This is a genomic window from Streptomyces sp. NPDC048415, assembly GCF_040651675.1.
Lineage (GTDB): Bacteria > Actinomycetota > Actinomycetes > Streptomycetales > Streptomycetaceae > Streptomyces.
In genome coordinates this window covers 1-54557 of record NZ_JBEZKJ010000047.1, presented here as the reverse complement: position 1 = coordinate 54557, position 54557 = coordinate 1, and the positions used below count along the sequence as shown (strand labels likewise).

The 54557-nt window shown below is 70.5% G+C and carries 55 protein-coding genes, 2 pseudogenes and 1 riboswitch (1 of these 58 running past the window's edge); of the genes and pseudogenes, 28 read left to right on the top strand and 29 right to left on the bottom strand.

The window, feature by feature from the left end; translation table 11 throughout:
* Positions 1–667 carry the 5' portion of an alpha/beta family hydrolase gene (locus AB0D27_RS27190; RefSeq protein WP_362513858.1) on the bottom strand. It extends 5 nt beyond the left edge of the window, so 667 of the gene's 672 nt are visible here — the first part of the coding sequence; it begins with the start codon at positions 665–667; the stop codon falls past the left edge of the window.
* Positions 668–1105: 438 nt separating this feature from the next.
* A complete protein-coding gene (locus AB0D27_RS27185; protein WP_362513855.1) occupies positions 1106–2245 on the bottom strand; it encodes a CapA family protein in 1140 nt (379 codons plus the stop codon).
* Between the two features lie 43 nt (positions 2246–2288).
* Here AB0D27_RS27185 and AB0D27_RS27180 point away from each other — a divergent pair, with 43 nt between their 5' ends.
* Both AB0D27_RS27180 and AB0D27_RS27175 read left to right on the top strand, forming a co-directional pair.
* Entirely contained in the window at positions 2289–2627 is a 339-nt protein-coding gene (locus tag AB0D27_RS27180) for a nuclear transport factor 2 family protein (RefSeq protein ID WP_362513852.1), read from the top strand.
* Positions 2628–2696: 69 nt separating this feature from the next.
* Positions 2697–3893 carry an epoxide hydrolase family protein gene (locus AB0D27_RS27175; protein WP_362513849.1) on the top strand — a complete coding sequence of 399 codons (1197 nt, stop codon included), beginning with the start codon at positions 2697–2699 and terminating at the stop codon, positions 3891–3893.
* Positions 3894–3932: 39 nt separating this feature from the next.
* On the opposite strand, the gene AB0D27_RS27170 is transcribed toward AB0D27_RS27175, so the two are convergent.
* Entirely contained in the window at positions 3933–4286 is a 354-nt protein-coding gene (locus AB0D27_RS27170) for an antibiotic biosynthesis monooxygenase (protein ID WP_362513846.1), read from the bottom strand.
* A gap of 153 nt (positions 4287–4439) precedes the next feature.
* Between AB0D27_RS27170 and AB0D27_RS27165 the strand changes: the two genes are divergently transcribed.
* Together AB0D27_RS27165 and AB0D27_RS27160 are read left to right on the top strand one after the other, a co-directional pair.
* Entirely contained in the window at positions 4440–5093 is a 654-nt protein-coding gene (locus tag AB0D27_RS27165; RefSeq protein WP_362513843.1) for an ATP-dependent Clp protease proteolytic subunit, read from the top strand.
* Position 5094: 1 nt separating this feature from the next.
* Complete coding sequence (locus tag AB0D27_RS27160; protein ID WP_362513841.1) at positions 5095–5697, top strand: ATP-dependent Clp protease proteolytic subunit; 603 nt, start codon at positions 5095–5097, stop codon at positions 5695–5697.
* A gap of 25 nt (positions 5698–5722) precedes the next feature.
* Here AB0D27_RS27160 and AB0D27_RS27155 read toward each other — a convergent pair whose 3' ends face one another.
* The 3 genes from AB0D27_RS27155 to AB0D27_RS27145 form a co-directional block, all read right to left on the bottom strand.
* Positions 5723–6175 (bottom strand): helix-turn-helix transcriptional regulator, encoded by a 453-nt coding sequence (locus AB0D27_RS27155; RefSeq protein WP_362513838.1) that lies wholly within the window; start codon positions 6173–6175, stop codon positions 5723–5725.
* 160 nt (positions 6176–6335) lie between these two features.
* The gene (locus AB0D27_RS27150; RefSeq protein ID WP_362513891.1) at positions 6336–6857 is read right to left on the bottom strand and encodes a DinB family protein; all 522 of its coding nucleotides are present in this window, start codon (positions 6855–6857) and stop codon (positions 6336–6338) included.
* A gap of 116 nt (positions 6858–6973) precedes the next feature.
* The gene (locus AB0D27_RS27145) at positions 6974–8344 is read right to left on the bottom strand and encodes a DUF6777 domain-containing protein (protein ID WP_362513836.1); all 1371 of its coding nucleotides are present in this window, start codon (positions 8342–8344) and stop codon (positions 6974–6976) included.
* Between the two features lie 162 nt (positions 8345–8506).
* Here AB0D27_RS27145 and AB0D27_RS27140 point away from each other — a divergent pair, with 162 nt between their 5' ends.
* Positions 8507–9826 (top strand): streptophobe family protein, encoded by a 1320-nt coding sequence (locus AB0D27_RS27140; RefSeq protein WP_362513833.1) that lies wholly within the window; start codon positions 8507–8509, stop codon positions 9824–9826.
* Between the two features lie 336 nt (positions 9827–10162).
* Here AB0D27_RS27140 and AB0D27_RS27135 read toward each other — a convergent pair whose 3' ends face one another.
* The 3 genes from AB0D27_RS27135 to AB0D27_RS27125 all read right to left on the bottom strand — a co-directional run bounded on the left by AB0D27_RS27135 (position 10163) and on the right by AB0D27_RS27125 (position 13607).
* A complete protein-coding gene (locus tag AB0D27_RS27135) occupies positions 10163–10783 on the bottom strand; it encodes a hypothetical protein (RefSeq protein ID WP_362513830.1) in 621 nt (206 codons plus the stop codon).
* Positions 10784–10789: 6 nt separating this feature from the next.
* Positions 10790–13132 (bottom strand): FHA domain-containing protein, encoded by a 2343-nt coding sequence (locus tag AB0D27_RS27130; RefSeq protein ID WP_362513827.1) that lies wholly within the window; start codon positions 13130–13132, stop codon positions 10790–10792.
* 64 nt (positions 13133–13196) lie between these two features.
* Complete coding sequence (locus tag AB0D27_RS27125) at positions 13197–13607, bottom strand: hypothetical protein (protein WP_362513890.1); 411 nt, start codon at positions 13605–13607, stop codon at positions 13197–13199.
* 369 nt (positions 13608–13976) lie between these two features.
* On the opposite strand from AB0D27_RS27125, the gene AB0D27_RS27120 reads away from it, so the two are divergent.
* Together AB0D27_RS27120 and AB0D27_RS27115 are read left to right on the top strand one after the other, a co-directional pair.
* Positions 13977–14357, top strand: a complete 381-nt coding sequence (locus AB0D27_RS27120) for a nuclear transport factor 2 family protein (RefSeq protein WP_362513824.1) — start codon at positions 13977–13979, stop codon at positions 14355–14357.
* Between the two features lie 57 nt (positions 14358–14414).
* Entirely contained in the window at positions 14415–14702 is a 288-nt protein-coding gene (locus AB0D27_RS27115; RefSeq protein WP_362513821.1) for a DUF1905 domain-containing protein, read from the top strand.
* 67 nt (positions 14703–14769) lie between these two features.
* Here AB0D27_RS27115 and mgrA read toward each other — a convergent pair whose 3' ends face one another.
* Positions 14770–15759: an L-glyceraldehyde 3-phosphate reductase gene (gene mgrA, locus AB0D27_RS27110; protein WP_362513818.1), complete on the bottom strand. Its 990-nt coding sequence runs from the start codon at positions 15757–15759 to the stop codon at positions 14770–14772.
* Positions 15760–15886: 127 nt separating this feature from the next.
* Here mgrA and AB0D27_RS27105 point away from each other — a divergent pair, with 127 nt between their 5' ends.
* The 3 genes from AB0D27_RS27105 (at position 15887) to AB0D27_RS27095 (ending at position 18911) form a co-directional block, all read left to right on the top strand.
* The gene (locus AB0D27_RS27105; protein ID WP_362513815.1) at positions 15887–16780 is read left to right on the top strand and encodes a LysR family transcriptional regulator; all 894 of its coding nucleotides are present in this window, start codon (positions 15887–15889) and stop codon (positions 16778–16780) included.
* Positions 16781–16880: 100 nt separating this feature from the next.
* Positions 16881–18368 carry a carotenoid oxygenase family protein gene (locus AB0D27_RS27100; RefSeq protein ID WP_362513812.1) on the top strand — a complete coding sequence of 496 codons (1488 nt, stop codon included), beginning with the start codon at positions 16881–16883 and terminating at the stop codon, positions 18366–18368.
* 27 nt (positions 18369–18395) lie between these two features.
* Positions 18396–18911 carry a DUF664 domain-containing protein gene (locus AB0D27_RS27095; RefSeq protein ID WP_362513810.1) on the top strand — a complete coding sequence of 172 codons (516 nt, stop codon included), beginning with the start codon at positions 18396–18398 and terminating at the stop codon, positions 18909–18911.
* On the opposite strand, the gene AB0D27_RS27090 is transcribed toward AB0D27_RS27095, so the two are convergent.
* Together AB0D27_RS27090 and AB0D27_RS27085 are read right to left on the bottom strand one after the other, a co-directional pair.
* A complete protein-coding gene (locus AB0D27_RS27090) occupies positions 18893–19963 on the bottom strand; it encodes an adenosine deaminase (RefSeq protein WP_362513807.1) in 1071 nt (356 codons plus the stop codon). The genes AB0D27_RS27095 and AB0D27_RS27090 overlap by 19 nt on opposite strands.
* Positions 19964–20007: 44 nt before the next feature.
* Complete coding sequence (locus AB0D27_RS27085; protein WP_362513805.1) at positions 20008–20400, bottom strand: VOC family protein; 393 nt, start codon at positions 20398–20400, stop codon at positions 20008–20010.
* A 210-nt stretch (positions 20401–20610) separates the two neighbouring features.
* Here AB0D27_RS27085 and AB0D27_RS27080 point away from each other — a divergent pair, with 210 nt between their 5' ends.
* The 4 genes from AB0D27_RS27080 to sph all read left to right on the top strand — a co-directional run bounded on the left by AB0D27_RS27080 (position 20611) and on the right by sph (position 24288).
* Positions 20611–21378, top strand: a complete 768-nt coding sequence (locus tag AB0D27_RS27080) for a phosphatase PAP2 family protein (RefSeq protein ID WP_362513802.1) — start codon at positions 20611–20613, stop codon at positions 21376–21378.
* Complete coding sequence (locus tag AB0D27_RS27075) at positions 21332–22384, top strand: sodium-dependent transporter (protein WP_362513799.1); 1053 nt, start codon at positions 21332–21334, stop codon at positions 22382–22384. The genes AB0D27_RS27080 and AB0D27_RS27075 overlap by 47 nt, the downstream gene beginning before the upstream one ends.
* Positions 22385–22455: 71 nt before the next feature.
* Entirely contained in the window at positions 22456–23166 is a 711-nt protein-coding gene (locus AB0D27_RS27070; protein ID WP_362513797.1) for a dienelactone hydrolase family protein, read from the top strand.
* Between the two features lie 135 nt (positions 23167–23301).
* The gene (gene sph, locus AB0D27_RS27065; protein WP_362513794.1) at positions 23302–24288 is read left to right on the top strand and encodes a sphingomyelin phosphodiesterase; all 987 of its coding nucleotides are present in this window, start codon (positions 23302–23304) and stop codon (positions 24286–24288) included.
* A 49-nt stretch (positions 24289–24337) separates the two neighbouring features.
* Here the strand turns inward: sph and AB0D27_RS27060 are convergent, their stop codons facing one another.
* From AB0D27_RS27060 to AB0D27_RS27045, 4 genes are all read right to left on the bottom strand, one after another.
* On the bottom strand, positions 24338–25243 hold the full coding sequence (locus AB0D27_RS27060; protein WP_362513791.1) for an aldo/keto reductase: 906 nt from the start codon (positions 25241–25243) through the stop codon (positions 24338–24340).
* Between the two features lie 225 nt (positions 25244–25468).
* Entirely contained in the window at positions 25469–26302 is an 834-nt protein-coding gene (locus tag AB0D27_RS27055) for an alpha/beta hydrolase (RefSeq protein WP_362513789.1), read from the bottom strand.
* A gap of 52 nt (positions 26303–26354) precedes the next feature.
* Entirely contained in the window at positions 26355–26600 is a 246-nt protein-coding gene (locus tag AB0D27_RS27050) for an alpha/beta hydrolase (protein WP_362513887.1), read from the bottom strand.
* Positions 26522–27085 carry an alpha/beta hydrolase gene (locus AB0D27_RS27045; RefSeq protein WP_362513786.1) on the bottom strand — a complete coding sequence of 188 codons (564 nt, stop codon included), beginning with the start codon at positions 27083–27085 and terminating at the stop codon, positions 26522–26524. Before AB0D27_RS27045 ends, AB0D27_RS27050 begins: the two co-directional genes overlap by 79 nt.
* A 165-nt stretch (positions 27086–27250) precedes the next feature.
* Positions 27251–27345: riboswitch (TPP riboswitch) on the top strand.
* Here AB0D27_RS27045 and AB0D27_RS27040 point away from each other — a divergent pair.
* From AB0D27_RS27040 to gndA, 3 genes are all read left to right on the top strand, one after another.
* The gene (locus tag AB0D27_RS27040; protein WP_362513783.1) at positions 27336–28751 is read left to right on the top strand and encodes a cytosine permease; all 1416 of its coding nucleotides are present in this window, start codon (positions 27336–27338) and stop codon (positions 28749–28751) included. (Overlaps the previous riboswitch by 10 nt.)
* Positions 28752–28778: 27 nt before the next feature.
* Positions 28779–29576 (top strand): bifunctional hydroxymethylpyrimidine kinase/phosphomethylpyrimidine kinase, encoded by a 798-nt coding sequence (thiD, locus tag AB0D27_RS27035; protein WP_362513781.1) that lies wholly within the window; start codon positions 28779–28781, stop codon positions 29574–29576.
* A 106-nt stretch (positions 29577–29682) separates the two neighbouring features.
* Positions 29683–31125, top strand: a complete 1443-nt coding sequence (gene gndA / locus AB0D27_RS27030) for an NADP-dependent phosphogluconate dehydrogenase (RefSeq protein WP_362513779.1) — start codon at positions 29683–29685, stop codon at positions 31123–31125.
* Positions 31126–31286: 161 nt separating this feature from the next.
* On the opposite strand, the gene AB0D27_RS27025 is transcribed toward gndA, so the two are convergent.
* The gene (locus tag AB0D27_RS27025; RefSeq protein ID WP_362513777.1) at positions 31287–32486 is read right to left on the bottom strand and encodes an RNA polymerase sigma factor; all 1200 of its coding nucleotides are present in this window, start codon (positions 32484–32486) and stop codon (positions 31287–31289) included.
* Positions 32486–32839, bottom strand: coding sequence for a YciI family protein (locus tag AB0D27_RS27020; protein WP_362513775.1), 354 nt, complete (start codon positions 32837–32839; stop codon positions 32486–32488). Before AB0D27_RS27020 ends, AB0D27_RS27025 begins: the two co-directional genes overlap by 1 nt.
* 107 nt (positions 32840–32946) lie before the next feature.
* On the opposite strand from AB0D27_RS27020, the gene AB0D27_RS27015 reads away from it, so the two are divergent.
* Positions 32947–33993 (top strand): acyl-CoA dehydrogenase family protein, encoded by a 1047-nt coding sequence (locus AB0D27_RS27015; RefSeq protein WP_362513773.1) that lies wholly within the window; start codon positions 32947–32949, stop codon positions 33991–33993.
* Here AB0D27_RS27015 and AB0D27_RS27010 read toward each other — a convergent pair.
* From AB0D27_RS27010 to AB0D27_RS26990, 5 genes and pseudogenes are all read right to left on the bottom strand, one after another.
* Positions 33983–35125: an LLM class flavin-dependent oxidoreductase gene (locus AB0D27_RS27010; protein ID WP_362513770.1), complete on the bottom strand. Its 1143-nt coding sequence runs from the start codon at positions 35123–35125 to the stop codon at positions 33983–33985. The two genes, AB0D27_RS27015 and AB0D27_RS27010, sit on opposite strands and share 11 nt — an antisense overlap.
* A 42-nt stretch (positions 35126–35167) precedes the next feature.
* Positions 35168–36350: pseudogene (locus AB0D27_RS27005) on the bottom strand (SfnB family sulfur acquisition oxidoreductase).
* 4 nt (positions 36351–36354) lie between these two features.
* Positions 36355–36909 (bottom strand): NADPH-dependent FMN reductase, encoded by a 555-nt coding sequence (ssuE, locus tag AB0D27_RS27000; protein WP_362513767.1) that lies wholly within the window; start codon positions 36907–36909, stop codon positions 36355–36357.
* A gap of 53 nt (positions 36910–36962) precedes the next feature.
* Positions 36963–38087 carry a dimethylsulfone monooxygenase SfnG gene (gene sfnG / locus AB0D27_RS26995; protein WP_362513764.1) on the bottom strand — a complete coding sequence of 375 codons (1125 nt, stop codon included), beginning with the start codon at positions 38085–38087 and terminating at the stop codon, positions 36963–36965.
* Between the two features lie 175 nt (positions 38088–38262).
* On the bottom strand, positions 38263–38340 hold the full coding sequence (locus AB0D27_RS26990; RefSeq protein WP_353962479.1) for a putative leader peptide: 78 nt from the start codon (positions 38338–38340) through the stop codon (positions 38263–38265).
* A gap of 143 nt (positions 38341–38483) precedes the next feature.
* Between AB0D27_RS26990 and AB0D27_RS26985 the strand changes: the two genes are divergently transcribed.
* Positions 38484–39410 carry a LysR family transcriptional regulator gene (locus tag AB0D27_RS26985; protein ID WP_362513761.1) on the top strand — a complete coding sequence of 309 codons (927 nt, stop codon included), beginning with the start codon at positions 38484–38486 and terminating at the stop codon, positions 39408–39410.
* 30 nt (positions 39411–39440) lie between these two features.
* On the opposite strand, the gene AB0D27_RS26980 is transcribed toward AB0D27_RS26985, so the two are convergent.
* A complete protein-coding gene (locus tag AB0D27_RS26980) occupies positions 39441–39608 on the bottom strand; it encodes a hypothetical protein (RefSeq protein WP_362513759.1) in 168 nt (55 codons plus the stop codon).
* A gap of 250 nt (positions 39609–39858) precedes the next feature.
* On the opposite strand from AB0D27_RS26980, the gene AB0D27_RS26975 reads away from it, so the two are divergent.
* Complete coding sequence (locus AB0D27_RS26975; RefSeq protein WP_362513757.1) at positions 39859–40590, top strand: DUF4142 domain-containing protein; 732 nt, start codon at positions 39859–39861, stop codon at positions 40588–40590.
* Positions 40591–40594: 4 nt separating this feature from the next.
* Here AB0D27_RS26975 and AB0D27_RS26970 read toward each other — a convergent pair whose 3' ends face one another.
* Complete coding sequence (locus AB0D27_RS26970) at positions 40595–41026, bottom strand: hydrolase (protein WP_362513754.1); 432 nt, start codon at positions 41024–41026, stop codon at positions 40595–40597.
* Positions 41010–41882, bottom strand: coding sequence for an MBL fold metallo-hydrolase (locus AB0D27_RS26965; protein ID WP_362513751.1), 873 nt, complete (start codon positions 41880–41882; stop codon positions 41010–41012). Before AB0D27_RS26965 ends, AB0D27_RS26970 begins: the two co-directional genes overlap by 17 nt.
* An 88-nt stretch (positions 41883–41970) precedes the next feature.
* Between AB0D27_RS26965 and AB0D27_RS26960 the strand changes: the two genes are divergently transcribed.
* Both AB0D27_RS26960 and AB0D27_RS26955 read left to right on the top strand, forming a co-directional pair.
* Entirely contained in the window at positions 41971–42573 is a 603-nt protein-coding gene (locus tag AB0D27_RS26960) for a TetR/AcrR family transcriptional regulator (RefSeq protein ID WP_362513749.1), read from the top strand.
* Positions 42574–42745: 172 nt separating this feature from the next.
* The gene (locus AB0D27_RS26955) at positions 42746–43186 is read left to right on the top strand and encodes an SPW repeat protein (RefSeq protein ID WP_362513747.1); all 441 of its coding nucleotides are present in this window, start codon (positions 42746–42748) and stop codon (positions 43184–43186) included.
* A 123-nt stretch (positions 43187–43309) separates the two neighbouring features.
* Here AB0D27_RS26955 and AB0D27_RS26950 read toward each other — a convergent pair whose 3' ends face one another.
* Complete coding sequence (locus AB0D27_RS26950) at positions 43310–44077, bottom strand: metalloregulator ArsR/SmtB family transcription factor (RefSeq protein ID WP_362513885.1); 768 nt, start codon at positions 44075–44077, stop codon at positions 43310–43312.
* Between the two features lie 153 nt (positions 44078–44230).
* Here AB0D27_RS26950 and AB0D27_RS26945 point away from each other — a divergent pair, with 153 nt between their 5' ends.
* Both AB0D27_RS26945 and AB0D27_RS26940 read left to right on the top strand, forming a co-directional pair.
* Positions 44231–44812 carry a GNAT family N-acetyltransferase gene (locus AB0D27_RS26945; RefSeq protein WP_362513744.1) on the top strand — a complete coding sequence of 194 codons (582 nt, stop codon included), beginning with the start codon at positions 44231–44233 and terminating at the stop codon, positions 44810–44812.
* Between the two features lie 134 nt (positions 44813–44946).
* Positions 44947–45586 (top strand): annotated as a pseudogene (locus AB0D27_RS26940) (hypothetical protein); the annotation flags it as partial.
* Positions 45587–45621: 35 nt separating this feature from the next.
* On the opposite strand, the gene AB0D27_RS26935 reads toward AB0D27_RS26940, so the two are convergent.
* Positions 45622–47082: an APC family permease gene (locus AB0D27_RS26935; RefSeq protein ID WP_362513741.1), complete on the bottom strand. Its 1461-nt coding sequence runs from the start codon at positions 47080–47082 to the stop codon at positions 45622–45624.
* A gap of 181 nt (positions 47083–47263) precedes the next feature.
* Between AB0D27_RS26935 and AB0D27_RS26930 the strand changes: the two genes are divergently transcribed.
* A complete protein-coding gene (locus tag AB0D27_RS26930) occupies positions 47264–48463 on the top strand; it encodes an ROK family transcriptional regulator (protein ID WP_362513738.1) in 1200 nt (399 codons plus the stop codon).
* Between the two features lie 121 nt (positions 48464–48584).
* Positions 48585–51311, top strand: coding sequence for a sugar-binding domain-containing protein (locus tag AB0D27_RS26925; RefSeq protein ID WP_362513735.1), 2727 nt, complete (start codon positions 48585–48587; stop codon positions 51309–51311).
* Between the two features lie 49 nt (positions 51312–51360).
* Here the strand turns inward: AB0D27_RS26925 and AB0D27_RS26920 are convergent, their stop codons facing one another.
* Positions 51361–52803, bottom strand: a complete 1443-nt coding sequence (locus AB0D27_RS26920; RefSeq protein ID WP_362513732.1) for a hydrolase — start codon at positions 52801–52803, stop codon at positions 51361–51363.
* Between the two features lie 231 nt (positions 52804–53034).
* On the opposite strand from AB0D27_RS26920, the gene AB0D27_RS26915 reads away from it, so the two are divergent.
* Together AB0D27_RS26915 and AB0D27_RS26910 are read left to right on the top strand one after the other, a co-directional pair.
* Positions 53035–53298, top strand: coding sequence for a GlsB/YeaQ/YmgE family stress response membrane protein (locus AB0D27_RS26915; RefSeq protein ID WP_362513730.1), 264 nt, complete (start codon positions 53035–53037; stop codon positions 53296–53298).
* A gap of 210 nt (positions 53299–53508) precedes the next feature.
* Positions 53509–54396 (top strand): GNAT family N-acetyltransferase, encoded by an 888-nt coding sequence (locus tag AB0D27_RS26910; RefSeq protein ID WP_362513727.1) that lies wholly within the window; start codon positions 53509–53511, stop codon positions 54394–54396.
* The last annotated feature ends 161 nt before the right edge of the window (positions 54397–54557 follow it).

The following is a 54557-nucleotide window of genomic DNA, read 5'->3' as shown; positions in this document are numbered from 1 at the left end:
GCTCCGTTGCGGCATCCCGCGCAGACGTCAGCCGGTCGTCGCACCACGCCTTGACCGTGTCGGCGACCTGCTCCAGGGCGCCCGGCTCCTCGAACAAGTGGGTGGCGCCCGGCACCACGTGGAGGAAGTTGGGCGCGTTCAGCTGCCCGGCCGCCCACTGATTCAGTCGAAGCACCTCTTGGTCCTCGCCGCCGACGATCAGCAGTACAGGCGCTCGAACACGCTCCAGGGCCCTGCCCGCCAGATCCGGGCGTCCACCCCGCGACACGACGGTCAGCACCCGCTCCGGCCGCTCCGCGGCGGCCACCAGCGCCGCCGCCGCTCCGGTGCTGGCACCGAACAGGGCGACCGAAAGCCCGCGAATGTCCGGCTGTACCTCCAGCCAGTCGATCGCGGCCACCAGACGGCGCCCCAGCAACGGGATGTCGAACCGGTGCTCGGCCGTGCGCGCGTCCTGGCGGTCCTCCCGTTCACTGAGCAAATCCATCAGCAAAGTGCCGAGCCCGGCCGTGCGCAGCTCGGCGGCGACCATCCGGTTGCGCGGACTGTGCCGGGAGCTGCCGCTGCCGTGCGCGAACAGCACCACCGCCCGCGCCGCTGACGGCACGACGAGGTCACCCGCGAGCTCTTCGCTCCCGGCCGGTACCAGAACCATCTCGGAGATCACCGGCCCGCCCTCCGTCCTGAGGCGTCACCCACCTGTGGTCTGCTCCGTACGCCGCTCCCCGCCGCACACGCCCTGTTCCTTCCCTCCTATGGCGACGCGGCGCCGCTTGGAGGGACGGACTTCGCCGGCAGGATCCGCAGGATGCCGTCGGTCAACTCCAACGGGTACCCCGGCCGAGGTCGACGACACTCCGGCCGGGGCTCCCCCAACGAGGAGGTGCGGTCGGCCCTCGATGCCCCATTCACCGCCCGGGGGCCTCGCCCGGCGTCGATCGCTCGCAGGGTGGGTCTGCCGATGGGGGCGTACACCCCGGGCGGTGGCGGGCCCGGACCCGCCGTCGAAGGCCATCCGGCGCCGGGTGCACCGCCACAGGGCGAGGGCGAACCGCGGCGAGTTCATGGCTCCCACCCCGAGCGGGGTCAGCCGCAGCCGTCGGTTTCATCGGCCACTCCCGGTCCCGTGGGCGGCCGCCGGACGGAGCAGCCTGAGCGCGCCGTCGGGATCCAGGGTGATGTGGACACCGACGCTGATCCGATCGAGGGTCGCGCGCAGCCATGTCCGTTCCTCGTCCGTCGCCGGCTCCAGCCGCATCCGCCGGGCCCTCAGCGGCACCATGCGCAGGTCGGCCAGCCTCCCGGTGTCCGCCTCAAGCGAGACGAGGTAGGCGAACCGAAGGTCGTCGCGGTACTCCTCGTAGCCGCTGATGCCCTCGTAGTCGTCGATGAAGTCGCCGCAGCCATACAGGACCAGCCTGTCGCGGTACACCTCAAGGGGGCGGGCATGGTGGGAAGAGTGCCCGTGTACGACGTCGACTCCGCCGTCGACCAGCGCGTGTGCGAAGCGGATCTGGTCCCGAGGGATGCGGTATCCCCAGTTGGAGCCCCAGTGCACGGAGACGACCGCGATGTCGCCCGGTCGCTTCACCCGCCGTACGCGCTGGGAGACCGCGGCGGCCTCGGCGGGCGACGGATCAGCGACGTAGGCGACACCGGCCTGGTCGTCGATCGCCGCCCAGCTCGGTGGAATACCGCTGGACGACATGCCGATGGCGAACACCAGCACACGTCCGGCCCGTCGGCCGACGGTGACCACCGCCGGCGCGTGCGCCTCGTCGGCATTCCGTCCCGCACCCGCCGCGGCCAGGCCCGCACGGGCCAGCGAGTCGAGCGTCTCCTCAAGGCCGGGACGGCCGAAGTCCAGGACGTGGTTGTTCGCCAGGACGCACACATCGGGCCGGGCCACCGCCAGGGCCGGGACGTTGGCCGGGTGCATCCGGTAGTGGATCCCTTTCCCCGGTGCGAAGTCGTCGCTGCGCGTGACGGCCGTCTCCAGGTTCACGATCCGGACATCCGGCGAGGACTCCTCCAGCGTGCGCAACGCGTCACCCCACGGCCAAGAGGGAGGAACCGGCGCGGGGATCGCCCCGCTCGCCGACTCCGCCGCCCGCACGTAGGCCCCGGCGTCCCCGGCGTAGCTCTCCCGCAGTGCCGGATCGCCGGGGTGCGCGAGAATCTGATCGACGCCCCGCCCGAGCATCACATCGCCGCACAGGAACAGCGTCAGCACACCGCCACCCATGCGTCCACACTATGCCGCTTCTCCACGATCACCAGGAGATCGAATGATCAACAGCCCGACCGGCGTCGTCGAGGCGGCGTTCGAGTACTACGGGTCGCAGAACCGCGACGCGGCCCTCGCTCTCTACGCGGACGATTTCTCGTTCACCAGTCCGCAGGACGATCACATCGACAAGGCCACGTTCTTCGAACGCTGTTTCCCCACCGCCGACCGGTTCAAGGAGCAACGGCTGCTGCGCGTTACTCCCGCGGACGAGGAGCTCGTCTTCGTCTACTACGAGTACGAGCTCACGACGGGCGGCAGACACCGCAACATCGAGGCGATCACCGTACGGGACGGACTCATCCGGGAAGTGCAGGTCTTCTTCGGCGGGAAGGTCTGAAGGGCACGGTCGTACGCCGCCCCGAAAATGACCGGCGTCACCCTCCGCTCGGAGTTAGCATCCGCGGACATGACATCGTCAGACACCTCGCGCGTTCACCCTTTCCGTCTCGACTTCCCGCAGAGCGACCTCGACGATCTGCACCAGCGGCTCGACCGCACCCGGTGGCCGGACGAGCTGCCCGGCGTGGGGTGGTCGTACGGCGTTCCGCGGGACTATCTGCGGGAGCTCGTACGGTACTGGCGGCACGTCTACGACTGGCGGGCCGCCGAGGCGCGGCTCAACGCATGGCCGCAGTTCACGACCGAGATCGACGGCGCGCGCGTTCACTTCGCGCACATCCGGTCCCCGGAACCCGATGCGACTCCGCTGATCATCACGCACGGCTGGCCGGGGTCGATCGTCGAATTCAGCGATGTCGTCGGGCCGTTGACCGACCCTCGTGCGCACGGCGGCGATCCGGCCGACGCGTTTCACCTCGTCGTGCCGAGCATTCCCGGATTCGGGCTCTCCGGGCCGACGCGGGAGACCGGATGGGAATTCACCCGGGTGGCCGCCGCGTTTGCCGAGCTCATGGAGCGCCTCGGCTATCGCCGATACGGCGCGCAGGGCGGGGACTGGGGCGGGGCCATCTCCCGGGAACTGGGCCGGGCCCATCCCGAGCGCGTCATCGGCGTACACCTGAATCTCTTGCCCGGTTCCTCCGCGGCCGCCGAGCCGACGGCCGAGGAACTGGCCGAGTTGAGTCCGGAGGAGCGCGAGCGCACGGTGGCGTCCTGGCGGCGGGGCCGGGACTGGAGCCGCGACGAGCAGGGGTACGCCGATGTCCAGTCCACGCGGCCGCAGACTCTCGCGTACGCGCTCACGGACTCGCCGGTCGGCCAACTCGCCTGGATCGCCGAGAAGTTCAAGCAATGGACGGACTCCAAGGACCGCCCCGAGGACGCTGTCGACCGGGATCTGCTGCTGACCAATGTGATGCTGTACTGGCTGACCGGCACGGCCGGTTCGTCCGGCCGCATCTACTACGAGCGGGCCCACGCGCACTACTGGGGCGCGCCGCCCGAACCGTCGACCGCCCCGACCGCTCTCGCCGTCTTCCCCCGGGAGAACTTCCTGCCGCTGCGGCACATGGCCGAGCGCACCAACAACATCGTCCGGTGGACCGAATTCGACCGGGGCGGCCATTTCGCCGCGATGGAGCAGCCGGATCTACTGACCGCCGATGTACGGGCCTTCTTCCGGGAGCTTCGCGAGGCCGGGTGAGACCGAGGCGGCCGGGTGAGGCCGAGTCCGAGGGGCTCCTCAGTTCTGGGCGCCGTCATCGGGGAAGTCGGGGTACAGGGACACCTGGGGGCGAGCGCTCGCCCATGCACGGATGTCGGGCCCGATGGGGCCGTAGATCTCGACGGAGACCATGTCCGCGCATTGCCCGACGCGCGCCAGCAGGTCTGCCGCGCGCTCCTGGTGGACCGCGACGGCCGCGGAGTCGACGTACTCCTCCAGCACCAGATAGCTGCCGCCACCGGCGGAGAACAGTCGGTAGGTGAGAGTCCCGGACTCGTCCTCCGTCTGCTTCCGCAGGGCGAGCGCCAACTCCTCGAACTCCGCCTGCCTTCGGTCGTGGGCGTCGAACCGCGCGCGTACGAAGATGCTCATCTCCACATGCAAACAGATCCCTGGGTTCGTCGTGCCGTGATCGGCTCTGCCCGCGGCGAATCTGCCGCGGGCAGAGAAAGCTGCTCCCCCGGCGCGTCCGGAGCCACAGTGGAGAACGCGGCGACCGCAGCCGCGCAACGACAAGGAGGACCCATGACTCCACTCATCACCGGATGGGACCCGGCCCGCGCGCCGCGGGCCGAAGAGGGCGACACCCGAGCGACCCGCTTCGACGACCATCTGGCCGCGCAGCTGCTCGCCCAGCGGATCGTCTTTCTCGGCACACAGGTCGACGAGGTCTCCGCGAACCGGGTCTGCGCCCAACTGCTTCTGCTGTCCGCGGAGGACGCGCGGACCGACATCAGCCTGTACATCAACAGTCCGGGCGGATCGGTGACGGCGGGGCTCGCGATCTACGACACGATGCGGCTGATCCCCAACGACGTCTCCACCCTCGCGATGGGCTTCGCGGCGAGCATGGGGCAGTTCCTGCTCAGTGTGGGAACGCGCGGGAAGCGTTTCGCGTTGCCGAACGCGCGGATCATGATGCACCAGCCGTCCGCCGGCATCAGCGGCACCACCGCCGATATCGAGATCCAGGCGCAGAACCTGGAGTTCACGAAGAACGCCATCGAGCGGATCACCGCGGAACACACCGGCCAGAGCGAGGAGACGATCTCCCGGGACGGCGACCGCGACCGCTGGTTCACGGCCGAACAAGCCAAGGACTACGGCATGGTGGACCGGGTCGTCGAGTCGCTCGACGACGTCCGCCCGGCCGCGTCACGACGACGGATGGGGCTCTGACATGGGTACGTACACGATTCCGAACGTCGTCGAGCGGACCCCGCAGGGCGAGCGGTCCTACGACGTCTTCAGCCGGCTGCTGTCCGAGCGGATCATCTTTCTCGGCACGGAGATCGACGACGGAGTCGCGAACGTCGTCATCGCGCAACTCCTCCATCTGGAGTCGTCGAGCCCGGAGAACGAGATCGCGATCTACATCAACTCGCCCGGCGGCTCGTTCACTTCGCTCATGGCGATCTACGACACGATGACGTTCGTGCAGGCGCCGATCTCCACGTTCTGCGTCGGACAGGCGGCCTCGACGGCGGCGGTGCTGCTGGCCGGGGGCGATCCCGGGCGACGGTTCGTACTGGAGCACGCGCGCGTGCTGCTCGGTCAGCCGGCCAGCGCAGGGCGGCAGGGCACGGTCTCGGACCTCACCCTGCAGGCCAAGGAGATGCTCCGCATCCGCTCCCAGGTCGAGGAGGTGCTCTCCCGGCACACCCACCACGACATCGCGACGCTGCGCGCGGACATGGACCGGGACAAGGTCTTCACCGCGCGGGAGGCGGTGGCGTACGGGCTCGCGGACGAGGTGCTGAGCCGGCGGCTCGCGGTGCTCTGACACCTCGGTCACCGCCGGGCCGGCATCAGGCTGCGAGGCACATGCCGTCGTAGCGCGAGGACGAGGTGGAGCGGGTGCGGGCCGGCCTCACCTGGGCGAGCCGGGTGAGTTCATCCTGGGCCAGCGACAGCAGGTCGGTGAGGCCGAGGCCCAGGGCGCGAGCGGCGGCGGCGAGCACCTCGGAGGAAGCCTCTTTGCGGCCGCGCTCCAGCTCGGAGAGGTACGGCATGGAGATCCGGGCCTCGTCGGCCACGTCCTTGAGGGTGCGCTCCTGGGCGAGGCGCTCGCGCCGCAGGACGTCGCCGACGAGGTCGCGCCACAGCGGCTCCTTCGCCGGGGCCGGGGGTACCTGGCGGGGCGCGAGGACCGGGCGGGGCCGCTGTGGCGCGAGTCCGGGAGCGCCGGCCGGGGCGGGACCAGGCGCGGCGGCGGGGCGCAGCGGGATGACGCGGGCTTCGTTCGGCGCGTGGTTGCTCACCCCTTCAGCCTAGAAGCGCTGGGCGGCACGGGAAGGGATTGGCGTTCCGCTCTGGGTGAAGCCCCCGCTGACGCCGTCCCCGCCGACCGACTCGGCAGTCGCTCCGTTACTGGCCAACTCGGCAGTCGATCCGCTACTGGCCGACTCGACGGTCGGCCCGCTACTGGCCGACCCGGCCGTCGATTCCCTCGCGCAGGAAGTCCGCGTGGCCGTTGTGGCGGGCGTACTCCTCGATCATGTGCACCAGCACTTCGCGCAGGGCGATGGGCTCGTCGCCGTTGCTGCCGGTGGCGGCCAGGTCGGGGGCCTCGGCCACGAACCGTTCGGCGAAGGCGACTTCGGAGCGCCAGGTGTCCCAGGCCTCGGCGACGGCTTCGGGATCGGGCACCGCACCGTGGAAATCCCCGTTGGGATCGTCGTCGGAGCGGTAGTGGCGTGGCACGTCCTGTCCGGCCATCACCCGCCGGAACCACGTCTGTTCGACTCCGGCCAGATGCCGCACCAACCCGAGCAACGACAGGTTCGACGGCTCGATCGAACGCCGGGCCATGGCGTCGGCGTCGAGCCCGGCGCACTTCATCACCAACGTCAGCCGCTGGTCCCGCAGATACCCGACGAGCGTCTCCCGCTCCCCCACGAACCCGCCGTCGCTCCGCGGATCCTCCTTCGGGTGCACGAACATGTCCCACCAACCGAAACTCCGCTCGATCCCAGGACGGTCACCGGACTGCGGTCGGACGCTGTCAGCCATACACACGAGCATCGATCGCCGCCACGAGATCCGCCACCGGTTTTCCCTCACAGCCCCGGGGAGATCGTGGACGGCCCCGGGGCGCTGGAGAGCGAGGAGGTGAGGGCGGGGGAGGACGCCGACGACGGCTCGGTGGTCAGACTCGAGGACGCCGAGCCGGACGTCGAGGTCGTCGAGGTCGTCGGGGTGGTCGGGGTCGTCGACGGGGGCTCGGTGGACGGAGACTTCGATTCCGGCGAGGACGGTGAGGACGAGGACGGCGAGGGCGACGACGAGCTGGCCGACGGCGTCGACGACTTGGGCGACGGCGACTTCGGCGATGGGGACTTCGGCGATGGGGACTTCGGCGACGCCGAGCTCGGAGTCCGGGAGGAGACGCTCACCGACGGGGAGGGGTTCGCCGGGGGGTGCGTCTTCTGATCGTGATGGCCAGTGTCGCCCTTGTGCCGCGCGATCCACTCGTCGTGGTCGGGGTCGAAGATGACGAACACGTTGATGATCGTCGTCGAGGGCGCGACGACCACGACGTTCTGCGTCCGGTACGACGGCCATGAGTCGCCCGTCGGCTTCGGTGTGCTGTGCTGCGCGACCGGCGCCAGCAGCGGGTTGCCGCAGCCGCAGCGCACCCGGGGCACGCCGTGGCCGTCGACGAGGACGGCGGTGCCCGTCTGCAGCACCGCCTGATAGCTCGTCACGGCGCCGGCGCGGTAGCCGTGGTTGGTGACGCGGGTGTCCATGCGCAGCTGCACGGGGGTGAGCGAGCGCAGGTACGCGGGCACCTCGGACGCCTGTATGCCCTCCGTCGAGGCGAACGCCCTGTTCTTCGCCGGGTCCGCGCGCAGCGCGCCGATCTGCTTCTCCACGTCGCAGGGGGAGACGTTGCGCGTGCCGCCGTAGAGGCCGGGCGCCGAACCGTCCACGCCCCGCGTGACGCTGGCGGGTGCCGAAGCGGTCGACGCCGCGGGGGTTTGGGGCGCGGTCGAGCTGTCCGTCGCGGTCGACTCGGTGAACGGGTCGGGTCCCGACTTGCCTGCGGCCTGGAGGAAGACCTCGCTGCCGGTCGTGGTCGTGTGGTTGGACCGGGTGAAGACGAGGCCCAGAACTACCGCGGCCACCAGGACGCCGGTGATGAGCGCGATGCGGGGCGCCGACTTCCACCAGGGCCGGTCGGGCCCCTTGCCCTGGCCTGACTCGCCCGGGCCGAGCGGCCCACCGGGTTCGGACGGCCCGCCCCTGCCGCCCGCTCCACCGGACCCTCCGCCGTCGCCCGCGCCCGAGCCACCGCTCCGCGGCCCCAACGGCGGCCGACCGCCCGGCTGAGTCGGAGTCGGATCGGACGTGCTCGGCTGCGTCGGACCCGTCAGCGGACCCGAAGGCGGTCCGGTGGGGCGGTCGGAGGACGGAGGTTCGACGCTCACGAGCTCTTCTTCCCAGTGAAGGGGCTGCGGCATTTCATATGATTCATGCAGCTTTCTTCCACAACAGATCCATTGTGTGCTCCGATCCCTCACCGCCCGCAAGCTGACGCCGGTCGGCCCTCACGAGGGGCGGACGGCGTCGGCGCTGCTTAGCGTGGCAGCGTGAGCGCCCAGACACCGTCCGACCAGGCAGTGGGCCGCCACGGTGAGCGGACGGCCGCCCGCCACGGCTGGCTTCAGGCCGTCGTGGCCGTGCTGGCCGGGCTGATCGCCATGGGTGTGGTCGCCGCGCTCGGGCTGTGGGCGGCCGGCGCCGCCGACCTCCCCGACAACGCGTTCCCGCGGGTCGTCGCGGCCACGGTCGTCACGGCCGTCGGCGGCACCGTCGAACTCGCGGGGGACGCCGGAGCCATCGCCGGCACCAAAGCGGGCCTGACGGTGATTCCGCTGTCCGTGACGCTGACCGGAGTGCTGGTGCTCGCGGCCGGTTTCCTGCGGCCTCTGCGTCACCGGGCCGTCGCCGGGGCTCCCGAACTGGCTGGGTGGGCGGCCCGGATGGCCGTCCTGTGGGTGCTGGGCCTGGTCGGGCTCGCGCTCCTGGCCCGCCAGAACTTCACCGTCGATCTGGGCAACGGCACCATCGGCGACATCGGCAACCTGTTCGGCGCCACGCCCAAGGTGGGCTTCAAGACCGACGTGGCGCGGACGCTGGGCTTCGGGGTGCTGTGGCTGGCGGGCGTCTTCGTCGTCGCCCTGCTGGTCTCGCGCCGGGCGCCGCTTCCCGCCCGGCTGGTGCGCTTCCAGGAGTCGGTGCGTCCGGCCGCGTACGCGATGGTCGTGCTGCTGCTGGTGTACGTGGCCCTGGGCGTGGTCGTCGCGCTGGTGGCGGCGGCGACCCGGGGACACGTGCCCGCGACGTTCGCCGTGATCCTGCTCGGGCTGCCCAACGTGGCCTGGCTGACCCTCACCATCGGGCTGGGCGCCACCTGGAACGGGCGCGTGGGCGGGCCCTTCGGACTGCCGATGCCGCATGTGCTCGACGAGGTGCTGCGCACCCGGGACGTCTCCGCGCTCAATCTGCGCAGCCTCGCCGACCACGACGGCAGGTGGTGGTGGCTGGTGGTCGTCGACGCCGTACTGCTGCTCGCGGTCGCGTTCGTGATGGCGGCCCGTTCACCGGCTCGGATGCGGGCCTGGCAGCACGCCGTGCACATGGCGGTCGCGCTCGCGCTCACCGTGCTCATGATCTGTCTCCTCGGCCGGATCTCGGCACACTACGGTCTGTCGATCCTCGGCATCGGCGACCTCGGCGGCGGCCTGAAGGGGGAACTCTTCCTGAAGCCGGAGGTGTGGACCGCGCTCGGATTGGCCGTGCTGTGGGGTCTCGTCACCGGGTTCCTGGGCAGTCTGCTGGCCAAAGGGGTGCACCGGCGGGGCGAGGTCGGCGACTCCCCGGACCGGCACGGCGCCACGTCCGACTGACCCGTCCGAACCACACCGCCCAACTCATGCCGAACGGTCCGGCGGCCGCGGAACACCGGCCGGTCGCCCCTCGGCGACTGCGGCTGCGGCAGCCCAGTGCCAGCGGCTGCGGCAGCAGCAGGGGACGCGCGAGCGCAGCGGCGGCAGCAGCAGACGGGGGGGGCCAGGCGGGTGCCACGGTGACAACACGGGTTGCCCTCAGCCCTCCCCCCGGCACCGCCACGGGCTACCCATCAGCACCTCCCCCCAGGCACCGCCGCAGGGGTGCTGCCGTCACCCGAGTCCCAGCGCGCGTCCGCCATCAGGCGTCTCCCCGGTCGGACCGCGCACCGCGGGTCAGGCGTCTCCCCGGCCCTCGCCCTCGTACGGCACGAGGCGGGTGGGCTCGTGGCCCTCCGGAGCCGGTTCCGGTACGACCCTGGTTTCCCCCCATGCCGCCTGCGCCTCCCCGGTATGCTCCGGCGGGCCGGGCGCGGGGCCCCGCTCGGCCGCGAAGGTGCTCAGCCGTGTCCCGTCGCAGTACACCCATCGCTCGTGTTCACCGTCGTACAGCCACAGGGACTCGCCGTCGACGACCACCCCGATCCGCTGTCCTTGTGTACGCCTCCGGAAGGACTCCGCGTCGAGCTGCCCGGCGGCGAGTTCCTCGGCAGCGCCCCGGTAGCGGGTGAGCGCCTCCTCGACGCGGGTGAGCAACGGGCGCGGGTCCGCCGTGCGGGCGAGCGGGCTGCTCGCGGCGGGCGGTGACTGCGGTACGGCGACCAGCAGACGGCCGTCGACCCAGGCCGACCAGCCGTTGGCGCAGACGACGCGGCCCCAGTCCCCGAGCCGGTCGACCAGCTGAACCGGCAGCAGCGCGTCGAGGGGCACCGTGGGCCGGGACGGGTCCGGCGTCTCCCAGGCGGCCAGGCCGTCCTGCGGAACGACGTGCGTGGGGCGGAAGTCGGGGGTCGTCATCGGCGCCTACTTCCGCATGACCGCGGGTTCGTGCCGCCGCAGCAGACGGCCCACCGCGTATCCGAAGACGGCGGAGAGGACGACCAGCATCGCCATGTTGAGCAGCCAGATGCCGGCCGAGTGCCTGAGCAGCGGGTCGGCGGTCAGGTCGCCGGGGACGATCCTGGCCAGGCCGATCGTCCCGGCCATCGCGCCCAGCGCCCAGCGCGAGGGCACCAGCCAGGACAGCTGCTCGATGCCCGGCACCCCGTTCACGTTCAACAGTGCCCCGCAGAAGACCACTTGGACGATGGCGAGCAGCACGAGGAGCGGCATGGTGACCTCCTCCTTGCGCACCAGCGCGGAGACGAGGAGGCCGAGCATCATCGCGGTGAAGGCGAGCAGAGCCACCGCCACCGTGAGCTCCACGAGCGGCGGCATGAGCACCCCTTTGCCGCGGGGTGCGTTGAGGTCGACACCTAGCAGGGCGACCAGGGTGAGCACGACGGCCTGGAGCACGGTGACAGTGCCGAGGACGACGACCTTGGACATCAGGTACGCCGATCTGGACAGGCCCACCGCGCGTTCCCGCTGATAGATCACCCGCTCCTTGACCAGTTCGCGCACGGCATTGGCGGCGCCGGTCAGTACCGCGCCGACACAGAGGATGAGCAGCGCGTTCATCGCCGTCTCCTGGCTCAGCCTGCTGCCGGCCAGCGCCCGGGCCATCGCGCCCATCACGAACGGCAGCGCGATCATGACGGCGAGGAAGGTCCGGTCGGCGCTGAGCACGGCCGCGTAGCGGCGGACCAGCGTGCCGAGCTGGGCGCCCCAGCTCCGGGCCTCGGGCGGCGGTCCCACCAGCGCGCCGGCGGCGTCCCGGGACAGCCGCGGCTGTGAGCTGGAGTTGTCGATGTACTCACGGTGGAAGGGCGAGTCCCGGTACTCCGCCGCCCAGTCCCGGCCCTCATCTCGGTCGAAGGCCTCGAACGCCTCGGGCCAATGCCGGTAGCCGAAGAATGCGAGGGTGTCGTCGGGCAGGCCGTAGTAGGCGACCTTGCCGCCGGGGGCGAGCACCAGGAGCCGGTCGCAGACGTCGAGGCTGAGCACGCTGTGGGTGACCACGATGACGGTTCGGCCGTCGTCGGCCAGGCCGCGCAGCATGTGCATCACCGAGCGGTCCATGCCGGGGTCCAGGCCGGAGGTCGGCTCGTCGAGGAACAGCAGCGACGGCTTCGTCAGCAGTTCCAGGGCGACGCTGACCCGTTTGCGCTGGCCGCCCGACAGGCTGTGGATGGGCTGGTCGGCGCGTTGCGTGAGGCCCAGTTCACCGATCACCTCGTCGACCCGCGCGCGGCGCTCCGCCTTCCCGGTGTCCTGCGGGAAGCGCAGCTCGGCGGCGTAGGTGAGGGCGCGGCGCACGGTCAGCTGCGCGTGCAGGATGTCGTCCTGCGGGACGAGACCGATGCGCTGGCGCAGCTCGGCGTAGTCGCGGTACAGGTCGCGGCCGTCGTAGAGCACCGTGCCGTGGTCGGCGGGGCGCTGCCCGGTGAGGGCGTTGAGCAGCGTGGACTTTCCGGCGCCGCTCGGGCCCACGACGGCCAGCAGGCATTTCTCGCCGACGGGAAAGGACACCTCGTCCAGGAGCTTTTTGCGGCCGTGGTCGACTTCGACGGTCAGGTCCTGGACGTCCAGGGAGACCTCGCCCGTGTCGACGTACTCCTGCAACTGGTCGCCGACGAGGCAGAAGGCGGAGTGACCGATACCGACGATGTCACCGGGCGTGATCAGGGCACGCTCCACGGGCTGTCCGTTGAGGAAGGTGCCGTTGTGGCTGCCGAGGTCGACGATCACGTACGTCCCGTCCGGCAGTGCGCGCAGCTCGGCGTGCCGACGGGAGGCCACCAGATCGTCGATGACCAGGTCGTTGTCGCCGCCGCGGCCGATGCGGACGGTGCGGGCCGGCAGGGGCCGTACGGTGGTCGGCCGGCGGAAGGTGCCGGTGGCGGCCGGCATGGAGACGGCCGAGGGGCGCTCCTGGGCCGGTGGCGTGTGGCCGACGAGGACGGCGCGCGGGCCGTCTGCGGGGCTGCCGAAGCGGATGACGCTGCCCGGGCCCACGCCCCACTCGTGGACGCGTCGGCCGTCGGCGTATGTGCCGTTCGTGCTGTTCTCGTCCTCGAGGGTCCAGTGGTCGGCGTCGGGCCGCAGCACCGCGTGGTGCCACGAGACGCGGACGTCGTCGAGGACGACGTCGCTCGAGGGGTCGCGCCCGACGCGATAGTCGTGGCCCGGACTCATCACCGTGGAACCCGTCTCGGTCTCGAGGACGAGTTCGGGCGCGGTCGGCGCGACCGGCCGCTCTGCCATGCCAGAATTCTAGCTATTCGTCCAGATATGCGCCCAGTGCACCCGGGCCGGAGCGCGCGGGCGGTCAGGCGGCGGAGATGCCGAGCGCGGCTGCGGTCCGGTGCATCCGCAGGGCGTCCACGGACTCGGCGAGCAGTTCGTATTCGGTGGTGTCGTCGCTGGTGGCGACGCGGACGAGTTTCCCCGCGGCCAGTTCCTCGGCGACCAGTTCCTGTTGAAGCGTGTCGCCGCACCAGGCCCGCAGCATGGTCGGCACGTCCGGGACGGTGTCGGCCACCGGGGCGATGGAGTTCGGCGGGAAGGTGGGGTCCTCGGGCTGCGGATCGAGCCGTTCCGCCATCCACGCGGCCCGGTCCCGCATCCACCACAGGGCCAGCGCCAGGGTCGGCGCGCGATAGGTACCCAGGGGTACACCGACGCGCTGACCACCGCATATTCCGTAGGCGGTGACATGGCACAGGAATTCGTCGTGCACGATCGCTCCCCCACTGGCGTCGCTCGCTGCCGGTCCGGCCTCGCTTTCCCTGCGGCTCATTCGCTGTGCACGATGGTGCTGTCCGGGCGTGGCTGAAGTGCCCTAAGGATTGAGTATCGCCACTCCTGACACTCTGTCACCATGCCATTCCAGCCAGTCTTCTTGGCATATTCACCGCCGGGTTTGGCTGAAACACCACAGGCTTGCGCCGAGACCCTGGGCTGAGGCCGTTCTCAGCGCATTACCCGCGAGGTAATCGACGCCCCGGGAGCTGCCCGGCAGGGTGGTCGTACCGGATCCCGACGGGCACGACAGATCAGGAACCGGCCCCTGACCAGCAGGTACGACCTCGATGGAGGCTGATTCACCATGTCCGCGAGCAACCGTTACGAGACCGCCGTCGCCCGTTACTTCGAGGCCTGGAACGCGGGCGGGCAGGAGGCCCTGGCGAAGGCGGTCGCCGCCGCCTGGACCGCCGACGGCAGCTACACCGACCCGCTGGCCGATGTCCACGGCCACGAGCAGATCGCGGCCGTGATCGCGGCGGCGCACGAGCAGTTCCCCGGGTTCGCGTTCCGGCTCCTGGGCGCCGTGGACGGGCACCACGACACCGCGCGCTTCGGCTGGGAGCTGGTGGCCGAGGCGGACGGTTCGGCGCCGGTCGCCGGATTCGACGTGATCACCCTGGACAACGAGGACCGTATCCGGAGTGTGTACGGGTTCTTGGACCGCGTACCGGCACAGGGATGAGTTTTCCCGCCCCGGACGGTCTCTTGAGCAGGAAGACCACGGGACAGGGAGAGCGGAATGAGCACAGTGAGCAAAGTGAACGCGGAATTCACCGCGGTCTTGCGCAAGAGCCCCGAGAAGGGCGGCTGGACCTATGTCGTGTGGCCAGAGTCCGTCGCGTTCTTCGGAACGCGCGGACTGGTCAAGGTCGGCGGCACGATCGACGGCCGGCCTTTCCGCAGTTCGTTCATGGCCCTCGGTGACGGCACGCACAAGTTGCCGGTCAAGGCCGACGTGCGCAAGGCGATCGGGAAGGAGGAGGGGGACACCGTGACCGTCCGCCTGGTGGAGCGCCTCGACGGGTAGCGCCGTGGCGCGATGGCGGTCACGCGCCCCAGAGGCGGCTGCCCGCCTCTGGGAGCACCTCAGGGGCCTACGGCTTGACGATCGCGTCGATCCGGGCGAGCTCGTCCGGATCGAACTCGAGGTTACCGATGGCCGCGACGCTGTCCTCCAGCTGCCGCGGGCTGCTCGCGCCGATCAGCGCGGAGGTCACCCGGCCACCGCGCAGCACCCAGGCCAGCGCCGTCTGCGCCAGCGACTGACCACGCGACTTGGCGATCTCGTCGAGGGCCCGCAGCTGCCGCACGAGATCCTCGGTGACCGTGTCCGCGCTCAGGAACGGGCTGTCGCTCGCGGCGCGCGAACCCTCCGGGATGCCGTCCAGGTATCGGCTGGTGAGCAGGCCCTGCTCGAGCGGCGAGTAGGCGATGGACCCGACCTGGAGTTCGTCCAGGGTGTCGAGGAGGCCCTCCTCGGGGCGGCGGTCGAGCATCGAGTAGCGGGGCTGGTGGATGAGCAGCGGGGTGCCCAGCTCCCCCAGGATGCGGGCGGCTTCGCGGGTCTGCTCCGGGGAGTAGTTGGAGACGCCGACGTACAGCGCCTTGCCCTGCTGGACCGCCGAGTGCAGGGCGCCCATCGTCTCCTCCAGGGGAGTCTCCGGGTCGGGGCGGTGCGAGTAGAAGATGTCCACGTGGTCCAGGCCCATGCGGTGCAGGCTCTGGTCGAGCGAGGACAGCAGGTACTTGCGCGAGCCCCACTCGCCGTACGGGCCGGGCCACATGAGATATCCGGCCTTGGTGGAGATGACCAGCTCGTCGCGGTACGGCGCGAAGTCGGCCCTCAGGGCGTCACCGAGGGCGGACTCGGCGGCGCCGGGCGGCGGACCGTAGTTGTTCGCGAGGTCGAAGTGGGTGACGCCGAGGTCGAACGCGCGGCGCAGGATCGCGCGCTGGGTCTCCACCGGCCGGTCGGGGCCGAAGTTGTGCCACAGGCCGAGCGACAGCGCCGGGAGCTTCAGGCCGCTGCGTCCGGTGCGCCGATAGGGCATGTCCGCGTAACGGTCGGTGTGTGCGGTGTACAAGGCGTACTCCTGAAAGGCCGGGAAAACAGGTCTCCACTCTCGCGGGTGTGCGGGGCAGCGGTCCAACGGGAGAATCGGATGGGATTGAGCGATTCGGCTTCTCAATGAGCGATTACGCTTGCCCCTCATGGAACTGCGCCATCTTCAGCATTTCGTCGCGGTCGCCGAGGACCAGCACTTCACCCGGGCGGCGGAGCGGCTGATGGTTTCGCAGTCGGGGCTGTCCTCATCGATCCGCGCCCTGGAGCGGGAACTCCAGGCACCGCTGTTCGTCCGTACCACCCGGCGGGTGACGCTCACGGAGGCCGGCCGCGCCCTGCTGGGGGAGGCGGAGCGGATCCTGGCCCAGGTCCGTTCGGCCCACGACGCCGTGGCCGCCGTGCAGGGCGTGCTGCGCGGCACGCTCTCCCTCGGCACCGAACAGTGCATCGCGGGAGTGCGGGTGGCCCAGCTCCTCGCCGCTTTCCGGCGGCGCCACCCCGACGTGGAGATCCGGCTGCGACAGGCGGGTTCCGAAGCGCTGGCCGAGGAGGTCGGCGCGGGCCGTCTCGACCTGGCCTTCGCCGTCCGGACGCGGGCGGACACCGACCAGCTGCGCTCGGTCCCGCTGACCAGCGAGCCGATGACCGTGCTCTGCCACCCGGCGCACCACCTCGCTACCGCCGCTGTTCTCACCCCCGAGGAACTGGGCGGCGAGGCCTTCGTCGACTTCCACCCCGACTGGGGACCGCGCCGCACCACGGACGCGGCCTTCGCCGCGGCGGGCGTGCACCGGACGGTGACCCTGGAGGTCAACGACGTACACAGCCTCCTGGAACTCGTCCACGAAGGCCTCGGCATCGCCGTCGTACCCCGGCACTTCGGCCTCAAGCGCGAGGCCGGCGACCTCGCCGCGCTCCCTTTCAAGGGCGCCTGCGAGGCGTCGTACGAGACCGTCGCCATGCTCCCGCCGCCGGACGCCACCAGTCCGGCCGCGCGGGCGCTGATGGGGCTCCTCGACACCTCCGAAGAGGGGGCCTGACACCACCCCCAGAGGGGCCCCAGCACTCCTGACCCGGCCCGGCCCCGCGCCGCAGACTCGTGGACGTCCAGCACGAGAGGCGCGAGGCGGGAGTACGGAGATGACGGATCACACGCGACGGACGGTCCTGCGGGGCGCGGCGGTCACGGCGGCGGCGGGAATCGCCGTCGGCATGGGCGGCCGGGCGGCGGCGGCCCCGCCCCGCGCACAGGAGACACGCCGCTATCCCTTCCTGGAGGGCGCGTTCCAGCCCGTCACCGAGGAGCTGACGGCGTTCGACCTGCCGGTCACCGGGCGGATCCCCCGCGAACTGAACGGCCGCTTCCTGCGCAACGGCCCCAATGTCCTGGGCCTCGAGGACCCGCGCGCCCACCACTGGATGCTCGGCGACGGCATGGTGCACGGCGTACGGCTGCGGGACGGCCGCGCCGAGTGGTACCGCAACCGCTGGGTCCGCTCGTCCACCGTGGCGAAGAAACTCGGCGAGCCCTATCCCGGTCCGGTGCCGCCGGACGACTTCCCCTGCAACACCCACGTCATCGGCCATCGGGGCCGGATCCTGGCGCTCCAGGAGAGCGGGCCGCTGCCCTACGAACTCGACCACGAGCTCAACACGGTGGGCACGTACGGCTTCCGCGGCACCCTGAAGGGGGCCTTCACCGCGCACACCAAGTTCGACACGGTGGCCGGCGAGCTGCACGCGATCGCCTACTACCCGACCTGGGACCACGTCCGCCACCACGTCATCGACCACACCGGCCGGGTCGTGCGGACCACGCGGATCCCGGTGGCGGAGGCGCCGATGATGCATGACTTCGCGCTCACCGAGAAGTACGTCGTGATCTTCGACCTGCCCATCACCTTCGACCCCGCGGCGGCGGAGCGCGGCGACCTGGTGCCGTACGTCTGGAACGAGAAGCACCCCACCCGCGTCGGCCTGCTGCCGCGGGCGGGCGGCGCGGTCCGCTGGTTCGAGGTGGCGCCGGTCTATTACTCGCACACGCTGAACGCGTACGACGAGGGCTCGTCCGTGGTCGTCGACATGACGACATACCCGGCGCCGTTCTACGTCGCGGGCCGCGGTGCGGACGGACCGTACGGGGCGGGCACCGCCTCGCTCGAACGCTGGACCATCGATGTGGCGCACGGACGCGTACGCACCAGGACGCTCGACGACCGGCCGCAGGAGTTCCCGCGTGTCCACGAGGCCTTGGTCTCCCGACGGCACCGTTACGCCTACACGGCGGCGGCCGCCGACATGACGCTGGCGTACCTGACGGCGGACGGCAATCCGCCCGACCGCGCCTTCAGCAACGCGCTGATCAAGCACGACCTGCTGCGCGGCACCACACAGGTCCACCGGCTGCCGCGCGACGCCGCCGCCGGAGAAGCCGTCTTCGTCCCCGCCGAAAGCGCGCGGGCCGAGGACGACGGCTACACGATCGCGTATGTGCACAATCCCGACCGTGGCGCGGCCGACCTGGTGATCCTGGCCGCCCAGGACTTCACCGGCGAGCCGGTCGCCCGCGTCCATCTGCCCGGCCGCGTACCGCTCGGCTTCCACGGAAGCTGGATTGCGGACGCGTGAGGCAGCGCGATGCGCGATGGTGGATCCATGCATGCGAAGGACATCCTCATCGACGCGTACAGCCGCATCCAGGAAGAAGTCCATACCACCGTCGAGGGTCTGACCCCGGACGACCTCAACGCCCGGCCCTCCGACACCGCCAACTCCATCTCATGGCTGATCTGGCATCTCACCCGAGTCCAGGACGACCATGTCGCCGACGCCGCCGGGCTCGACCAGGTGTGGCTGGCACAGGGCTGGGAGAAGCGCTTCGGACTCGATCTGCCCCGCCGGGACACCGGGTACGGTCACACCCCGCAGAAGGTGGCCAAGGTCCGGGTGGAGTCGGCCGACCTGCTGACCGGCTACTACGACGCCGTGCACGAGCAGAGCCTTCAGTTCGTGCGCGGGCTGGCCGCCAAGGACCTCGAACGCGTCGTGGACGAGCGCTGGACCCCGGCGGTCACCCTCGGCGTACGGCTGGTGAGCGTCCTGTCCGACGATCTTCAGCACGTCGGACAGGCCGCCTACGTCCGCGGGCTCCTTCAGAGCGCGGCCTCGTAGCCGGGCAGCACCACGTCCCGGATGAGGGCATTGCGCTCGTCGAACGGGATGAAGGCGCTCTTGACCGCGTTCACCGTCACCGTGCGCAGATCCTCGACGCCCCAGCCCGCCTCCTCCACCAGCAGCGCCATCTCGCGGGTCATCGTCGTGCCCGACACCAGACGGTTGTCCGTGTTGAGGGTGACGCGGAAGCCCAGGTCGCGCAGGGCGGTGATGGGGTGGTCGGCGATGGAGGTCGCCGCGCCGGTCTGGAGGTTGGACGTCGGGCACATCTCCAGGGCGATACGGCGGTCGCGCACCCAGCCCGCGAGGGGGCCGAGCTTGCCGTCCGCGATGTCCTCGGTGATGCGGACGCCGTGGCCGATGCGCTGGGCGCCGCAGACCTGGAGGGCCTGGTGGATGCTGGGCAGGCCGTGGGCCTCACCTGCGTGGATGGTGAAGGGGACGCTCTCGCTGCGCAGGTGCTCGAAGGCGGCCAGGTGGTCGGCGGGCGGGAAGCCGTCCTCGGCGCCCGCGATGTCGAAGCCGACGACGCCGCCGTCCCGGAAGGCCACGGCGAGATCGGCGATCTCGCGCGTGCGGTCGAACATCCGCATGCCGCACAGCAGCGTTCCGACGCGCACCGGAGTGCCCGCGGCGGCCGCCTTGGCCATCCCCGCCGCGAGGCCCTCCTGCACGGTCTCGACGACCTCGGGCAGGGTGAGTCCGCCGTTCACCATCAGCTCGGGCGCGTAGCGGACCTCGCCGTAGACGACGCCGTCCTCGGCGAGGTCGAGGACGTACTCCTCGGCGGTGCGCAGCAGGCCCTCGCGGGTCTGCATGACAGCGAGGGTGTGCTCGAAGGTGGCTATGTAGCGCACCAGGTCACCGGAGTTGGCGGCCTCGTAGTACCAGTCGGCCAGCGCCTGCGGGTCAGTGGTGGGCAGGGTGTGGCCGACCGTCTCCGCGAGCTCCACGAGAGTGGTGGGGCGCAGACCGCCGTCGAGGTGGTCGTGCAGCACGGCCTTGGGGAGGCGGCGGATGGTGTCGATGTCGATGCGGGGCGCGGTCATGCGTGTCTTTCCTCGGCGGGTTGGGCTGTCAGGGAGCGGTCCGGCTACTGGGCGGGCTGGAGCAGGTCCCAGCGGTTTCCGTACAGGTCCTGGAAGACGACGACCGAGCCGTACGGCTCGTGGCGCGGCTCCTCCAGGAAGGTCACGCCCGCGGCGCGCATCCGCGCGTAGTCGCGGGCGAAGTCGTCGGTGTGCAGGAAGAAGCCCACGCGGCCGCCGGTCTGGTCGCCGACCCGGACGCGCTGCGCCTCGTCCTTGGCCCGGGCCAGCAGCAGTCCGCTGCCGTGGCCCTCCGTGTCGGGCTCGACGACGACCCAGCGCGAGCCGTCGGGCCGCGGTGTGTCCTCGACGAGGCGGAATCCGAGGGCTTCGGTGTAGTGGCGGATCGCCTCGTCGTAGTCGTCGACGACGAGGGTGACCAAGGCGATGCGTCTCATCAGGGCCTCTCCAGGGTTATACGTAACACGTAGGGTACGGCATCCCGCGGGGTGGTCCGGGAATGATCGCCCCGTCCGGGAACGGGAACGCTCACCACTCCCCAATCGTCTACAGTTCTGTAGACGATCTACATGGCGCGTAGCCGCGTAGCCCATGGGGACGCGCTCTGCCGCCGCACCCGCGCGCCCGTCCGGAAGGGGTCCTCACCGATGTCCGCACCTCCGCGCACCGCGCTGTCGCGCGGGGACGCCACGGACCTCGCCGGTTCCACGGCGGTGGGAAGCACGGTCGCCTTCGTGCTGCTCACGCTGATCCTCACCGGCCGGGACGGCGCCCCGGTCTTCGGCGACGCGAACCTCACCTCCTGGTCGGTGGCACACCGCCCGGACGTGGCACTCGCCGTGGCCCGCGGGGTGACCTACACCGGCACCGGAATCGTCCCGTACGCCCTGGCCGCCGTGGCCGGCCTCATCCTTGGGCGTACGGCACGGCAGCGGCTCCTGGCCGTCACCGCGTGCCTCGGCACTCTGGCCGCCGCGCAGGCCGTGCGGTACGAGGTGATGTCCCTGGTCGCCCGGTCCCGCCCCGCGACAGTGGACTGGGCCACGCACGCCTCCGGCTGGTCCTTCCCCTCGGGCCACACCACCACCTCGGCCGTCACCGGCGGCCTGCTCATCCTCGCGGTGCTCGCACGCTCACCACGCGGCAGAACATCACTCGTCCTGGTCATCGGCTCCTGGTCCGTGCTGGTCGGACTGTCCCGGGTCTACCTGGGCGTTCACTGGTTCTCCGACGTCCTGGGCGGCTGGCTGTTCAGCCTCTGCTGGCTGAGCCTGTGTACATACGCCGTCGCACGACTGACCCCGCACGCCTACTCCGCGATATCGGCGCCCCGCCTCCGCCCAGATCCCACGACGGAAGAGCGCCGCCATGAACCGCACACCCAGGGCGAAGTCCCCCCTGACTCTGCTCCGTAACCATCTCGGATGGGCCGTCGGCGCCGCCTACCTCGCCGCCGCGACGATGCCCGCACCCGGTCTCTGGCTGCGCCACACACATCGGATCGGCGCGGCCGCAATGCTCGATGTCCCCTTCACGGCGCCGCATTTCCTGCTGTCCCTCGTCCTGTTCACCGCGGGCCTCCAAGTGCCCCTGCACGAGCTGCGGGCGTTACTCGGCCGTCCCACCGCACTGCTGACCGGGCTCGTCCTCCACCTGGTCGCACCGCTGCTGATCATCCCGGGAGTCGCGTTCGCACTGCGGCAGTCCCCCGACAGTGACGGGGGCAGCGGACTGGTAGCCGCGATGATCCTGATCGTCGCCATGCCCGTCGCGGCCGGAGCCACCGTGTGGACCAGCAAGGGCGACGGCGACCAGCCGACGACGGTCGGCCTCGTGCTCGCCTCCACCATCGTCAGCCCCCTGACCACGCCGGTCACCGTGACAGCACTGTGCCCGCTGCTGAGCGGCGAGTACGCGGGCACGCTGGCCGGGGCGGCACAGACCGCGGGCAACGGATTCGCGCTCACGGGGGTGTTGCTGCCCTGCGGCGCCGGAATCCTGGGCCGACTCGCCCTGCCCCGCCCTCTCCTGGCCCGCCTGCTCGGCGCGGCCGTCCCCGCGGCGATGCTCGGCTCGCTCCTCCTGACGTACATCAACGCCAGCGGCGCCCTCGGCCCCTTCCTCGCCCACCCCGAACCCGTGCTGTTCACGGCCGCGCTCGCCGTCGCCGCCACCGTCTGCGGGCTGTCGTTCGCGCTGGGCGGGATCACCGCCCGCGTACTGCGCCTCGACGCGCCCGCCGGTGCCGCCGTCACGCTGGCCTGCGGGATGAACAACAGCAGCGCCAGCGCAGTCCTGATCACGACGACGCTCCCCGACCGGCCGCACGTCATACTGCCGGTCCTCGCCTACAGCCTGTTGCAGAAAGTAGCGGCGGGCCGTGTCGTACGCGCCGGGAGACAGCATCGTGCGCGCGCATGACATCGTGGAGATCCACTAGGGGCCGGCCCGCCGCCCCCCATCCGACACTGCCCCCACAGGAGTCGAGTGCCATGTCCGAGCTGCCGAAGTCGACCGGAGCCCCGGCCAATCAGAACGTGACGTTCCCCAGCGCCGGGACCACCGCGCACGGCTATCTCGCGCTGCCACCCTCCGGGCAGGGCCCTGGAGTCATCGTCATTCAGGAGTGGTGGGGTCTGACCGAGCACATCGCCAATGTGGCGGACCGACTGGCGGCCGAGGGCTTCGTGGCCCTCGCGCCGGATCTCTACGGCGGCCATGTCGCCCACGACAGCGGCGAAGCCATCCGGATGATGAGGGAACTGCCGGTATCGCGGGGCGTCGAGCTGCTCTCCGGCGCGGTCGACCATCTGCTGGCTCTGCCCGAGGTCACCTCAAAGACCGTGGCTTCCGTCGGATTCTGCATGGGCGGCGGCTTCGTCATCTACCAGGCCGCGGCCGATCCCCGGGTCAGCGCGGCGGTGCCGTTCTACGGCGTGATCCAGGGCGAGCTGCCCGACTTCTCCGGTCTCAAGGCGCAGATCCTCGGCCACTACGGCGAACACGACACAAGCATCCCCAAGGAGAAGCTGGAGCAACTGAGCGAGGCGATCCAGCAACAGTCCGGCATCACCCCGGACTTCCGTCTCTACCCCGCCAGCCACGCCTTCTTCAACGACGGACGCCCCGAGGCGTACGACCCCGAGTCGGCGGCGCGCGCCTGGCAGAGCACGGTGACCTTCCTGCACGAACAGCTGGGCTGAACCGCCCCGGCAGCGGGCGCACTTCTGGACGGACTCCTGAGCGACATCCTTTCCCGGCAAGGGAGTTACCTGACAGTAATCCCGGGTGATTTGATGTGCGGCGCCACTCAACCCTCTCACCCACAGGGAGACCCAGTGCCGCTCTCCACACCGCGCCGCACCCAGGGCGCGGCCCTTCTCGTCCTCTCGCTCACCGCCGCGGCGCTCGCCGGGGCCCCGCCCGCCTCGGCGGACACCGCGACGACGCCGCCGATGAGGGTCCTGACGTACAACGTCTTCCTCATGAGCAAGAACGTCTACCCGAACTGGGGGCAGGACCACCGTGCCGCCGAAATCCCGAAGGCGCCGTTCTTCCGCGGGAATGACGTCGTCGTGCTGGAGGAGGCGTTCGACAACTCGGCGTCGGACGCGCTGAAGAGCGCGGCGGCGGGCGAGTACCCGTACCAGACGCCGGTCGTCGGACGTAGCAGGAGTGGCTGGGACGCGACGGGCGGGGCGTACTCGTCGACCACGCCCGAGGACGGCGGGGTGACCATGCTCAGCAGATGGCCGATCGTGCACAAGGAGCAGTACGTCTACAAGGACGCGTGCGGCGCGGACTGGTGGTCCAACAAGGGGTTCGCCTATGTGGTGCTGAATGTGAACGGCACCAAGGTGCATGTGGTCGCAACCCACGCGCAGTCGACGGATCCGGGGTGCGGCGCGGGTGAGGCGGCGTCGATGCGCAGCCGGCAGTTCAAGGCGATCGACGCGTTCCTGGACGCCAAGAACATTCCGGCGGACGAACAGGTCATGGTCGCCGGTGACTTCAACGTGGACTCGCGCGGCACCGAGTACGCCTCGATGCTCGCCGACGCCGACCTGGTGGGGGCGGACGCTCGGACCGGGCATCCGTACTCCTTCGACACCCAGGAGAACTCCATCGCGCACGAGCGTTACCCGAGCGACCCGCGCGAAGATCTCGACTACGTTCTTCAGCGGTCCGGTCACGTGCGTCCCGCGGTCTGGAAGAACGAGGTCGTCAAGGAGGAGTGCGCGCCCTGGACGGTGTCCAGTTGGGGCACGGGCTACACGTATTCGAACCTCTCGGACCACTACCCGTTGAGCGCGTACGCGGGCTGAGGCGGAGGTGCGGAGGGCCCCTGCCACTGCCGGGGAGGGGCCTTCGGCCTCACTCGCTCTGCGCGTGGAGTGCGTCGAGGCGGGCGATCTCGTCGGGTGTGAGACGCAGGGCGCCCGCCGCCACGTTCTCGGTGAGGTGGTCCGGGTTGCCGGTACCGGGGATGGCGAGTACGTGCGGGCCCTGCTGGAGAGTCCACGCCAGGCGGACCTGGGCGGGCGTCGCGCCGTGGGCCTTCGCGATGGCGAGCACTTCGGCTTCCTGGGGACCGCTCGGACCGAGCGCACCGCCCTGGCCCGCGATCGCGAAGAACGGCACGAACGCGATGCCCTGTTCGCCGCACGTGCGCAGGACGGCGTCAGCCCGCGGGTCCGGGGAGTCGAGCCCGTACTGGTTCTGCACGGCCACCACGGGCGCGATGGCCCGCGCCTCGGCGAGGTGCCGGGTCTCGACGTCGGAGACGCCGAGGTGGCGGATCAGACCGGCGTCGCGTAGTTCGGCGAGCGCGCCGAAGTGCTCGGCGATCGAGTCCTGTCGCATGCGTCGGAGGTACACCATGTCGAGATGGTCGCGGCCGAGCTGGCGCAGGTTCTCCTCGACATGCGACCGCAGTTGGTCGGGCCGGGCCGAGGTGCCCCACTCCCCCGCGTAGTCGCGGAAGGGCCCGACCTTGGTGGCGATGACCAGGTCGTTCGCGTACGGGGCGAGCGCGGTGTTGATCAGTTCGTTCGCGGAGCGCAGTGCGGAGAAGTAGAAGGCGGCGGTGTCGATGTGGTTGACGCCCAGTTCGATCGCGCGCCGCAGCACGGCGATCGAGCGCCGGCGGTCGCTCGGCGTGCCGTGATGGAAGGCCGCGCTGCCGGTCAACCGCATCGCGCCGAATCCGATGCGGTTGACGGTGAGATCTCCGAGTTTCCAGGTTCCTGCGGCTTCCGCGGTGATCGTCTCTGAGGTCATCGCGGAAGTTTCGCACAGGGTTCGCGGATGGACGTGCGTGTCCTGAGGGTTCGCAGCCGACGCCGGGCTGCACGCCCTCGTATGGAGACGGGTCGCTGCGCATCGATGGCGCGCGTCCTGGTCCTCCGACGAGTCAAGTGCCCTCCGGTAACCGTTTCGCGCGACGACACGACCGTTGCGTCTGCTCTCGTGCTGTACCGGGGCTGAGTCGCTCTGCTCCGGCTTTCAGTGCGACCTGTCGGGAGCGCCGGGGTGTTCGATGGTCTCGGCGAAGGCGGCGATGTCGGTGACCACGCGTTCGGGCTGTTCCCAGTGGACGACATGGCCCACGTCCTCGTAGGTGAGGAGGCGGGCTCCGTGGATGGCGTCGAGGATGGTCTGCTGGTCGCCGCGGGGCAGGAAGTCGTCCTGGTCGCCCCAGATGACGAGGGTGGGCACCAGGATGCCCGCGAGGGTCACGGGGAGGTCGGCTTCCAGGAGTCCGCGCAAAGTCTCTTTCCAGACGTACGCGGGGAGTTTGAGGCTTTCGTCGATCATCGTCTCGATGAGTCCTCTGGCGACCGGTCGGGCCAGCATGGCGGACATGAACTCTTCGATGAACGCGCGGGGGACGGGATCGGTGAGGCCCTGGACGCTCTCCCGCAGTCCGGTCACCGTCGGCTTGTCCGTGAGGGTGCCGGGGGCGCCGATCAGTACAAGGCCCGAGATCCGGTCGGGGTGGCTGCCCGCGACGATCCTGGCGGGCACACCACCGGTGGAGGCTCCGACGAGGAGGGCGCGGTCGATGTCGACGGCGTCGAGGAAGGCGACGAGATCGGCGGCGAAGTCTTCGGGCGTGTAGCCGTCGGCGGGACGGTCGGCGTCACCGTGGCCGCGCTGGGTGGGTGCGTAGCCGTGCAGCGAGGGTGGGAGGCGCCTCAGGAGGGGCTCGAAGGACCACCACGAGTCGGCCAGACCGTGCACGAAGACGACTGGTGTGCCACCGGGGTAACCGGCTTCCGCATACGGGAGGGTGAGTCCTTCCCGCACCGGCGCGGACTTCAGGGAGATCACGGTCATGACACCCTGCCTCCTTCCGCTCGCGAGGGGCCCGCAGGCCCGGGGGTGTGCGTCAGGCCGCCCGGATGAAGCGGGTGAGCGCGGCGACGTACTGCTGGGGATGGGTGACGTGGGGGATGTGCCCCGCCCCTTCGATGGTCTGCCGCCGTGCCCGGGGCAGCGCCGTGGCCAGACGGTCGAGGATCGTCGACAGCCATGCCGGGCTCTCACTGCCGCGGCTCAGCAGCACCGGTGCGGTGCAGCGGGAGAGGGCGTCGAGGTCGAGCGTCGACCAGTCGGGGTCGGACTGTTCGTCCAGCCAGGTGGGAGCGTTGCGGACGAACGTCCGGCGTACCTCGGCGGGCTGAGGGCCGTGTCGATCGAGGCTTGCGTCGGACGCAGTTCCCTCATGGCCTCCGGGTCGTCGGCCACGATCGCGACGAGCGGGGGTTCATGGACCGTGAGGGTGCGCAACAGCTCGGGGCGGCGCGCGGCCGGCCCCAGCGTGATCGCCGCGCCGAAGGAGTTGCCGGCCACGTGCGCGGGTGCGGGCCCGAGCCGCTCGATCAGGGCCTCGAGGTCGTCCTCGTCCTGCCTCCGCGTGCCCTGGGCCGGTCCCGCCCCACTCTGCCCGTGTCCCCGGCGGTCGTAGGTGACCACCCGGAACGACGAACGGACGTCCGCGTCGATCGCGGGCTGCCATGATGTGTGGTCGTTCCACGAGCCGTGGACCAGCACCAGCGGATCTCCCTCGCCGACGACCTGGTAGGAGAGGTTCAGGTCCGCCACCCGGAGCAGCGGCATGCGGTGACTCCTCGGAACGCCTAGGGGTGACCGGGCTCGGCCAGCCGTGGTCGTTGCCTCCAGTGTCCGCCGGGGGCGCGGGCGGCGCCGCCGGAGCGCCGGGCATACGGCCTCACACGCCTCCTCAGTGCGCATGAGCCAGGCGAGCGGGTTAGGGTGTCCGTCGTACCGGACACGGGGTGCCCCATCCGAGGGCTGAGATCACACCCGTCGAACCTGAACCAGTTCGTACTGGCGGAGGGATGTCTTCATGCCTTTGGCGCATGTTTCCGGCGGGCTGCCCGCCGACAGCGGGCGGACCGTCTTCGACGGGCGGATGCCCGTCGCTCCCGGTGACCTCCGGGTCGAGGGGCACGGCATCGATCCGGTCCCCGAGAGCAACCGGTACGGCGGGGCCGGGCGCCTGTTCACGGTGTGGTTCGCCCCGAACATGACCATGACGGGCGTGTTCACCGGGACCATCGGTATCGCGCTGGGGCTGGACGTCGTCACCGCTCTCGCCGCGGTGGTCCTGGGTACGCTGCTGGGCGCGCTGCCCACCGCCTACCTGAGTACCTGGGGCAGCCTGACCGGGGCGGGCCAACTCCCGCTGGCCCGGCTCGCGTTCGGCCGGTCGGTGGTGCTTCCCGGAATTCTGCAGTGGCTGTCGTCGGTGGCGTGGGACGCGCTGATCGGGCTGTTCGGCGGGGACGCGCTGGCGCGGTTGTGCGGCTGGCCGTTCTGGGTCGGTGTGCTGGTCATGATGCTCGCCCAGGGAGCCCTCGGCGTCCTGGGTTACGAGGCCATCCACCGGCTGCAGATTGTCATGACCGTCTTCCTCGCCGTCGCCTTCACGGTGATCGCCTGGCGGATGCTCGACGGCGTCCACCCCGCCTCGGGCGGCGCCGCGACCGGCGCCGACCGCGCGGGCGCCTTCGCTCTGACCAGCACCATCGCGCTCAGTCTCGCCCTGTCCTGGGCCCCGTACGCGAGTGACTTCAGCCGCTATCTGCCGCGCACTACCTCCCGTGCCCGCATGTTCTGGTGCACTCTGCTCGGCCTGGTCGTGTCCTTCGTGGCCGTGCAGGCCCTGGGGCTGTGGGGCGCGACCGTGCTGACCGTGCAGACGGCCGCGGGAGTGGACGATTTGCTCGGCGGCGGGACACTCGGCGCGTTCGGACTGCTGGCTGTGGCGCTGGCGGCCGTGTGCAGCAACGCGATGAACGACTACAGCGGTTCGCTGGCACTGCAGACCGTCGGCGTGCGGATGCCGCGCCCGGTGGCTGCTGCCCTCGCCGCCGTGCTCGGCTTCCCGCTGGTGCTGTGGATGCACGCCGCCGACACCACCACCCGCTTCCAGAACGTGCTGCTGTTCGTCGGCTACTGGATCCCCGGGTTCGTCGCGATCGTCGTCGTCGACTGGATCGCCCGGGCACGGGCTCGAGGCGGCGCCGCGGTCGACCTGGCGGTCGAGGACACCCGGCCGCGGTCCGGATGGCCCGCGCTGCTGGCCTTCGTGGCCGCCTTCGCCGCGGCCGTGCCGTTCATGGACACCGGCCTGTACGTGGGTCCGGTGGCCCACGCGCTGCACGGCGCCGACCTCTCCTACTACGTGGCGTTCCTGCTCGCCCTCGCTGTGTACGCCCCCCTGCGCCTGCGCCGCCGCACGCGGCAGTGCGCGGGCTGACGGCCGTCCCCGAGAGGAGCACCTCGTATGACCCCGCCACCCCGCGTCCTGACGATCGCCGGATCCGACTCTGGCGGAGGCGCCGGAATCCAGGCCGACCTGAAGACGATGCTGGCGCTCGGCGCCCATGGGATGAGCGTGCTCACCGCGGTGACGGCGCAGAACTCCCTTGGTGTGCAGGGCGCTTGGGAGCTGCCCGCGGAGGCGGTGCGCGCCCAGTACCGCAGCGTCGTCGACGACATCGGCGTCCAGGCCGTGAAGACCGGGATGCTCTCGTCGCCCGGCCTGGTCATGACCGTCGCCGAGTTGCTGTCGGACGTGGCCGCCCCGGTCGTCGTGGACCCGGTGAGCGTCTCCAAGCACGGAGACCGGCTGCTGGCCGACGACGCGCTGGACGCCGTACGCACCCGGCTGCTGCCGCTCGCGACGGTCGCCACCCCGAATCTCGATGAGGTCGCCCAGCTCACCGGCCTGACGGTGCGGGATGAAGCGGATATGCGCCGGGCCGCCGACCGGCTGCTGGCGTATGGACCCCGTTGGGTGCTGGTGAAGGGCGGCCATCTCCCGGGGCAGGCCGTCGACCTGCTGACCGACGGCTCGGCGGAGCACTGGCTGCGCGCTCCGCGCCACGACAACCGCCACACCCACGGCACCGGATGCACCCTAGCCTCGGCCGTCGCGGTGGGCCTGGCGGAGGGCCGCACGGTGCCGGACGCCGTACGGCTGGCCAAGGAGTACGTCACCGCCGCGATCGCGGCCGGCTTCGCGCTGGGCGGCGGCATCGGTCCGGTGGACCACGGCTGGCGGATTCGCCCGGGGAGCTGAGATGAACATCTCGGCCCCCGCCGTCCGTACTTGATCGGTACAGCGACAGTCGTCTGCTCGCCCGTCAGGTACGCGGGGACTGCAGATCCGGACCCAAGGAGCACACATGAAGGCGACCGCGCAGATCGGCGTCACAGGGCTCGCGGTGATGGGCCGCAACCTGGCCCGGAACTTCGCCCGGCACGGGTACACCGTCGCCGTACACAACCGCACTCCCGCCCGGACCAAGGCGCTGGTCGAGGAGTTCGGGCACGAGGGCTCCTTCGTGGCGGCCGAGACGGCCGAGGAGTTCGTGGCGGCGCTGGAGCGCCCCCGCCGGCTCATGATCATGGTGCAGGCGGGCGCGGCCACCGACGCGGTGATCGAGGACTTCGCCCCGCTCCTCGAAACCGGCGACATGATCATCGACGGCGGGAACGCCCACTTCGCCGACACCCGCCGCCGCGAGCAGTCGCTGCGCGAGCGCGGCATCCACTTCGTCGGCGCGGGTGTCTCGGGCGGCGAGGAGGGCGCCCTCAACGGACCGAGCATCATGCCCGGCGGCTCACCACAGTCGTACGCCTCGCTCGGCCCGATGTTCGAGTCGATCAGCGCCAAGGTCGACGGCGAGCCGTGCGCCACGCACATCGGCACGGACGGCGCCGGGCACTTCGTGAAGATGGTGCACAACGGCATCGAGTACGCCGACATGCAGCTGATCGGCGAGGCGTACGACCTGCTCCGCCGCGTCGGCGGGTACGCACCGGCGCAGATCGCGGAGATCTTCCGGCACTGGAACAAGGGGCGTCTCGACTCGTATCTGATCGAGATCACCGCCGAAGTGCTCGCGCACACCGACACCGCCACGGGGCGGCCCTTCGTGGACATCGTGGCCGACGCCGCCGGGCAGAAGGGCACCGGCCGCTGGACCGTGCAGACCGCCCTGGACCTCGGCTCCCCGGTCACCGCCATCGCGCAGGCGACCTTCGCCCGGGCCGCCTCCAGCCGGCGCGGGCTGCGCAGCGCGTATCGCGCCCTGCCCGGCGGCACCTCCTGGGAGCTGTCCGCCACCGAGGCGGAACGCTTCACCAGCCAGGTCGAACACGCCCTGTACGCGTCGAAGCTGATCGCCTACGACCAGGGCTGGAAGATGATCCTGGACGCCGCCGAGGAGTACGGCTGGGACATCGACCTCGGTGAGGTGGCGAAGATCTGGCGTGGCGGCTGCATCATCCGGGCGGCCTTCCTCGACCGGATCCGGGCCGCCTACGCCGTCGACCCGGCCCTGGTCAGCCTGCTCTCCGACGCGGGCTTCGCGGCCGAGATCCAGGACGCCCAGGTGCCCTGGCGCGAGGTGATCGCCACGGCGACCCGCCGGGGCGTACCGGTCCCCGCCTTCTCCGCCTCCCTGTCGTACTACGACACCCTGCGCGCCGACCGCCTGCCCGCCGCCCTCACCCAGGGCCAGCGCGACTACTTCGGTGCGCACACCTATCGGCGCACCGACCGCGACGGGAGCTTCCACACCCTGTGGGGCGAGGCGGACCGCGCCGAGACCGAAGTGGTGTGACGGCGGACGGCCGGGGCGGAATCTCCTACGACCCCGTGGTGGAGTACGTCGCCCGGTCGAAGTCGGCGTGATGGCCCTGCCCGAGGCGGGCCGGGCCACCTCGTCCGGCGACGGCGGCCAGGACGCCGAGCGGTCCGTACGGGAGACGCTCAGCGTATGAGTCAGTGTCGTACGAGCGCGGCCCGCGTCCGTTCGAGGTGAGCGCGCTCCGCCGCGCTCTCGGTGAGCGCGATGGCCGCCTCGTACGCCCGTACGGCCTCGGTGTGCCGGCCGAGACGGCGCAGCAGATCCGCCCGTACGGCGTGAAAGGCGTGGTAGCCGTCGAGATCGAGCGTCTCGACCAGGGCGAGGGCGGCTTCCGGGCTCTCGACCTCGGCCACCGCGACGGCGCGGTTGAGGGCGACGACCGGGCTGGGCGCCAGGGCCAGCAACTGGTCGTACAACTGGAGGATCTGGCCCCAGTCCGTGGCGCGGGCGGTGGACGCGTCGCTGTGCACGGCGTTGATCGCGGCCTGGAGCTGGTACGGGCCCGGCCGGTTCAGCCGCAGGCAGCGGCGCACAAGGGACTGGCCCTCGGCGATCAGGGCGCGGTCCCACAGGGAGCGGTCCTGGTCGGAGAGGAGCACGAGGTCGCCGTCGGGTGTCGTGCGGGCGGCTCCGCGGGCCTCGATGAGCAGCATCAGCGCGAGCAGGCCGAGGGCCTCGGGCTCGTCCGGCATCAGCTCGGCCAGCAGCCGGCCGAGGCGGACGGCCTCCGTGCGGAGGTCCTCTCGGCCCCCGTACCCCTCGTTGAAGATGAGGTAGACGACCGCCAGCACGCCCTTGACCCGGTCCGGGAGGTCGGCGTCGCGCGGGATGCGGTACGGGATCCCGGCGTCGCGGATCTTGGCCTTGGCCCTGACCAGGCGCTGGGCCATGGTGGGTTCGGGGACGAGGAAGGCGCGCGCGATCTGCGGGGTGGTCAGACCGCCGAGGAGTCTCAGGGTGAGGGCGACCTGGGCCTGGGGCGCCAGCGCGGGGTGGCAGCAGGTGAAGATCAGGCGGAGCCGGTCGTCGCGCACGGGGCCCTCCTCGGACGGTTCGTCCGGCGCGTACAGCTGGGCCGCCTCGGCGTGCCGGGCCTCTCGCGTGGATTCGCGGCGCAGCCGGTCGATGGCCCGGTTGCGGGCGGTGGCGATGATCCACCCGGCCGGGCTGGGCGGTATGCCGGTCTCCGGCCACTTGGCCACGGCCGTGGTGAACGCGTCCTGGACCGCTTCCTCGGCGAGGTCGATGTCGCCGAGGGAGCGGATGAGGACGGCGACCGCCCGGCCGTATTCGGCGCGGAAGACGGCGTCGATCTCCGCGGCGGTGGCGGTCATCAGTCCTCGGCCTCGTGCATGAACGGCCGCACCTCGATGGGGAGCGTGGTCGCCAGCGTGGCCTTGCGGCCCCATTCGAGCGCCGCGTCGAGGTCGGGCGCCTTGATCAGGCAGATCCCGCCCAGGTACTCCTTGCTCTCGGTGTAGGGGCCGTCGGTGACCAGGACGTCACCGTCCTTGGCCCGCAGCACGGTGGCCGTCTCCGGTCCGTGCAGTCCCCCGGCGAACACCCAGGCACCGGCTTCCCGCAGCTCCGCGTGGAAGACGTCGAGGTTGTGCATGATCTCTTCCAGGACCTCGGGCGCGGGCGGCTCGCCCTGCGGCTGCATCACGCTCAAGAGGTAGTACTTCATGGTGTGTCCTCCTTGGGAGTACTCGCTCGTGGTGGTCTTCACTGACTACACGAACGGGAGACCGCCGAATCGACACACACCACGACGAGAGCGGGAGAATTTTTTCGATGACCAGCCCACCGCACCCGCTCGTCTTCCGGGCCAGGCGGCTTGCCGCCGACGTGCTGGCACCCCGCGCGGAGCGCGTGGACCAGGACGGCGTGCCGGCGAGCAGCATCGAGGCGATCAAGCGCTCGGGACTGCTCGGGGTGAGCGCGCCCGCGGCGTACGGCGGCTCGGCGGCGCCCGCCTCGGTGGCCCGGGAGACCGCCGAGATCCTGGCCGGGGCGTGCTGCTCGACGTGGTTCGTGCAGACCCAGCACCACACCCCGGTGATGACCCTGGCGAAGAGTGAACTCCCGGTGCGCGAGCGTCTGTTGGGTCCGCTGGCGAGCGGGGAACTGCTGTCGGGGGTCGCCTACGCCCAGCTGCGGGCGTATCCGGGTGTCCCGGTCCGGGTCACGCGGGAGCGCGGCGGTTGGCGCTTCGACGGGACGGTGCCCTGGTACACGGGCTGGGGACTCAACGACGTCATGCTGCTCGCCGGAGTGACGGACGCCGACGAGGCACTGTTCGCGTTCACCGAGGCCCGCGAGCAGCCCGGCCTGCGTCCGTCCCCGCCGATGCGGCTCGCCGCGCTCACCGCCTCCCGGACGGTCTCGCTGGAGCTGGACGGTCTGTGGCTGCCCGAGGAGGCGGTGGCCCTGCGGACCCCGTACGAGACGTGGGCCGCCACCGACCGCCCGAGGAACACCAACGCCTCACCGGCCGTCTTCGGAGTCACCGCGTCGGCACTCGACCTGCTGGAGGGCGATCCTGCCGCGAAGGAGACCGCACGGGTGCTGCGCACGCGTCTCGACGAGGTCAGGCGGCAGGCGTACGAGCTGGCCGATCACCCGGTGCCGACCGAGCGGATCGAGGAACGGCTGGCGGCCAAGACTCGGGCGTACGACCTGATGCGGGCGGCCACGACCGCGGCGATCGTGGCCGGTGGCGGGCGGGCGATGGACCTGGGCAGCCCGGCGCAGCGGCTTGCCCGGGAGGGAATGTTCTTGCTGGTGCAGGGGCAGACGACCCAGGTGCGCACCGCCCACCTCAGCGCGCTCAGCTCGTGAAGGGCACCTGTAGCGAAGGCGCGGGCGTCGGTGCGAACGGGTGCTGCCACAGGCCCTGTGCGGCCAGGCGCGGCAGGACGCCCTCGCCGAACCAGTACGCCTCCTCCAGGTGCGGATAGCCGGAGAGCACGAACTCGTCGATGCCGAGGGCGTGGTACTCCTCGATCCGCTCGGCGACCTCGTCGTGACTGCCCACCAGGGCGGTGCCCGCGCCGCCGCGGACCAGGCCGATTCCGGCCCACAGGTTCGGGTGGATCTCGAGTTCGTCGCGGCTGCCGCCGTGCAGTGCGAGCATGCGCTGCTGGCCCTCCGACTCGCTGCGCGCGAGCCCGGCCTGGACCGACTTCACGGTCGCCGGGTCGAAGCCGTCGAGCAGCTTGTGCGCCTCGTCCCAGGCCTGCTCGGAGGTGTCGCGGGTGATGACGTGCAGCCGGATGCCGAACCGCACCGTGCGCCCTTCCTTCGCCGCGAGGCCGCGGATCCAGGCGATCTTCTCGGCGACCTGGGCGGGCGGTTCGCCCCAGGTGAGATAGACGTCGGCGTGGCGGGCGGCGACCTCACCTGCGAGGGGGGAGGAGCCGCCGAAGTAGACCTCGGGGACCGGGTCGGGGACCCGGGCGAGCCTGGCGTCCTCGACCTGGAGGTGTTCGCCGGCCAGGTCGACGGTCTTGCCGTCCCACAGGTCCCGGACGATCTGGAGGAATTCGCCGGTACGACGGTATCGGGCGTCCTTGTCGAGGAAGTCGCCGTAGGCGCGCTGCTCGTGACTCTCGCCGCCGGTCACCACGTTGAGCAGCAGCCGTCCGCCGGTCTGCCGCTGGAAGGTGGACGCCATCTGCGCGGCGAGCGTGGGCGAGAGGAATCCGGGACGGAAGGCGACCAGGAACTTCAGGCGCTCGGTGTTCTGGCTGACCATCGCGGTGGTCAGCCACGCGTCTTCGCACCAGGCACCGGTGGGGGTGAGCGCGCCGACGAATCCGAGGTCCTCGGCGGCGCGGGCGATCTGGCTCAGATAGGCGACCGTCGGCGGCCGGTCCCGTCCGGAGGCGGTGGCGGGAGTGCCGTGGCCGCCGCCGACGACATGACGGCTGTCGCCATTGGTGGGCAGGAACCAGTGGAAGGTGAGGGACACGGCGGCGTTCTCCGATCGTGGGGGCCTTGGGGGAGTCCGGGGTTACAGCAGGCCGTGGCGCGGTGGCTTCGTGCCGTTGAGGACGTAGCGGCCGATGTGCTGGACCTTCCAGCGGGCCGGGTCGTGCAGGGTGTGGGTGCGGGCGTCCCGCCAATGGCGGTGCAGATTGAGAGAGTGCAGGGCGGAGCGGGTGCCGCACAGCTCGAAGAGGGCGCTCGCCACCTCCACGGCGGTGGCGGAGGTGTGCGCCTTCGCGGCGGCAACGGCGATGGACGCCTCGGCCGACGAGTCGTCGCTCAGGTCGTCGCGGGCCGCGTCGACCGCCCGGGCCGCGGCGCCGAGCAGCGCCTCGCAGGCCCGTACCTGGAGGGCGAGTTCGCCGAAGCGCTGGATGAGCAACGGGTCCTCGGCCGCGGTGTCGACGCCGCTCTCGAACCAGGGGCGGCTCTTGGTGCGGACGAACTCGACAGCCTCCGCGAGTGCGCCCGCCGCGATCCCGGCGTCGATGGCGGCGTGCAGCAACTGCGCCACGGCACCGTGGAGTTGCGGCCCCTGGAAGGTGAGGTGGTGGGGAACCACGCGGTCGGCCGGGACGGCGACGGAGTCGAGGCGGACGGTGCCGCTGGCCGTCGTGCGCTGTCCCATGCCGTCCCAGTCGTCGACGACCGTGACTCCGTCGGCGTTGCGGGACGTAGGCGACGTGCAGGTTGTCGTCCTCGGCGCGGGCCAGGACCGGGATCCAGTCGGCGAAGAGCGCGCCGGTGGAGTAGTGCTTGACGCCGGTGAGCCGGTAGGAGCCGTCGGGCCGCTGTTCCAGGCGGGTACGGATGTCCTGGACGTGCCGGGTGCCCGCCTCCGACTGGGCGTTGCCGAAGCGGCGGCCGGCCAGGACCTCGCTGAAGAAGAACTCCTTCTGTTCCGCGGTTCCTTGACGGCGTATCACGTTCACGTACACGAAGTGGTTCTGCGGGATCTGGGCGAGGCTGGCGTCCGCCGAGGCCAGCAGCCGGAAGATCTCCGCGAGGGTCTCCTGGCGGACGTCTGCTCCGCCGTGCGCGGCGGGCACGGTGACGGCGAGCAGTCCTGAGGCGGACAGGCGCTCCAACTCCTCGCGAGGGAGCCGCCGTTCGGCGTCCCGCGCCGAGGCTCCGGCACGGAACTCCTCGGCGAGGGCGGCGGCGACGGCGAGCGCCTCGACGTCGTCGGCGATCACTTTGGCGGTCACCGTGTCAGCCCGCCGCGGCCAGCAGGGGCGTACGGCCCAGGGCGGCCGAGAACTGGTCGACCACCTGGGTCAGGGCCTCGGCCGTGGCCGGTGCCACGGTGACGCTGCCGTCGTCACCCGTGATGATGTCCTTGTCGAGGGTGAACCAGCCCTGGACTATGTGCGCCGCCCCCATGGAATTGAGGACCGGGCGCAGCGCGTAGTCGAGCGCCAGAACATGCGCGGTGCTGCCTCCGGTGACCAGCGGCAGCACGGTCTTGCCGGTCAGGGCGTACTGCGGCAGAAGGTCGAGCAGCGCCTTGAGTACGCCGGAATAGGCGGCCTTGTAGACCGGGGTGGCGATGACGACGCCGTCGGCCCGTGCGAAGAGTTCGGTCACCTCGACGATGGCGGGGTGTTTGAAGTCGGCACCGAGCAGTGCCTCGGCGGGGATCGTACGGACGTCGAGCGGGATCACCTCATGTCCCTGGGCGGCGAGCCGGGCGTCCAGGTGGCGCAGGAGCTTGGCGGTGCGGGAGGAGACGGACGGGCTGCCGGAGACGGACAGGACGGTGGACATGAGCCCTCTTTCGTGAGCGGGAGTTCCGCGTGAGCGGGGTGCCGAGGCGGGTGTCAGACGTGCGCGGGGACGGACTCGGGCTCACTGTCCGGGAGTTGGGCCTCCAGCTCGCGTACGAGGGGCAGCACCCGGCGGCCGAAGTACTCGACCTCCTCGTGATAGTGCAGGAACCCGAGGAGGAGGAGGTCGACGCCGAGGCGTTTGTAGGCGACGATGCGCTCGGCGATCTGCTCCGGGGTGCCGATCAGTCCCGTACGGAAGCCGTCGTTGTACTGGACGAGGTCCTCGAAGCTCGAGTCCTGCCACATGCCCTTGCCGTCGGCGGTGGACTGTCCGGCCTGCTTCACTGCCGCACCGAACCCCTCGACGGCCTCAGTGTCGGCCTGGGCGACGATCTCACGGAGGGTGTCGCGGGCCTCGGCCTCGGTGTCGCGGGCGATCAGGAAGCCGTTGAGGCCGAACTTGGGGGCCCTGCGGCCGACTTGGGCGGCCGACGCACGGACGTCCTTGATCTGCTCGACGACGCCGTCGAAGTCCTTGCCGTTGGAGAAATACCAGTCGGAGACCCGGCCCGCCATGGCGCGGGCGGCGCTGGAGTTGCCGCCCTGGAAGATCTCGGGGTGCGGGCGCTCGGGCGTGTTGAGGGGCTTGGGCTTGAGGGAGAAGTCGCGCAACCGGTAGAAGTCACCGGCCAGTTCCGTGTGGTCCTCGGTCCAGATCTGACGCAGGGCCTGGATGAACTCCTCGGAGCGGCGGTAGCGCTCATCGTGCTCCAGCCAGGGCTCGCCGAGGGCGGTGAACTCGCCCTTGAACCAGCCACTGACGACGTTCACCGCGAAGCGGCCGTTCGACAGGTGGTCGGCGGTGGCGCCCAGTTTGGCGAGGACACCCGGGTGCCACAGGCCCGGGTGGACGGCGGCGATCACCTTCAGGCGCTGGGTGGCCAGGAGCAGGGCGAGGCTGAAGCTGGTGGACTCGTGCTGGAACTCGGCGCCGTAGCTGGCCATGTAGCGGACCTGGCTGAGCGCGTAGTCGAAGCCGTTGTTCTCGGCGACAACGGCGAGTTCGCGGTTGTAGTCGTAACCCCAGTCGGTGCGCTGCTCGATCTTGCTGGTGACCAGACCACCGCTGACATTGGGGACCCAGTAGGCGAAGCGGACGGGCTCGGTTGCGGACACGGAAGAACTCCTGGTGTGCGGAACGAGGGCATGACGAATTGAGGCCCGGAATTTCACAGGGAATGCGGGCGGTGAAATGGGTGCGGCAGCCGCGGAATGCAGCGGGGCGCGGCCTACGGGAAGAAATCACCGGGACGGAGCGGTCCGTGCGAAGGGGACCCTACCGTCGGGATCGTCAGACTTCGCGGCAACAGAAGGAGCTGGAGACACGCGCGAGGTCGACATGGCGTCGCCGCGTGAGGTCCAGTCGCATCTTCATGTCGTCGATCGTCGCAGCCCCCGGTCCGGGCAGTCAAGGAATAGCCGACCGGTCTCGCATCCCGGACCGGCGAATTTAACGAAGGCGTGACAGGGAAACCCTTGAACCCACCACGCGACCGGCCCCATTCTGCTGCGGTGCGAATAGAGCAGCTGGAATACATCGCGGCGGTCACCAGGCTCGGATCGTTGCGCCGGGCCGCCGAGGAACTCCACCTCTCCCAGCCCGCGTTGAGCGAGACCGTACGGAATCTGGAGCGCGAGCTCGGCGTCGATCTGCTGGAGCGCAAACGGTCCGGGGCGAAGATGAGCGCCGAGGGACGGGAGCTGCTGCCGCACATCATCAATGTGCTGGACGCGGTGGACCGGCTGCGGGGCGCGGCCGGCGAACAGCATCGGATCAGCCGGATGGTCCGCGTCGGCACGGTGAACGCGGCGACCGTGCCGCTGCTCTTCCCCACGGTCCGCGATTTCCGTGCGACGCACCCGCTGACCCAGGTGGAGGTGGTCGGCGCCCAGCAGTCGGAGATCCACCGGGCCCTGTTGGAGGGCAGCTTCGACCTGGGTCTGGTGAACCATCTCGACGGCGACGACCTGCCCGCCGACTTCGAGACCACCGAACTGCTGCACGGCCGACCGGTGTTGTGCGTACGCCCGGACAGCCCGCTGGCCGCACTGGACACGGTGTCGGCCTCCGACCTCCTCGACGGCCACGAGCCGCTGATCGCGATGCGCTCCGGCTACGTCATGCACCGCTATCTCCACCGGCTCCTCGAGGGGCACGCGCCTTCGTTCTCGTACTCCACCGACGGCGCGGAAATGGGCAAGCTCATGGTCGCCGAGGGCCTCGGTGCCACGGTCCTGCCGGACTTCAGCGTCATCGGCGACCCGTTGGAGCGCCGTGGCGCCATCACCTACCGGCCGCTCGCCGACGACACGACGCGGGTCCTGCTGATGCTCCAGCGCCGCAGAGCGGACTCCGTCCCACGCGCCACGGGTGACTTGTACGACGCGTTCGTGCGCAGGGCCGGTGAGCTGGGCGGCAGCCTGGCGCCGCCGTCCTGAACCGGCCCTCGCCCGTCCCGGTCGGGTGGCTCAGTCCTCGTCTCCGGCGGGAACCACCACGAGGAAGGCGTCCGACTTCAGATCCATCACCACCGTCGCGGGCAGCCCCTCGGTGCGGCGTCGGGCCGCGTATTCCTCCGCCGTCCAGGATCCGCGCGGAGCTCCCGCGGGAAATCGCTCCAGCACCTTCGTGCCCATACCGGCAGACACCTCCAGGTCTGATGTTCGGCTCGGAGGGACGAGCCCCTTGGGGTGCGCATGCCCGCGTTCTGCACGGACATGTCCGAGCGGGCGGCCGTAGATTTTACCCGGAGTAGAGATTCCTCCCCCGACCCCGGCCGTACTGGTGGGCGTCCGAACCACTCGTACCGGATCCGTTCGCACGGATCCCCGCGCGGCTCACCGGAGCGTGAGGCTCTGGGCTGCCGCCCCGCCGCCAGGAGGCTCAATGCGCATTGCACGGAACGCGGGAACCCTTTTCGTGGCCGGCGCGTTGACCATGACACTGGCCGCGCTCGCCTATCCCGCCGTGCTCGGGCTGCAGAACACCTCCAGTTCCCCCACTCGCGTGATCGCCAACACGGCGTCGGGCCCGCTGACCGAGGCCGACCGGGACTTCGTCGTGAAGGTGCGCGCCGCCGGGTTGTGGGAGTACCCGTCCGGGCAGCTGGCCCTGCAGAAGGGCACCACCCCGGCCGTCAGAACCGCCGGTCAGCACCTCATCACGGGCCACGCCGCGCTGGACGCCACCTGCCGCAAGGTCGCCACACAACTCGGCATCACACTGCCCAACAAGCCGTCCCCGCAACAGCAGGGCTTCGTCGCGACCTTGAGCGGGGACGGCGGCAAGCAGTTCGACACCGACCTCGCCAACATCCTGCGGGTGACCCACGGGCAGATCTTCCCGGTCATCGCCAAGATCCGGGCCACCACCGAGAACACCCTGGTACGCCAGCTCGCCGACCAGGCCAACGACACCGTCCTCGACCACATCACGGTGATGGAGAAGACCGGACTGGTCAACTTCGACCAGGTGCTGTTCCAGGAGACCAGCAGTCCCAAACTGCCCCAGCAGAATCTGACGCCACCGCCACCCCAGCCGGGCGAGCCGACCGTGGTGCTCACGCCGCCCGCGGGCGGCGCCTCGGCTTCCGTGTCGCCCAGCCCGACGGTGAGGTGAGCGGTCACGTACCCGTGGGCCGTACGCGCTTGAACCCCAGCAAGGTGCGGTAGCGCTCCCGCGCGGCGAACTCCTCCAGGGTCCATACGGCCGGACGGCCCACCTCGGCGCAGAGGTGGAGGATCCGGACCTCCCCCACGACGACCCCGACGTGGGCGCCCCATGGCTCATGGTCCGCATTGAAGAGGGCCAGGTCCAGCGGCCGGGGAACGGCTACCCGCTCGGTGAGTTCGGCGTCGGCCCACAGGTCGCTCGACCGCCAGGCGGGGACGTCCAGCCCGAAGTGCCGGAGCACTTCATAGGCGAAGAACTGGCAGTTGGCGCCTTCGGCGAGCCCCGGCTTCTCGGCAACCGACCGCGAGCCGGGGAAGCGCCGGCCCACGTACGGCGTTGTCCAGACCCCCGCCGGCAGCTCGTCCTCACTCGGTTCCGGCAACCCCGTCACCACCCGTGTATCGCGCCAGTTCCCACGGGTCGTGCGCGCTGAACACGTCGACCTCGTCGCCGTGCAGGCGCACCAGTTCCCGCAGACGTGCGTGGTTGCCGAGCCGCAACGGCCTGTCCACCTCCGTGATCTGCTGGAGGATGTCCATGCCGGGGTGCCCCTCGGGGCGGTCGGGGTCGACCTCGCGGTGGAAGTAGTAGGCGTCGCCGCAGTGCAGCAGCCAGCGGCCGGAGTCCCCGACGGCTATGGCGCTGTGGCCGCGGGTGTGACCGCCGAGCGGCACGAGCAGGATCTCCGCGTCCAGGCCGTCCAGCGGGCGGACCGCGTCGAACCCGAACCACGGCTCGCCCGAGGGCCCCGCGTACGTCACCCAGTGCGGCCGGTGCGCCCACTGGGCGGGGCGGTAGCGGAGCCGGTCCTCGGGGTGGGCGCCGGGTGCCGCCATGGCCGCGCGGTGTTCGGCCTCGCTCAGGTGGACCTTGGCCCAGGGGAAGTCTGCGAGACCGCCCGCGTGGTCGAGGTCGAGGTGGCTGAGCACGATGTGCCGGACGTCCTCCGGACGCAGGCCGAGGGCGGTGATCCGGTGCAGCGCGGTCTCCGCGAGGTCCAGGACGGGCTGGGCGCGGCCGAGGAACTCCGCGCCGAGGCTCTCCTCGGGCCGCGCCACGGCGGTCGTACCGATGCCGCTCTCGACCAGGACGAGTCCGTCGCGGTCGGTCTCGATGAGCAGACAGTGGCAGACCGCCGGCAGGCCGCCCTCCTCGGTGTCGATCGTTCGCATGGAACCGCAGTTCAGGTGGTGGATCTTCACGGTGAGTCCCTTCGCACGGTCGCGGGTGCCGCCCATGGCAGCGGCGCGGTGATTCCACTGAGCCTGTCACAGATAACGAACGTTCGGAAGCTAAGTGCGAACGGTCGTTAGGTAAAGTGGCCTCATGAGTCCGCGCAAATCCGTCGCCGAAGCCGCCGCCACCCGCGACCGGATCATCGAGAGCGCCCTCGCACTGGCCTCCGCCGAGGGTCTCGAGGGCCTCACCATCGGCCGGCTCGCGGCCGTTCTGGAGATGAGCAAGGCCGGGGTGATCGGCCACTTCGGCAGCAAGGAGGCGCTCCAACTCGCCGTACTGGATGCGGCGGTGGAGCTGTTCCGGCTGCGGGTGCCGGCGCGCGCGGTCGGCGCGAGGTCCGGCACCGAGCGACTGGCACGCGCCTTCGACGAGTGGATCGACTACATGGCCGAGGGTGAGGCCCACGGGGGCTGCTTCCTCACCTCGGTGGCGAGCGAGTTCGACGGCCGCCCCGGCCCGGTCCGCGACGCGGTGCTCGACGCGCTCGCCGCGTGGTCGGCGTATGTGGCGACGGAACTGAACACCGCGGTCGAGACCCGTGAACTCCCCGAGCGCACCGACGTGGACCAGCTCGTGTTCGAGCTCAACGGCGTGGCCCTGGCGGCCAATCAGTCCATCCAGCTGCACCGTGACCCACAGGCGCCCACGCGGGCCCGCCGCGCCATCGCCCGTCTGCTCATCGCCCCTTGACGCGCCGGCATCGGCGGGCGGGGCGGCAGAGCGCGTCACTCACGCCTCTGCGGCCCCCTGACCCTACACATAAGGAAGAAATAAGCGCAGAATGGATGTATGCGGCGCCTACCGCATACCGCATCAGAGCGGTCGGTCCGTAGAGAGCGAAAGAGATCGAAGGAGACGAGTCATGGCCAACGTCTCGCACCCCAGGGGTGACATCACCAGCCACCCCGATGCATCCGAAATGCGGGCTCGGTATGACCGCATGCTCGGTGGTCGCGATGTGGCACTCGTGGACGGACCGGTGTTCCTGCTCGGTCTGTACTGCGCCGTGTCCCCGTGGATACTCCACTACACGACGAGCCAGCCGCCCCTGGCCACACACAACCTGGTCATAGGCATCGCCATAGGCCTGCTGGCCCTCGGTTTCACCGTCACGCCGGAGAGGATGTACGGCCTGAGCTGGGCCATCTGCGCGATGGGCACGTGGATGATCATCTCGCCGTGGATCGTCGGCACCAGCCCGGACACCGGAGTCGTGCTCAACAACATCATCATGGGCGCCCTGGCCGTGGTGCTGGGTGCGTTGTGCGCGGTCACGGCGACCAGGAGCACTCCCCGGGCGTAGCACCGGCGGCACGGACAGCAGCGACAGAAGCGGAGGACAGCGGAATCCGCAGGCCGGCCCGCCTCGCGCGGGCCGGCCTCGTCGCTTCCGTTCAGCAGGGGCTGCCGTTCGCCGCCGCGCGGCTCAGCGGTTCGGCACCAGCCACGGCTCCTGCGGCAGCGGATTGCCCGTCTCGAGCAGGGACTTCAGATTCGACAGCACCGCCGGCCAGCCGGAGGCGACGTCGCTCAGCGCGCCCTCGTCCGGCAGGTCCTCGTGGGTCACGGTCAGCCGGACGATGTCGGCGTGCGGCCGGATGTCATAGGTGACCCTGGAGTGCTTGTCCTCCTGACCCTCGTCCTCAGGAGAGGCCCAGGTGGTCACGAGGCGGGTCGGGCGTTCACTCTCGACGACGGTGCCGATCACGTCGGCGATGCCCGAGCCGTCCGTACGCCGGTGTTCCCAGCGGGAACCCGGCTGCCAGTCCGAGACATTGCTGTGATTCCAGTAGGCGGCGGTCAGGTCGGCGTCGGTGAGCGCGTCCCAGACCTTCTCGGGCGTGCTCTGGATGTAGATGACGTACACGAAGTTCGGCTTGTCGGTCATGGTTTCCTCGGCTCGTCGTTTGAGGGCGCTGAGCGCGCGAAGGCGCTGGCGCTCGAACTTGTCGATCCACCGCTCCTGGATCTCATGAAGCGGCACCGGATTGAGGTAGTGCAGCTTTTCCCGCCCCCGCCGCACGGTGCTGACGAGGTTGGCGGCCTCCAGGACGGCCAGGTGCTGCGTCACCGACTGACGGGTCATGTCGATGCGCTCGCACAGCTCGCCGAGCGTCTGACCGCTGTGCTCGTGCAGCCGGTCGAGGAGCTGCCTGCGGGTCCCGTCTGCCAGCGCCCTGAAGACCTGGTCCATTCCGGAGTCATTCTCTGATCGCACACTCAACGTTATGCAGGCAATACCTTGCATGTCAATGCGAAGTGCGGCGGTACGGTGCGCCGAGCAGCCGAGCCCGTACCTCACGAGGCACCCTTGGCCGCCGCCCCCCGCGCGCGGCAGGATCAAGTGATGGAGAGCCGACCGACGTTCGACTTCCCCGGGCCGCTGCACATCGAAGGGCTGGGGCTGCAACTGCGCGAGTGGTCCGACGACGACATCGCGGACCTCGTCGCGATCTACGACGATCCCGAGATCGACCGGTGGACGCCGGTCGCGTCACCGTTCGGCACCGAGGCGGCACGGGCGTATCTCGCCGCCGCGGAGCAGAAACGTGCCGAGCGGCGGACGGTGCAGCTGGCCATCACCACGGACGGTGGCCGGCCGCTGGGTGAGATCCTGCTGTTCCGCGGCGCGACCGACGAGCGCGACCTCGAACTCGCCTACGGGATGGGAGCCGCGTACCGGGGCCGGGGGCTCGCGACGCGCGCGGTGCGGCTCGCGATGCGCTTCGCGCGCCGTCGGGTCGGAGGGCGGCGCGTGGTGCTGTGCATCGAGGACGGGAACACGGCGAGCGAGGCCGTCGCCAAGGCGACCGGGTTTGTGCTGACCGACGACGAGCCGGTGATCCGCGAGGCGAAGGGCCGGGAGGTCGTTCTGCGGATCTGGAGCCGGCTGGGCGACGACGTCCGTGGCGAACGACACGACGCGTGACAGCGCTCTCGACCTGTCACGCGGAGGTCCTGCTCATCGGCGGGCGCACGGGCGTCGTCACGTCCACGGTGGGCGGGGAGGTCGTCCTGCGGATCGCTGGGCGGCGACGACGTCCGTGGCGAACGACACGACGCGTGACAGCGCTCTCGGCCGGTCGCGCGGAGGTCCTGCTCATCGGCGGGCGCGCGGGCGTCGGCAAGTCCACGGTGGGCGGGGAGGTTTCGGTCCGGCTGCGGGCCGCGAAGGTCGCTCACGCGGTGATCGAGGGCGACTTCATGGGGCATGTGCATCCGGCGCCGAAAGGTGACCCGCACCGCGCCGCGGTGACCGAGCGGAACCTGCGGGCGGTGTGGAGCAACTTCGCCGAGCCGGGCTACCGGCGTCTCGTCCACACCAACACCGGGAGCGTGCTGCCCGACTCGGCGGGCTTGCCCGAGCGGGCGATGGGAGCGGACGTACGTCGCGTGCGCGTCCTGCTGACCGCCACCGACGAGACCACCGTCCGGCGGCTCGAAGGGCGGGAAATCGGCTCCGAAGTGGGGCGGGAGGTCGAGAGAAGTGGAGCGGGAGGTCGAGAAGAGCACCTGGACGGCACGGCTGTCGGACAAGCGGGCGCCCGCGGAAACCGTGCGAGTGGCCACCGACAAGCGGGCGCCCGCGGAAACCGTGCGGATGGCCACCGACAAGCGGGCGCCCGCGGACACCGTGCGGATGGCGACCGACGACCGCGCGGTGACCGACATCGCGCGTGAGGTCGTGGCCGCCACCGGCTGGATACCGACCCCTGATACGAGCGGGCGCCCGAACCGTCACGCCCCCGCGGGCTCCGCGTCCGGCGCGGGCGCGGGCGCGGTCAGATACTCCTCGGTGATCTCCTTCGGCCCGAAGGGCCACACCTTCTCGAAGCGTGCCCACAGAACGTAGGCGATACAGCCGAGGGCGAGCCAGGCCAGGGACCATTCGATGGGGTGACGGCCCGGGGAGTTCTTGTCCGCGTATCCGTAGATGGTGAGCCAGCCCGCGAGGGCGAGGAAGCTCGGCAGGGGGTAGAGCCACATCTTGTACGGGCGGCGCAGGCCCGGCTGCCGTTTGCGCATCACCGAGAGGGCGACGATCTGCGCCAGTGCCTGGACGATCACCATGACAGTGGTGAGCAGTTGGATGAGCGTGGCCAGGTCGGTGTGCCGGCCGATGAGGAAGCCGATCGCCGTGATCACGCCCATGGTGGCCAGGCCCAGCATCGGGAAGCGGTGCTTGGGGTGCAGTTTGGCGTAGGGGCGGAAGAAGACGCGTTCGCGGGCGGCGTCGTAGGGCACTCGAGAGCCGCCGAGCAGCCCGGTGAAGACCGAGGCGAACGCGGTGATCAGGATGAGCACCGTGACCGTGTCGGCGGCGCCCTTGCCCCAGGTCTTCTCCAGCACCGCGGAGGCCACGGAGGTGGAGGCGATGTCGCCGGGATCGGTCATCCGGTTCCAGTCGATGACGCCGAGCGTGCCGATCTGCAGCAGCAGATAGATCGCCATGATGCCGAGGATCGAGAAGATGATGGAGCGCGGCAGCGTGCGGCCCGGGTCCTTGATCTCGGCGCCCATGTAGGCGGTGGTGTTGTAGCCGAGGTAGTCGTAGATACCGATGGTCAGGCCCGCGGCGAAGCCGATCCAGAAGTGGCTGCTGGTCAGCTCGAAGGCGTGCGCCGGGTAGGTGAAGGCGAGGTGGGCGCTGAAGTCGGTGGCCGCGGCGACGATCACCAGGGCGACCGAGGCGATCATGACGGCCCACATGACGGCGGTGATGCGCGCGATGTGCTCGATCCCCCGCCACAGCAGGATGACGACCAGGGCGACGATGCCGAGCCCGATCAGGTCTCCGGTCGTCCTGCCCATGTCGGGTGCCAGATAGCCCAGGTACTGGACGAAGCCGACCACGCCGGTGGACATGATCAGCGGGATGAAGAGCATTGCGGTCCACACGAACAGGAACGGCATGAGGCGTCCGGTGCGGTACTGGAAGGCCTGGCGCAGATAGACGTAACTGCCGCCCGAACCGGGCATCGACGCACCCAGCTCGGCCCAGACGAGGCCGTCCGCGAGCGCCAGCAGGGCGCCGGCGACGAAGCCGATGACCGCCTGCGGGCCGCCGAACGCGGCGACCATCAGGGGGATCGTCACGAACGGCCCGATGCCGCACATCTGGCTCATGTTGATGGCGGTGGCCTGGAACAGGCCGACGCGGCGGACGAAGCCGCCGGTGGGTGGCGGGCTACCGGACATGGGGCCTCCTGAAGCAAGACGCGGGGAGAGGTACGAGTGACGGCCGACCTCAGTGGCGCGGCCGACGGATCAAGGGCGGCGGGTGACCGGCCGGCGCTGGGCTCCCCTTGGCTCGCCCGGCGAGGCTGACTGGGCGATAAAGTTAAGGAGCCTTACTAGATGCGTCAAGAGGGTGTCATGAATGCGTGAGAATGGTGCGATGCCCGCCCGCGACGCCCGCGAGCAGCCCGAACAGACCTGGAACCGCCGACGGCTGCGCAGCACCAACGAGCGGCTGCTCCTCGACCGGCTGCGCACCGGCGGCGCGGCCTCACGCGCACAGCTCGCCCGCGAGACGGGCCTGTCGAAGCCGACGGTCTCCAGCGCGCTCGCGGCTCTGGAGGAGGCAGGACTGGTCCACGAGGTCGGCACGCACACCCCCGAGCGCGGCCGTATCGCCGTGCTCTACGCCCCCGACCCCGGGGCCGGATACGCGCTCGGCATAGACATCGGCCGCGGCTGGCTGCGCGTCGCGGTGGCCGACCTGGACGGCGCGGTGGTCGCGCGGGCCGACGTACGCAACCGGGCCCGCACCTCCGGCGCCATGGCCGATCTGGTGGTTTCCACCGCCCACCAGGTCGTGGCCAACTCCGGTGTGGGCGCTCACGAGGTGGCCCACGCGGTGGTGGGCACGCCCGGCGTGTACGACGAGAAGCAGCGCCGGGTGCGGTACGCGATGCATCTGCCCGGTTGGGGCCGCGCGGGTCTCTTCGACCGGATGCGCGAGGAGCTGGGCATCCCACTGGAGGTGCACAACGACGCGAACCTGGCGGCGCTGGGCGAGTACACGTACGGAGTCGGCGCGGGCACCCGGCTGTTCGCGTACATCATGATCGGCACCGGTCTCGGCATGGGCGTGGTGAGTGAGGGGCGGCTGTTCACGGGAGCGCACGGCGGGGCCGGGGAGATCGGCTTCCTGCCGTGGCCGGGGCGGCAGAAGCCGGAAACGCTGGAGGACGCGGTGTCGGGCGTGGCCGTCGTCGAGGCGGCGCGGCACTTCGGCATGACCGGGCAGCTCACGGCGAAGGCGGTGTTCGACGCGGCGCGCGAAGGACATTCCGCCGCGGTGCAGGCGGTTCGGCTGGAGGGCGAGCGGATCGCGCACACGGTGGCGGCGGCGGCCGCGGTGCTCGATCCCGATCTGGTGGTTCTGGGCGGCGGGGTGGGCCACAGCGTCGACCTGCTGCTGCCGCTCATACGCGAGACCCTGCGCTCCCTCACACCGTTGCGGCCGAAGATCGTGCCCAGTCGGCTGGGCGAGGACGCGGTGCTGCTGGGTGCGGTGGCGACGGCTCTGGGGACGGCGCGGGACGTGGTGTTCGAGCGGCGGTCGGTCTCCTGAACGGCGCCTGCGGTGATTGACATGAGTTACGCAGCCGCCTAGCTTGTGGGGCCAGTTAGTAAAGTTTCCTAACTTGCAGTGTCGTAGCGCGGATGCTCCCCCATCCCCCAAGGAGACCACCGTGTTCCACCGCCCTGCCTCACGACGGCGCCTCGCCACGGCCGCCGTCGCTCTGGGCCTCCTGTGCACCCTCACGACGAGCGCGTGGGCCGGGGATCGTAGCCCTGGGCCGCCCGCCGCGCCGCGCGCGCGGGTCACCGCGGTGACCTCCGCCGCGGGCAGTGCCACCGCGCTCACGGGGTACGCGATCCAGTCGAGCGCCAAGGTCAGCGACTCGGCGGCCGCTGTCTCGAGCCCCGGCTATCCGGCGAGCGGCTGGTACCCGGCGGGCTCCCGCTCCACGGTCCTCGCGGCGCTGCTCGCGAACGGGATGTACGCGGATCCGTTCCACTCGACGAACCTGCAGAGGATTCCGAAGGCCGACTTCGCCGTGCCGTGGTGGTACCGCTCCGACTTCACGGTCGCCGCCACCTCCGAGCGCAGCTATCTGGACTTCAGCGGGGTGATCTCGGCGGCTGACGTGTACGTCAACGGCCGGCAGGTCGCCAAGGCCGCCGATGTGGCGGGCGCGTACACGCACCATGAGCTGGACATCACCTCACTGGTGCGGGCGGGCACCAACACGGTCGCCTTCCGCATCCAGCCCAACGAGCCGAACAAGAAGCTCACCATGGGCTGGATCGACTGGCTCCAGCCGCCGCCCGACCAGAACATGGGCATCGTCCGCGATGTCCTGGTCCGCCGCGGCGGACCGGTCGCACTGCGCGACGCACACGTGGTGACCAGGCTCGATGTCCCCTCCCTCGCCTCCGCGGACCTCACGGTGAAGGCGAAGGCGCGCAACGAGACGGACGCCGCCGTGACGGCCACGGTCTCCGGGAGCATCGGTTCGGTGTCCTTCACCAAGACCGTCCCGCTCGCCGCGCACGAGACGAGGACGGTCACCTTCACACCGGCCGAATTCCCCCGCCTGCGTCTGACGTCACCGAAGGTGTGGTGGCCCGCGGGCATGGGCGGACAGCCGCTGTACGGCCTCGATCTGACCGCCTCCGTCGCCGGCACCGCCTCCGACACCGCGCACGACGACTTCGGCATCCGCGACGTGAAGGCGCCGCTCAACTCCGACGGCGCACGGCAGTACAGCATCAACGGCCGCAAGGTGCTGATCAAGGGCGGCGGCTGGTCCCCCGACGAGTTCCTGCGCTGGGACCGGACGTACGTCGAGGACCGGCTGAAGTACGCGCTGGACCTGGGCCTCAACACCATCCGCCTGGAAGGTCACATCGAGCCGGACGAGTTCTTCGACCTCGCCGACCGGTACGGCATCCTCACGCTGCCGGGCTGGGAGTGCTGCGACAAGTGGGAGGGGAACGTCAACGGCAGCGAGTCGGGGGACAAATGGACCGCCGCCGACTACCCGGTCGCCAAGGCGTCGATGGCCGCCGAGGCAGCGCGGCTGCGTGACCACCCCAGCGTCATCTCGTTCCTCATCGGCAGCGACTTCGCACCGGACGCGACCATCGAGAAGAACTACCTCGACGCCCTGAAGTCCGCCGACTGGCCGACCCCCGTGGTCGCCGCCGCCTCGGACAAGTCCTCACCGCTCAGTGGCAGTTCCGGCATGAAGATGACCGGCCCCTACGACTGGATCCCGCCGAACTACTGGTATGCCAAGCGCGAGGGCGGGGCCACCGGCTTCAACTCCGAGACCAGCGCGGGCCCCGACATCCCCACCCTCGACACCCTGCACCGCATGATGTCCCCCGCCGAGCTGGACACCCTCTGGAAGAACCCGGACGCCAAGCAGTACCACCGCTCGCCGTCGCCGACCTTCGGCACCCTCAAGATCTACAACGCCGCCCTGGCCGGCCGCTACGGCGCACCGACCGGCCTCACCGACTATGTACGCAAGGCGCAGCTCGCCCAGTACGAGAACGTGCGCGCGCAGTACGAGGCATACGGACGCAACGCCACCGACTCCGCGAAGCCCGCGACCGGTGTCGTCTACTGGATGTTCAACAGCGGATGGACGTCGCTGCACTGGCAGTTGATGGACCGTTACCTCGACCAGGGCGGTGCCTACTTCGGCGCCAAGAAGGCCAACGAGCCGCTGCACATCCAGTACTCGTACGACAACCGCTCGGTCGTGGTGGTGAACAACCGGCACGCGTCCGCGTCCGGACTCACCGCCCGGGTCACGCTCTTCAACACCGACGGTACGCAGAAGTACGACAAGGCGGCGAGCGGTATGAGCGTGGGCGGCGACGGGGCGCGGAGCACCGCGCTCACGGTGCCGTCCTCGGTGAGCGGGCTGTCGACGACGTATCTCGCACGGCTGATCCTGACCGATGCGAAGGGCAAGGAGGTCAGCCGCAACGTCTACTGGCTGTCCACCAGGCCGGACACCATCGACTGGGCCAACACCGACTGGTACTACACGCCGACGACCAGCTACGCGGATCTCAAGGGGCTCGACTCCATGGGGCGGGCGTCCGTCTCGGCTTCGGCGTCCACCTCTTCGGGCCCGGGCGGCACGTCCACGACAACAGTCACCGTACGCAACACCGGGTCGGGCAAGACGCCGTCGCTTCTCACCGATGTGCACCTCGTGGACGCAAAGGGCAAGCCAATGCTGCCTGTTGAGTGGTCCGACAACCAGGTCACCCTGTGGCCCGGCGAGTCGACGACTCTGACCGCCACGTACCGAACAGCCGATCTGCACGGGTCCACGCCTCGGGTGCGGGTCTCGGGGTGGAACACGGCGGAGCAGACCGTTCCGGCGACATAGGCGGAGGCGGGAGGAAGGGCGGGCCCGGGGGTTCGGGCCCGCCCTTCGCTCAGCTCACATTGAGCGCCGTGTCGTCGATGACGAACGACGTCTGGAGCGTGGAGCCTTCGGTGCCGGTGAATTTGATCGTGACAGTCTGCCCGGCGTAGGTGGTGCCGAGGCTGAAGGACCGCTGCGTGTAGCCCGAGGCCGCGTTCAGGTTCGAGTACGTGGCCAGGGTCGACAGGACCGTGCCGCTGCTGTTGACGACCTGGGCCTTGAGGGTGTCGTACGCCGTGCTGGTGCTCGTCTCGGCCGTGTCCACGTGGAGGTAGAAGCTCAGGGTGGCCGAGCAGCCGGACGGGACGGTGACCGACTGGGAGAGGGTGTCGGTGTTGGCCGAGCCGTAGCCGTTCAGCCATGCCTTGTACGAGCCGGTACGGGCGGCTTCGCTGCTGCTGTTGGTGATGACGCCGCTGGTGGCGGTCCAGGACGTGCTGCCGGACTCGAAACCGGGGTTGGCGAGCAGCTGGGCGGCCGTGCAGGTGCCGCCTCCGCCGCCACCGCTGCTGCCGGCGCCCGCGAGCCATTCGGTGGCGTTCAGGGCGAGCGCGGCGTTGGTGGCGCCGGTGTCGTTCCAGCCGTCGTACAGCGTGTTGCCGGACTGACCGGTACCGTCGTCGATCGGCGAACTGTCGCCCCAGAAGGCGACCTTGCCGCTGCCGAAGGTGCTGGTGGCGAAGAAGGCGCCGGTGTTTCCGGAGTAACCGGTCCGGTAGAGCAGGCCCTTGACGGCCGAGTTGTCGGCGGGCTTGAGGGTGGCCGTCGTACCGCTGGCGATCAGGCTCTTGGTGACGGTGCCGAACGAGCCGTGCAGGACCGCGTTGGAGCTGTCGCTGATGGCGCTCGGGTAGTCGGAGCTGATGCTCAGCGAATCGATGGAGAAGCCGAACGGGTCGGTGCTGTCGACGCTGTTGTTGGTCATCAGGTCGTTGAGGATCTCGACCGCGTCGTAGCCGTCGTTGTTGCGGTCGGCGCCGGTGTGGTCGGAGATCATGAACAGGCCGCCGCCGTTCTTCACGAACGTCATGATGGCGGTCTTCTCGGCGGTGGTGAAGAGCGTGTTGGGCTCGGGCAGCACCAGCTCGTCGAAGTTCGACAGATCGGTCGCCGCGGTGCCGCCGTAGGTGAGGCTGGAGCCCGAAGGCAGTGTCTTGAGGCTGTAGCTGCCCGTCTTCTGCAGGGCCACGCCCCACGAGGAGAGCGCGCCGGTCCAGTCGGTCTCGGAGGACGGGGAGGAGTCCTGGCCGAGCGGGTCGGGCTGGCTGGTGGAGATGATCCAGTCGGCGTTGCCTGCCGTCTCGGCGTGGCCATTGTCGAACAGGACGCGATGGGTGGTGGCCGCGTGGGCCGGGGCGGCGGTGGCCGCCTGGACGGCGGCGCCCGTGATGAGCAGTCCGAACACGGCCAGCGCCGTGGTGAGTCTGTGGCGGGATCTTCTGAATCCGAGCATCCGGCGGACCTCCGTGAGGGGTGGGGAGAGGCGGTGCGGGGCGCCAATTCTCCGCGCGTAGAACGGAAGTTGGCCGTCCTCCACGCGACAGATTCTTGAACGGTACATGGCGGAACGGTGGCTGAACAGGACGGCGTCTCAGCGCAGCCCGAGACGCCCGAAGCGGAGCGGACTGCCTCCGCGCCAAGGGGGCACATACATAACTGCGGGGAACGACAAAGAGGGGCGGAAATGGAGATCTCAGGCATCATCAGTGCCATCATCATCGGCATCATCATTGGTGTGCTGGGGCGGCTCGTCGTCCCAGGACGCCAGCGCATCGGCATCCTGTGGACGATCGTCGTCGGCATCGTGGCGGCGTTCATCGGCGCAGGGATCGCCGCCGCTTTTGGCGTCGCCGACACGAAGGGCGTCGACTGGATCGAATGGCTCATTCAGATCGGCCTGGCGGCGCTCGGCGTCGCGGCACTGGACCGGGCGAAGGCGCACCGCTGACGGGCGGGGCGGATGCGCGCGCGTGGTAGGGCCGCGTGAGTGCTTTCGCGGCGAGGCGCTGCGCGGCGGCGGGGCGCGGTCCGGTCGCTGTGCGCTTGCGGGCGCGGGCCCAGCTGGCCACGGCGGGCGCTCAATTGTGTTGCGGGGCTCGCGCCGGTACGGCTAGGTTCTGCGGGCTTCGCCCCCGCACGCCGACACCCAGGAGCGACCTTGCCGCCAGGCATCACGCCGCTGATCGATCCCGAGTCCACACCGTCGAGCCGGCGTCTGGCCTGGCTGGCCTCCGGTGCCGAGGGGGTACCCGTGGGCTCGGCGTTTGTGCGGCTGTTCACCAGGGAGGGGCAGGAGCATCTCTGCGAGCTGGAGATCGCCGTACACCCCGCCGAGCGGCGGCAGGGAGTGGGCAGCCGCCTCCTGGACGCGGCCGTCCGCGCGGCACGGGACGAGGGACGGCGGTCGCTGGTCGCGCAGGCAGAAGTCGGCTCCCCCGGCGACCGGTTCCTGGCGGCGCGCGGCTTCCGCCGGGTGCTGGCGCTGACGTACGCGTGCCTCGCGCCGGCGGACGTGGACCTCGCATGGATCACCGAGATAGCCGAACGGCCGCATGACCGCTACGAGTTGACGCACTGGGACGGCACCGTGCCGGCCGAGCTGGCCCGGACGTTTGCCGACTCCCGGCGGGCGATGGACGACATGCCGATGGAGGAGACCGACTACGGGAGGGTCGTGTGGGACGTGGAGCGGGTCGTGTCGGCCGCCGAAGCCATCGCCAAGCGCGGGGAGTCGCTCCATACGGTCGCCGCGGTGGACCGCTCGGACGGCTCGGTCGTCGGCTTCACCGAACTCGTCGTGCCCGGCGACGGCCGGGGCGACGGCCGGCACTACGGCACCGGAGTACTCCCCGAGCACCGAGGCCACGGACTCGGCCTGTGGATGAAGGCCGAGTCGATCCGCCTCGCCCGGCAGCGCTGTCCGGAGCTCGGCGGTCTCCTGACCGACACCGCCGACAGCAACGCACCCATGCGCCGCATCAATGACGCGCTCGGCTATCTGCCCACGCACCATGCGGTGGAGTATCAGCTCGATCTGCCAACTTGACCCGGTCGTAAACGGCCGGGCTTGGAGGTAGGGCACCACTGGCTGTGGTGTGGCCTCCTCCGTCCGGACACCTAGGAAGGTGCTGGGGCGCGTGACTCACGCCCCGCAATCCACACAGCCTCACCGCGAGCGGCGATGTTGTGGGAAGCATTCCGGTCGGC

Excerpts from the sequence above, each read along its gene's own strand:
- AB0D27_RS27185 (WP_362513855.1), bottom strand. The coding sequence starts at position 2,245 with ATGGGTGGCGGTGTGCTGACGCTGTTCCTGTGCGGCGATGTGATGCTC.
- AB0D27_RS27180 (WP_362513852.1), top strand. The coding sequence starts at position 2,289 with ATGATCAACAGCCCGACCGGCGTCGTCGAGGCGGCGTTCGAGTACTAC.
- AB0D27_RS27175 (WP_362513849.1), top strand. The coding sequence starts at position 2,697 with ATGACATCGTCAGACACCTCGCGCGTTCACCCTTTCCGTCTCGACTTC.
- AB0D27_RS27170 (WP_362513846.1), bottom strand. The coding sequence starts at position 4,286 with ATGAGCATCTTCGTACGCGCGCGGTTCGACGCCCACGACCGAAGGCAG.
- AB0D27_RS27165 (WP_362513843.1), top strand. The coding sequence starts at position 4,440 with ATGACTCCACTCATCACCGGATGGGACCCGGCCCGCGCGCCGCGGGCC.
- AB0D27_RS27160 (WP_362513841.1), top strand. The coding sequence starts at position 5,095 with ATGGGTACGTACACGATTCCGAACGTCGTCGAGCGGACCCCGCAGGGC.
- AB0D27_RS27150 (WP_362513891.1), bottom strand. The coding sequence starts at position 6,857 with ATGTTCGTGCACCCGAAGGAGGATCCGCGGAGCGACGGCGGGTTCGTG.
- AB0D27_RS27135 (WP_362513830.1), bottom strand. The coding sequence starts at position 10,783 with ATGACGACCCCCGACTTCCGCCCCACGCACGTCGTTCCGCAGGACGGC.
- AB0D27_RS27130 (WP_362513827.1), bottom strand. The coding sequence starts at position 13,132 with ATGGCAGAGCGGCCGGTCGCGCCGACCGCGCCCGAACTCGTCCTCGAG.
- AB0D27_RS27120 (WP_362513824.1), top strand. The coding sequence starts at position 13,977 with ATGTCCGCGAGCAACCGTTACGAGACCGCCGTCGCCCGTTACTTCGAG.
- AB0D27_RS27115 (WP_362513821.1), top strand. The coding sequence starts at position 14,415 with ATGAGCACAGTGAGCAAAGTGAACGCGGAATTCACCGCGGTCTTGCGC.
- AB0D27_RS27105 (WP_362513815.1), top strand. The coding sequence starts at position 15,887 with ATGGAACTGCGCCATCTTCAGCATTTCGTCGCGGTCGCCGAGGACCAG.
- AB0D27_RS27100 (WP_362513812.1), top strand. The coding sequence starts at position 16,881 with ATGACGGATCACACGCGACGGACGGTCCTGCGGGGCGCGGCGGTCACG.
- AB0D27_RS27095 (WP_362513810.1), top strand. The coding sequence starts at position 18,396 with ATGCATGCGAAGGACATCCTCATCGACGCGTACAGCCGCATCCAGGAA.
- AB0D27_RS27090 (WP_362513807.1), bottom strand. The coding sequence starts at position 19,963 with ATGACCGCGCCCCGCATCGACATCGACACCATCCGCCGCCTCCCCAAG.
- AB0D27_RS27085 (WP_362513805.1), bottom strand. The coding sequence starts at position 20,400 with ATGAGACGCATCGCCTTGGTCACCCTCGTCGTCGACGACTACGACGAG.
- AB0D27_RS27080 (WP_362513802.1), top strand. The coding sequence starts at position 20,611 with ATGTCCGCACCTCCGCGCACCGCGCTGTCGCGCGGGGACGCCACGGAC.
- AB0D27_RS27075 (WP_362513799.1), top strand. The coding sequence starts at position 21,332 with ATGAACCGCACACCCAGGGCGAAGTCCCCCCTGACTCTGCTCCGTAAC.
- AB0D27_RS27070 (WP_362513797.1), top strand. The coding sequence starts at position 22,456 with ATGTCCGAGCTGCCGAAGTCGACCGGAGCCCCGGCCAATCAGAACGTG.
- AB0D27_RS27060 (WP_362513791.1), bottom strand. The coding sequence starts at position 25,243 with ATGACCTCAGAGACGATCACCGCGGAAGCCGCAGGAACCTGGAAACTC.
- AB0D27_RS27055 (WP_362513789.1), bottom strand. The coding sequence starts at position 26,302 with ATGACCGTGATCTCCCTGAAGTCCGCGCCGGTGCGGGAAGGACTCACC.
- AB0D27_RS27045 (WP_362513786.1), bottom strand. The coding sequence starts at position 27,085 with ATGCCGCTGCTCCGGGTGGCGGACCTGAACCTCTCCTACCAGGTCGTC.
- AB0D27_RS27040 (WP_362513783.1), top strand. The coding sequence starts at position 27,336 with ATGCCTTTGGCGCATGTTTCCGGCGGGCTGCCCGCCGACAGCGGGCGG.
- thiD (WP_362513781.1), top strand. The coding sequence starts at position 28,779 with ATGACCCCGCCACCCCGCGTCCTGACGATCGCCGGATCCGACTCTGGC.
- gndA (WP_362513779.1), top strand. The coding sequence starts at position 29,683 with ATGAAGGCGACCGCGCAGATCGGCGTCACAGGGCTCGCGGTGATGGGC.
- AB0D27_RS27025 (WP_362513777.1), bottom strand. The coding sequence starts at position 32,486 with ATGACCGCCACCGCCGCGGAGATCGACGCCGTCTTCCGCGCCGAATAC.
- AB0D27_RS27020 (WP_362513775.1), bottom strand. The coding sequence starts at position 32,839 with ATGAAGTACTACCTCTTGAGCGTGATGCAGCCGCAGGGCGAGCCGCCC.
- AB0D27_RS27015 (WP_362513773.1), top strand. The coding sequence starts at position 32,947 with ATGACCAGCCCACCGCACCCGCTCGTCTTCCGGGCCAGGCGGCTTGCC.
- ssuE (WP_362513767.1), bottom strand. The coding sequence starts at position 36,909 with ATGTCCACCGTCCTGTCCGTCTCCGGCAGCCCGTCCGTCTCCTCCCGC.
- AB0D27_RS26990 (WP_353962479.1), bottom strand. The coding sequence starts at position 38,340 with ATGCGACTGGACCTCACGCGGCGACGCCATGTCGACCTCGCGCGTGTC.
- AB0D27_RS26980 (WP_362513759.1), bottom strand. The coding sequence starts at position 39,608 with ATGGGCACGAAGGTGCTGGAGCGATTTCCCGCGGGAGCTCCGCGCGGA.
- AB0D27_RS26975 (WP_362513757.1), top strand. The coding sequence starts at position 39,859 with ATGCGCATTGCACGGAACGCGGGAACCCTTTTCGTGGCCGGCGCGTTG.
- AB0D27_RS26965 (WP_362513751.1), bottom strand. The coding sequence starts at position 41,882 with ATGGGCGGCACCCGCGACCGTGCGAAGGGACTCACCGTGAAGATCCAC.
- AB0D27_RS26960 (WP_362513749.1), top strand. The coding sequence starts at position 41,971 with ATGAGTCCGCGCAAATCCGTCGCCGAAGCCGCCGCCACCCGCGACCGG.
- AB0D27_RS26955 (WP_362513747.1), top strand. The coding sequence starts at position 42,746 with ATGGCCAACGTCTCGCACCCCAGGGGTGACATCACCAGCCACCCCGAT.
- AB0D27_RS26950 (WP_362513885.1), bottom strand. The coding sequence starts at position 44,077 with ATGGACCAGGTCTTCAGGGCGCTGGCAGACGGGACCCGCAGGCAGCTC.
- AB0D27_RS26945 (WP_362513744.1), top strand. The coding sequence starts at position 44,231 with ATGGAGAGCCGACCGACGTTCGACTTCCCCGGGCCGCTGCACATCGAA.
- AB0D27_RS26935 (WP_362513741.1), bottom strand. The coding sequence starts at position 47,082 with ATGTCCGGTAGCCCGCCACCCACCGGCGGCTTCGTCCGCCGCGTCGGC.
- AB0D27_RS26930 (WP_362513738.1), top strand. The coding sequence starts at position 47,264 with ATGCGTGAGAATGGTGCGATGCCCGCCCGCGACGCCCGCGAGCAGCCC.
- AB0D27_RS26920 (WP_362513732.1), bottom strand. The coding sequence starts at position 52,803 with ATGCTCGGATTCAGAAGATCCCGCCACAGACTCACCACGGCGCTGGCC.
- AB0D27_RS26915 (WP_362513730.1), top strand. The coding sequence starts at position 53,035 with ATGGAGATCTCAGGCATCATCAGTGCCATCATCATCGGCATCATCATT.